General features: G+C 68.7%; 43 protein-coding genes and 1 pseudogene (2 of these 44 only partly in view). 17 read left to right on the top strand and 27 right to left on the bottom strand.

The window, feature by feature from the left end; translation table 11 throughout:
* Positions 1–3048 carry the 5' portion of an Eco57I restriction-modification methylase domain-containing protein gene (locus tag FN207_RS16170; RefSeq protein WP_221888237.1) on the bottom strand. It extends 939 nt beyond the left edge of the window, so 3048 of the gene's 3987 nt are visible here — the first part of the coding sequence; its start codon is at positions 3046–3048; the stop codon falls past the left edge of the window.
* A 17-nt stretch (positions 3049–3065) separates the two neighbouring features.
* Entirely contained in the window at positions 3066–6224 is a 3159-nt protein-coding gene (gene drmD, locus FN207_RS16165; protein WP_221888236.1) for a DISARM system SNF2-like helicase DrmD, read from the bottom strand.
* A 394-nt stretch (positions 6225–6618) separates the two neighbouring features.
* Between drmD and FN207_RS16160 the strand changes: the two genes are divergently transcribed.
* Both FN207_RS16160 and FN207_RS27550 read left to right on the top strand, forming a co-directional pair.
* Positions 6619–7149: a hypothetical protein gene (locus FN207_RS16160; RefSeq protein WP_142459501.1), complete on the top strand. Its 531-nt coding sequence runs from the start codon at positions 6619–6621 to the stop codon at positions 7147–7149.
* Positions 7150–7276: 127 nt separating this feature from the next.
* Positions 7277–7525 (top strand): annotated as a pseudogene (locus tag FN207_RS27550) (GIY-YIG nuclease family protein); the annotation flags it as partial.
* Between the two features lie 165 nt (positions 7526–7690).
* On the opposite strand, the gene FN207_RS27015 reads toward FN207_RS27550, so the two are convergent.
* Both FN207_RS27015 and FN207_RS16150 read right to left on the bottom strand, forming a co-directional pair.
* Entirely contained in the window at positions 7691–7933 is a 243-nt protein-coding gene (locus FN207_RS27015) for a hypothetical protein (RefSeq protein ID WP_246066104.1), read from the bottom strand.
* A 336-nt stretch (positions 7934–8269) separates the two neighbouring features.
* On the bottom strand, positions 8270–8755 hold the full coding sequence (locus tag FN207_RS16150; protein WP_221888235.1) for a helicase-related protein: 486 nt from the start codon (positions 8753–8755) through the stop codon (positions 8270–8272).
* Between the two features lie 373 nt (positions 8756–9128).
* Between FN207_RS16150 and FN207_RS16145 the strand changes: the two genes are divergently transcribed.
* Positions 9129–12494 carry a DEAD/DEAH box helicase gene (locus tag FN207_RS16145; protein ID WP_142459499.1) on the top strand — a complete coding sequence of 1122 codons (3366 nt, stop codon included), beginning with the start codon at positions 9129–9131 and terminating at the stop codon, positions 12492–12494.
* The gene (locus FN207_RS16140) at positions 12491–14425 is read left to right on the top strand and encodes an AAA family ATPase (protein WP_142459498.1); all 1935 of its coding nucleotides are present in this window, start codon (positions 12491–12493) and stop codon (positions 14423–14425) included. Before FN207_RS16145 ends, FN207_RS16140 begins: the two co-directional genes overlap by 4 nt.
* A 621-nt stretch (positions 14426–15046) precedes the next feature.
* Here FN207_RS16140 and FN207_RS16135 read toward each other — a convergent pair.
* The 13 genes from FN207_RS16135 to FN207_RS16075 all read right to left on the bottom strand — a co-directional run bounded on the left by FN207_RS16135 (position 15047) and on the right by FN207_RS16075 (position 37839).
* Positions 15047–15876 (bottom strand): IS5 family transposase gene (locus tag FN207_RS16135; RefSeq protein ID WP_246066103.1). Its coding sequence is split into 2 segments (ribosomal slippage): positions 15047–15517 and positions 15520–15876, totalling 828 coding nucleotides; the frame shifts between segments, so codons are not numbered across the junction.
* A 66-nt stretch (positions 15877–15942) separates the two neighbouring features.
* Positions 15943–17910, bottom strand: a complete 1968-nt coding sequence (dpdD, locus tag FN207_RS16130) for a protein DpdD (RefSeq protein ID WP_142459496.1) — start codon at positions 17908–17910, stop codon at positions 15943–15945.
* Positions 17907–18416: a phospholipase D-like domain-containing protein DpdK gene (gene dpdK, locus FN207_RS16125; RefSeq protein WP_142459632.1), complete on the bottom strand. Its 510-nt coding sequence runs from the start codon at positions 18414–18416 to the stop codon at positions 17907–17909. The genes dpdD and dpdK overlap by 4 nt, the downstream gene beginning before the upstream one ends.
* Before the next feature lie 2 nt (positions 18417–18418).
* Positions 18419–22885, bottom strand: coding sequence for a protein DpdJ (gene dpdJ, locus FN207_RS16120; RefSeq protein WP_142459495.1), 4467 nt, complete (start codon positions 22883–22885; stop codon positions 18419–18421).
* Positions 22882–23550 (bottom strand): hypothetical protein, encoded by a 669-nt coding sequence (locus FN207_RS16115; RefSeq protein ID WP_142459494.1) that lies wholly within the window; start codon positions 23548–23550, stop codon positions 22882–22884. Before FN207_RS16115 ends, dpdJ begins: the two co-directional genes overlap by 4 nt.
* Positions 23547–26576, bottom strand: a complete 3030-nt coding sequence (gene dpdH, locus FN207_RS16110; protein ID WP_142459493.1) for a protein DpdH — start codon at positions 26574–26576, stop codon at positions 23547–23549. The genes FN207_RS16115 and dpdH overlap by 4 nt, the downstream gene beginning before the upstream one ends.
* Positions 26569–27483, bottom strand: coding sequence for a protein DpdG (dpdG, locus tag FN207_RS16105; protein ID WP_142459492.1), 915 nt, complete (start codon positions 27481–27483; stop codon positions 26569–26571). The genes dpdH and dpdG overlap by 8 nt, the downstream gene beginning before the upstream one ends.
* On the bottom strand, positions 27483–30077 hold the full coding sequence (gene dpdF / locus FN207_RS16100) for a protein DpdF (RefSeq protein ID WP_142459491.1): 2595 nt from the start codon (positions 30075–30077) through the stop codon (positions 27483–27485). Before dpdF ends, dpdG begins: the two co-directional genes overlap by 1 nt.
* The gene (gene dpdE / locus FN207_RS16095) at positions 30074–33319 is read right to left on the bottom strand and encodes a protein DpdE (protein WP_142459490.1); all 3246 of its coding nucleotides are present in this window, start codon (positions 33317–33319) and stop codon (positions 30074–30076) included. The genes dpdF and dpdE overlap by 4 nt, the downstream gene beginning before the upstream one ends.
* A gap of 149 nt (positions 33320–33468) precedes the next feature.
* Positions 33469–34557 carry a DGQHR domain-containing protein DpdB gene (gene dbpB / locus FN207_RS16090; RefSeq protein WP_142459489.1) on the bottom strand — a complete coding sequence of 363 codons (1089 nt, stop codon included), beginning with the start codon at positions 34555–34557 and terminating at the stop codon, positions 33469–33471.
* Positions 34557–35789 carry a tRNA-guanine transglycosylase DpdA gene (gene dpdA, locus FN207_RS16085; protein WP_142459488.1) on the bottom strand — a complete coding sequence of 411 codons (1233 nt, stop codon included), beginning with the start codon at positions 35787–35789 and terminating at the stop codon, positions 34557–34559. Before dpdA ends, dbpB (FN207_RS16090) begins: the two co-directional genes overlap by 1 nt.
* Complete coding sequence (gene dbpB, locus FN207_RS16080) at positions 35786–36925, bottom strand: DGQHR domain-containing protein DpdB (RefSeq protein ID WP_142459487.1); 1140 nt, start codon at positions 36923–36925, stop codon at positions 35786–35788. The genes dpdA and dbpB (FN207_RS16080) overlap by 4 nt, the downstream gene beginning before the upstream one ends.
* A complete protein-coding gene (locus FN207_RS16075; RefSeq protein ID WP_142459486.1) occupies positions 36922–37839 on the bottom strand; it encodes a hypothetical protein in 918 nt (305 codons plus the stop codon). The genes dbpB (FN207_RS16080) and FN207_RS16075 overlap by 4 nt, the downstream gene beginning before the upstream one ends.
* 116 nt (positions 37840–37955) lie before the next feature.
* On the opposite strand from FN207_RS16075, the gene queC reads away from it, so the two are divergent.
* Genes queC through queD form a run of 3 tightly spaced genes read left to right on the top strand, consistent with a single transcriptional unit; the run spans position 37956 to position 39642 of the window.
* Complete coding sequence (gene queC, locus FN207_RS16070; RefSeq protein ID WP_142459485.1) at positions 37956–38648, top strand: 7-cyano-7-deazaguanine synthase QueC; 693 nt, start codon at positions 37956–37958, stop codon at positions 38646–38648.
* Entirely contained in the window at positions 38645–39277 is a 633-nt protein-coding gene (gene queE, locus FN207_RS16065) for a 7-carboxy-7-deazaguanine synthase (protein ID WP_142459484.1), read from the top strand. Before queC ends, queE begins: the two co-directional genes overlap by 4 nt.
* Positions 39274–39642: a 6-carboxytetrahydropterin synthase QueD gene (gene queD / locus FN207_RS16060; RefSeq protein ID WP_142459483.1), complete on the top strand. Its 369-nt coding sequence runs from the start codon at positions 39274–39276 to the stop codon at positions 39640–39642. The genes queE and queD overlap by 4 nt, the downstream gene beginning before the upstream one ends.
* On the opposite strand, the gene FN207_RS16055 is transcribed toward queD, so the two are convergent.
* On the bottom strand, positions 39618–40187 hold the full coding sequence (locus FN207_RS16055) for a VUT family protein (protein ID WP_246066119.1): 570 nt from the start codon (positions 40185–40187) through the stop codon (positions 39618–39620). The genes queD and FN207_RS16055 overlap by 25 nt on opposite strands.
* 322 nt (positions 40188–40509) lie before the next feature.
* Here FN207_RS16055 and FN207_RS16050 point away from each other — a divergent pair, with 322 nt between their 5' ends.
* The 3 genes from FN207_RS16050 to FN207_RS16040 all read left to right on the top strand — a co-directional run bounded on the left by FN207_RS16050 (position 40510) and on the right by FN207_RS16040 (position 43852).
* Positions 40510–41067, top strand: coding sequence for a hypothetical protein (locus tag FN207_RS16050; protein ID WP_142459481.1), 558 nt, complete (start codon positions 40510–40512; stop codon positions 41065–41067).
* A gap of 44 nt (positions 41068–41111) precedes the next feature.
* Positions 41112–41843 carry a TY-Chap2 family putative peptide chaperone gene (locus FN207_RS16045; RefSeq protein ID WP_142459480.1) on the top strand — a complete coding sequence of 244 codons (732 nt, stop codon included), beginning with the start codon at positions 41112–41114 and terminating at the stop codon, positions 41841–41843.
* An 83-nt stretch (positions 41844–41926) separates the two neighbouring features.
* The gene (locus tag FN207_RS16040) at positions 41927–43852 is read left to right on the top strand and encodes an SIR2 family protein (RefSeq protein ID WP_185938372.1); all 1926 of its coding nucleotides are present in this window, start codon (positions 41927–41929) and stop codon (positions 43850–43852) included.
* Between the two features lie 25 nt (positions 43853–43877).
* Here the strand turns inward: FN207_RS16040 and FN207_RS16035 are convergent, their stop codons facing one another.
* From FN207_RS16035 to FN207_RS16020, 3 genes are all read right to left on the bottom strand, one after another.
* On the bottom strand, positions 43878–45170 hold the full coding sequence (locus FN207_RS16035) for a hypothetical protein (RefSeq protein WP_142459478.1): 1293 nt from the start codon (positions 45168–45170) through the stop codon (positions 43878–43880).
* Positions 45133–45798 carry an HD domain-containing protein gene (locus tag FN207_RS16030; RefSeq protein ID WP_221888233.1) on the bottom strand — a complete coding sequence of 222 codons (666 nt, stop codon included), beginning with the start codon at positions 45796–45798 and terminating at the stop codon, positions 45133–45135. The genes FN207_RS16035 and FN207_RS16030 overlap by 38 nt, the downstream gene beginning before the upstream one ends.
* A gap of 372 nt (positions 45799–46170) precedes the next feature.
* Positions 46171–47022, bottom strand: a complete 852-nt coding sequence (locus FN207_RS16020; protein WP_142459477.1) for an ARPP-1 family domain-containing protein — start codon at positions 47020–47022, stop codon at positions 46171–46173.
* A 63-nt stretch (positions 47023–47085) separates the two neighbouring features.
* On the opposite strand from FN207_RS16020, the gene FN207_RS16015 reads away from it, so the two are divergent.
* Positions 47086–47754 (top strand): NUDIX hydrolase, encoded by a 669-nt coding sequence (locus FN207_RS16015; protein ID WP_142459476.1) that lies wholly within the window; start codon positions 47086–47088, stop codon positions 47752–47754.
* A gap of 6 nt (positions 47755–47760) precedes the next feature.
* On the opposite strand, the gene FN207_RS16010 is transcribed toward FN207_RS16015, so the two are convergent.
* Complete coding sequence (locus FN207_RS16010) at positions 47761–48348, bottom strand: DUF6642 family protein (protein WP_142459475.1); 588 nt, start codon at positions 48346–48348, stop codon at positions 47761–47763.
* A 308-nt stretch (positions 48349–48656) separates the two neighbouring features.
* Between FN207_RS16010 and FN207_RS16005 the strand changes: the two genes are divergently transcribed.
* Together FN207_RS16005 and FN207_RS16000 are read left to right on the top strand one after the other, a co-directional pair.
* Positions 48657–49532, top strand: a complete 876-nt coding sequence (locus tag FN207_RS16005) for a hypothetical protein (protein ID WP_142459474.1) — start codon at positions 48657–48659, stop codon at positions 49530–49532.
* Complete coding sequence (locus FN207_RS16000; RefSeq protein ID WP_142459473.1) at positions 49529–50860, top strand: DUF4407 domain-containing protein; 1332 nt, start codon at positions 49529–49531, stop codon at positions 50858–50860. Before FN207_RS16005 ends, FN207_RS16000 begins: the two co-directional genes overlap by 4 nt.
* Positions 50861–50872: 12 nt before the next feature.
* On the opposite strand, the gene FN207_RS15995 is transcribed toward FN207_RS16000, so the two are convergent.
* Entirely contained in the window at positions 50873–51391 is a 519-nt protein-coding gene (locus tag FN207_RS15995; protein WP_142459472.1) for an HAD domain-containing protein, read from the bottom strand.
* A gap of 101 nt (positions 51392–51492) precedes the next feature.
* Between FN207_RS15995 and FN207_RS15990 the strand changes: the two genes are divergently transcribed.
* On the top strand, positions 51493–52074 hold the full coding sequence (locus FN207_RS15990; RefSeq protein WP_142459471.1) for a TerD family protein: 582 nt from the start codon (positions 51493–51495) through the stop codon (positions 52072–52074).
* Positions 52075–52120: 46 nt separating this feature from the next.
* On the opposite strand, the gene FN207_RS15985 is transcribed toward FN207_RS15990, so the two are convergent.
* Positions 52121–53323 carry a putative periplasmic lipoprotein gene (locus tag FN207_RS15985; RefSeq protein WP_142459470.1) on the bottom strand — a complete coding sequence of 401 codons (1203 nt, stop codon included), beginning with the start codon at positions 53321–53323 and terminating at the stop codon, positions 52121–52123.
* A 25-nt stretch (positions 53324–53348) separates the two neighbouring features.
* Positions 53349–54554: a hypothetical protein gene (locus FN207_RS15980; RefSeq protein WP_142459469.1), complete on the bottom strand. Its 1206-nt coding sequence runs from the start codon at positions 54552–54554 to the stop codon at positions 53349–53351.
* A gap of 200 nt (positions 54555–54754) precedes the next feature.
* Here FN207_RS15980 and FN207_RS15975 point away from each other — a divergent pair, with 200 nt between their 5' ends.
* A complete protein-coding gene (locus tag FN207_RS15975; RefSeq protein WP_142459468.1) occupies positions 54755–55120 on the top strand; it encodes a DUF4333 domain-containing protein in 366 nt (121 codons plus the stop codon).
* 150 nt (positions 55121–55270) lie between these two features.
* Here FN207_RS15975 and FN207_RS15970 read toward each other — a convergent pair whose 3' ends face one another.
* Positions 55271–55516 carry a ribbon-helix-helix domain-containing protein gene (locus FN207_RS15970; RefSeq protein ID WP_281282147.1) on the bottom strand — a complete coding sequence of 82 codons (246 nt, stop codon included), beginning with the start codon at positions 55514–55516 and terminating at the stop codon, positions 55271–55273.
* A 107-nt stretch (positions 55517–55623) separates the two neighbouring features.
* Here FN207_RS15970 and FN207_RS15965 point away from each other — a divergent pair, with 107 nt between their 5' ends.
* Positions 55624–55860 (top strand): FitA-like ribbon-helix-helix domain-containing protein, encoded by a 237-nt coding sequence (locus tag FN207_RS15965; protein WP_142459466.1) that lies wholly within the window; start codon positions 55624–55626, stop codon positions 55858–55860.
* Positions 55861–55957: 97 nt separating this feature from the next.
* Here the strand turns inward: FN207_RS15965 and FN207_RS15960 are convergent, their stop codons facing one another.
* Positions 55958–56815 carry a trypsin-like serine protease gene (locus tag FN207_RS15960; protein ID WP_142459465.1) on the bottom strand — a complete coding sequence of 286 codons (858 nt, stop codon included), beginning with the start codon at positions 56813–56815 and terminating at the stop codon, positions 55958–55960.
* 210 nt (positions 56816–57025) lie between these two features.
* Between FN207_RS15960 and FN207_RS15955 the strand changes: the two genes are divergently transcribed.
* Positions 57026–57671: the 5' end (the start) of a DUF4407 domain-containing protein gene (locus FN207_RS15955; protein WP_142459464.1), read on the top strand. Its footprint extends 752 nt past the window's final position; the window shows 646 of its 1398 coding nt (coding positions 1–646); its start codon is at positions 57026–57028; its stop codon lies off the right edge, out of view.

The following is a 57671-nucleotide window of genomic DNA, read 5'->3' as shown; positions in this document are numbered from 1 at the left end:
CTCGTCCAGCCGCGTTGCTTCGGCAAGCGAATCGGTCATTGGCTCTAGGGTCGTCGAAATCATCGATGAGCAAACCCCGTCCGCCCAGCGATGAATATCGGACGGAACTTCGGCGTTGGTGCCCCACACTGCCGCATACTCAAGGTTTGCGTTCGCAGTGGGCCAAGGGTTGCTTCGAATGGCGCGCGTGATCGTGAACCCATTCTTGTCCATCTGAAGGAGGCCCACGACTCGCGTGTCACCCTGGGCCACGCTGTTCGTAGCAATAAGTCCGAGGGATCCTGATCCTCGCAGTAGTTCGTGGGCCCTCAGGAAGAAGTAGGCCACGAGGTCGGAGCGACCCCGTGCATTATTCGCGACTTCCCTCGCGAGATACTCGCGAAACTCGTCGCCGAGGGCGCCCTTGAGGCTTTTGTCACCGAGGAAGGGGGGGTTGCCAATGATCGCGTCGAAACCACCGTGTTCGACGAAGACATCGGGGGCTTCGATGACCCAGTGAAGGGGCTGCCAGCGTTCGTAGTCGGTCGCGACGGTGGGAGTGAGACCCCGAGCAATGATTCGGTTCAGGACTGACATATCGCCGGCACTGCCGTCAGCGGGGAAGGCGGCGATGAGTGCGCCTTCGAGTGCAGCGAGAGCGTCGTCAAGGGCCGCTCCGGGCTTGCCGCCGAGGCGTAGGGCGGTAGCGATAATCCCGTCGGCGGTCAGTCGGAGCTTCTCCGTGACCCGTCCGGACTGCTCGATGAGGCGACGCTTGCCGTTGCCGGATCGCTGTGGATCCGCCTCGTCAACCGGAGAAGCCAACTGATGACGGATGCGAGTGGCCTCAGCGACCGTCGCGTCTACGTCTACGTAGGCGTTGAGCTGCCTGACCTTCCCGAGTTTTGGGGCGATGTGCAGGTAGCGGAGCTGATCCAGTGTGGTGAGCCCAAGAAGTGCGTTTCCCTGGAAGATCTTGTCGTCGACGAAGGAAAAGGGCTTATTGGGGTCGAGGGAGACCAGCCAGAGTGAGAGCTTGCACATCTCGACGGCCATGCCGTTGATGTCAGCGCCGTAGAGGCAGTGCGCGATGACCTCGCGGATCGCCCGAGTACGGAGACCGGCGTCGACGCGGTCGCCGTCGACGATGCCTTCCGCCGTCCAGGCCTCGACGAGTCGGTCGGCGAGGTAGCGCGCGGCGGCCACGAGGAAGGCGCCGGAGCCGGCGGCGATGTCGGCGACCTTGAGGTCGAGGATTGCGGAGCTGGACTTTAACCGCCAAGCATCCTCGTCGTTGGTTTGCAGGGGCCCGGGTTCGTAGACCAGCGGCTGGAGGGCGTGGAGGACGACCTCCTCTGCCAGCGCCCGCGGCGTGTAGTGGGCGCCGGCGTTTTTCCGTGATGGGGTCTCTGCGACGACGAGACCGCCACGCGGGACGACGTAGGGCAGGTTGCGCAGGTCGCGACGGATGAACGGCGACCACGAGATCAGCGCGCTCAGCAGATCGGGGTCATCGCCGGCGACGGGCCTGAGGAGGCGGTTTATCTCCGCCTCGTCGACCTTCTCGTCGTACAGCTTGACCAGCTTCGCGGCCGAGACAAGCTTGGCCGCGGACTGGTTCTCCTTGACCCAGGCAGTCAGCCGTGCGGCGAAGTCCTTGGTGCCCATGGATCCGTTGTAGATCTCGTCGAGCGTGTCGAGGTCGATCTCCGGCTCCTGCCCGTCGGTGCCGACCAGGCCGAGGAGGACCTCGACCTCGACCTCGCGGCAGGTGTAGCCGAGCAGGCCCTCGTAGATGTAGCCGATCTGCTCGACGTCGACGTCCCGGAAGGAGATGCGCCGTGCCTGCCCGCTGACCTTGGCGACCTGCACCGACTCGAGCACGTGCAGCATGACCCGGTCCGAGACGCGCAGCTGGAGCCCGCCGTCGGGGCGCTCGGCGGCCAGCCACGGGAAGCGCTTCGGCTCGAAAAGCGAGCCGCCGTAGGCCGGCATGCGGACCTCGTCGAAGTTCGCCCCGCCATAGAGCGCGGTGCTGACGGCGAGCAGGCGGTGCCAGACGTCGGAGGAGTGCTCGAGGTTCTCCTCGCCCTCCTGTTGCGCCCGCTCCTGGAGATGGTCCAGCAGCGTGCTGACCCCGTAGGCGGCTCGGTACAGCTCAGGCTTGGGCAGCATGTCCCGCTCCTCGGCGAAGAGGAGGAAGACAACCCGCATCATGACGGTGACCGCAGCCTGGTAGATCTCGTCCGGGTTCTCGCACAGCGGGTCGTCCAACCCCTTGGCCCGCGCGGTCAACCGGGCTTCGGAGAACGCCTGCACCAGCAGCTCGACCGACTTGCGGACCTGGACGCCGAGCGCCTCGGTGATCTCCTCGGCCTCGAGCACGCTGCGCTCGAAGAGGCGAGGGAGCCGTCGCTCGGCGTTCTTGTGCCGCAGCGTGCCGGCGTGGGCGAGCGTGAGGAACGCGTCCCGCAGCTGAGGTTCCTCACGCCAGGTCAGGGCGTCGACCACGCCGGAACCGGTGGTGGTGCCCTCCCCGGCCCACACCAGCGCCCACCAGCGCCCGTCGGTGACGATCCCGACCGCGACGTCGGCCTTGCGCAGAAGTGCGGCCATGCGGTCGATCTCGCTCGCGGACCAACCATCCGCGCCCACCGTCCGCAGGCTCTCGATCGGCGGAACGATGCGGAGAAGGCAGGCGAGCTTACCGTCGCGTCCGCGCAGGGCGCCGTCCGGGCGCACCGTGATGGTCTCGCCGGGGGAGCGGACCAGCAGGTCCTCGGGCAGCTCCTCCGCGCTGACCCGATGCCCCTGCCACTCGGCCAGGTCGTCGAGCACCACGTCGACCCAGGTCCGCGCCACGTCGGCGTAGTCCTGGCCCGACCCGTCCCGGGACCGGTCGAACGCCTGCTCCCAGAGGGCGTGGCTCTCCTTGAACGCGACGAGCCGCTCGTCGGCGTCGCTGAGCGGGTCCATCCCGTTGGGCCAGATGTCCTTCAGGACGGGCAGGGACAGGAAAGGGCCGTCGGTCTCGACCTGGGCGAGCCAGTCCTGGTGCAGTCGGGACACGCTCGGCGGACGTCGCCTCATCGGATCGTCACTCCTCGCTCGGCGTCGGTAGGGCTGATGGCGAACAGGACGGCGGCGGGGAACGGCCAGGGCCTCACGTCCTCGTAGCGGGTCTCGACCGCGCGCCGTTCGCGACGGCGCTCCTCGTCGAGTTCCTCGAGCCGGGCGCGCATCTGGCGCAGGTCCCGTTCCGACTGGCGCTGCTCGACGACGTCGAACAACATCCCCTCCGACTCCTGTCGCAGCCTCTCGGCCTCGGCGATCGACTCGCGCAGCGTGCTGGCGAAGCGCGCGAAGATGGCGTCCACCCGTGCGAGGTCCTCGTCGCGCCGGTTCGCCAGCCGGGCCTCGATCTCCCTGGTGCGCTTCTCCACCCGGGTCCGGATGGCCTCCTCGACGCGGGACCGCAGTCCCGTTGCGGCGTCGTCCCACGCCGCGGCGAGATGGTGCAGCAGCGCCTCGGGCGCGCCGGTCAGCTCGTCGCCGTCTAGGGCCCGCGCCAGCAGCTCCTCGGCTCGTTCGACCCCCACCTGCTGGCGGCGGGTCAGCCGGGTGCCGGCGAGGAAGACCTCCTCGTGCAGCCGGATGCCGCCCCGACCGACGAGGACCAGTCGGACGACGGCCGCGGCGAAGGACTCGTCGAGTCCCGGGACGACGACGGCGCTGACCCGGTTGAGGTCGGACTCCCCGCCCCACAGCGCGGAACGGAGCAGCCGCGTGGAGCGCTGCAGCAGCGGGTGGCCGAGATGCGCGTGGACGACGTCCGTGCTGCCGCGCGCGAACTGCTGGTCGAAGGTGATCGGCCGCAGGCGGTCCGGCTCCAACCGGCTGGCCAGTCCCCGGGTGACCGGCTCCCAGGAGCGGGCGAGGTCGGGCAGCTCGAAGACGAGGGACTCGTTCTCGGGACCTCCGACGTCGATGAGCGAGGGCTGCATGTCGAGGTCGAGCGCCGTCTCCACGACCCGCCGGAGGTTCGCCGGCCGGAGGTGCAGGCTCTCGCGGTCCGCCTCCAGCTGCGTCTCCAGAGCCGTCAGCTCGGCGTTCACCTGGCGCTCGCCGAGCAGCATCTCGTTGACCGCCTGGTCGGCCTTGCGGGCCTTCCCGCTCAGATCCGCCTCGAGCCGCCGACCGGCCAACTGACGCTGGATGTCCGGCGCGATGATCTCGTTGGCGGAGCCCAGGTCGAGTTCGACCCGGGCGATCTTCGTCGCGACGCGGGCGAGGAAGTCGACGTCCGACGCCAGACCGGAGCGTCCTGCCACCGGCGTGAAGTGCCGGATGTCCGGCTGGTGGGCCTGGCCGTAGCGGTCGACCCGGCCGATGCGCTGCTCCAGCCGGTTGGGGTTGAACGGGATGTCGTAGTTGAATAGGCGGTGGCAGTGCGCCTGCAGGTCGATGCCCTCCCCGGCGGCGTCGGTGGCGAGCAGGATGCGGACATCGGTCCTGTCCGGCGGCTCGTTGAACTCCGCGCGAGTGAGCTCCCGCGTCACGGCGTCCGTGCTGCCGTCGATGACGGCGATCCGGTCGGCGTCGTAGCCGTGCTGGAGCAGGTTGTCCCGGATCCAGTACAGAGTGTCGACGTATTCGGTGAAGACGACGATCCGCTCGTTCAGCCAGTGGCCGTCCGCGCGCAGGACGCCGTCGAGGTGATGGATGAGTGCGGCGAGTCGGGAGTCGACGGTGCCGTCGAATCCGTGCCCCCAGCGGCTGAGCCACTGCAGGTCCTGGACGTCTTGGTCCGACAGGGGCGGCAGCTTCCGTCGGGTGCCGGCGAGGGTGAGGAGCTCCGTCTGGTCGGCCTTGCCCTCCTCCAGGTCGTCGGCGTCGATCCCGAGGACGTCGTCGTAGTCGATGGTGAGGTCTGCGTCGACGCCGCGGCGTCGGGTCTCCAGGTAGACGTCGACGGTCCTGGCGAACGCGACGGGGGAGGAGAAGAAGCGCTTTTTTAGCAGGAGAGTCGCCATGTCGCGGGCCTGCTTGGCGGCACCGTCGTCCTTGGCCACTGCCTTGTCGCGGCGGTTCGTGAAGGCGAGGAGGCGCTCGTAGGCCTCCTCCTCGGAGGCGGTGGGCTCAAAGGGCAGGGCGGTGACCTGGCGCTCCTGGAAGCCCTTCGCCTCCTTGAGGTCCCGCTTGAGCCGGCGGACGGCGACCTCACGGAGTGCTGACCGGTCGATGTGCGTGCCGCGGACGAAGCGCTGCGGGTCGACCATCTCCAGCAGTGCGGTGAACGATTCGACGTAGCCGTTGTGGGGAGTGGCGCTGAGGAAGAGGCGGTGCTCGCACTTCTCGGCGAGCTCGCGGACGGCCCGCGTGCGGTCGGAGTCGACGGCGTAGCCGCGCCGGGTGATGTTGAGCTTGTCGACACGCTGCGGGCTCGACGGCGCGACGTGGTGTGCCTCGTCGACGACGAGGATGTCGAAGGCGAAGCGGCGAGCGCCGTTCTGTTTTGCCGTCTGGGCGTAGACGTCTCGAAGCAACCGCTGTGCCCGCTGCCCGGGCAGCCACGACATCGAGACGATGGTCCGCGGGAAGAGGGTGAACGGGTTCGCGTGCAGGCCGTGGGTGCGCCGGACCTCGCGCATCGTCTCGGAGTTGATGATCGTGAAGTCGAGGCCGAACTTCTCGAGCATCTCGTCCTGCCACTTCAGGGCGAGACCAGCCGGGCAGACGATGATCGCGGTGCGGGCGCGGTGGCGGAGGAAGAGCTCCTGAGCGACCAGGCCGGCCTCGATCGTCTTGCCGAGGCCCACGTCATCGGCCAGGAGCAGGTTGGCGCGTGACTCGCGGAGTGCGCGGCGCAGCGGCTCGAGCTGGTAGGCCTCGACGTTCGCCCCGCTGCGGAACGGCGCCTGGACGACCTGGGAGTCGGCCGAGGTGATGGCGCCCCAGCGGAGGGCGTCGATGAAGGCGGCGAGCCGGCTCGGCTCGTCGAACCGCTGCGGGTCGATGCTGTTCGGCAGGCCGGTCGCCGGGCGGAGCGAGCGCCCGAGCTCCAGCTCCCAGACGACCTGGAGCTCCTCGCCGAGGCGGTCCTCCTCGAGCGACTGCAGGGTCACGGCGTGCTGGAGACCGGTGACGGCGTCGTCCGCTCCGCTGCGCGGCAGTGACTGAGCTCGGACGTCCGTGACCGCCCAGGTCGAGCCGCGGACCACGGCGATCTGACCCTGTTCGGGCACGGATCGCGTGTCCGGAAGGACTCCTGTCGAGAGTTGATCGCTTCCGACATGATCCTGTTCTGCAACGGACACGGTCCGGAACGATAGGTGCGGAGCGTGCAACTGTCGTCACACAACGGGGTTGGGTGTGGTCGTCTTGTCGCGTGGGACTCAGGGGACCAATGAGGCGCACCGAACAGGGGAGTTCGCCCGAGCGACTCAGTTGTCCTCACCTGTCGAGGCGTGAGACCCGACGTTCCAGCATCTGACCCGCACGAGGGCGACACGGCCACTGATGATCCGGCACCGGCCGAACGGTGGCCTAGTCTCGCCCGGCTTTGACACGTCGCCCTCAGGAGCCAGTGCGAGACCTGTCGCGGCCCGGGCGAGTCCGTGTCCCTGAGAGAGGGGCTCCATGAACTACGTCAAGGTTTTGTTCACGTTTCTCGGGTTGTACGTCGCTGCGAGAATCCTGAGTTCATTGCTCGAGGGAGGGCTTCCTGGCGGCACGACAGTGGTCACCTTCTATGCCTTCGCAGGGACCGTGGCTGTCCACATGTGGCGCAGGAGGCACAGGTGGTTGGTCGGTTGGCGACATGTGCCTGCACCGGTCGTCGAGGAGTCCTCGGCGGGTGCTCAGCAGGTACCGGTCGCCTACGTTGCTGATCCGAACAAGGGAGACAGGGACGACTGGTACCACTTGCGCTCCATGGGCCCGGGAGGAATCCGTCCGCAGAAGCGACTGCCTATGGTGACCTTGTGTAACCGGCGCCTGAATTCCGGTTACGACCTGGTGGTTCCGTTCGACCTCGAGCAGGCGCACAGTTGGTCACGCATGGGCAATTTTGAGGAGCCTGCCTGGACTATGCTGTGCCGGCGTTGCTATGAGTGCTACGTCACGGCTTCCGCCGAGACGACTTCGAGTTCCGGTGCTCAGGAACGCTGAGTCTATGACGTGGCAGCAGCAGGCGCTGGGTCGCCTTGTTGGATTTGGCGGCGTACGGCAATTTTGGGCTCTCTGGGCCTCGGGCACCAAGGTCGGGCTTAGCAGTACATATTGAGTACGCTAGGTAGTGGTAGTGGCAGAGGGGTCGGTCTACGTCCTCATGGATCCGTCGGCGCCGAACCTGGTGCAGTTCGGAATGACCGAGAACGCCTCCAGGCGTGGAGCCGCAGGGCTGTCCATGCCCTCGGGAATACCAAGTAGTTGTGTTGTCGTATACGACGAACTTGTGTCCGATCCTCGGGAGGTGGAGCGGCGGATCCATGAGCGATTCAAGGCGTATCGCGTCGAGGATCGCCGGGGTTTCTTCAGGATCCCTGTGAAGGCCGCTGTTGTGGCGCTGCAGTATGGGGCCCGCGACTTCCCTGTCGCTCCCGACGAAGGGGAGCGCGCAGAGATCCTCTCACAACTGCACATCCGATACCGTTATTGGATCAAGTACGGCATCGTGAGTGTTGCGATTGTGCAACTCGCTGGTGCTGTTCTATTGGAAGTCGTCAGCGCTTATCCTCCTGGCAGGGGCAGGACGGTCGAGCGGGTCGACATGGATGTGATGGGCGACCACTTCGACCCCGATGATCCGATTGAAGTCAACGGCGCAAAGTTTTTGGAGTTCGATGAGATCGATATCATCAATGTCGCACCGCTTTTTGAAGAGGAGGTCGCTCGCAAGATCGACGAGGCTCATCGTCAGGATCTTGAATCGATCGAGCAGGCAACGCTTCATCCCAAGCGTCGGTGCCGTAAGACCTCGTCGGCTCTGCCCGTTCGCAGCTTCAACTGCCGGGCGCGATGTCTATCGTCCCGGAGGGAGTCACGTCCTTCGCGTGGGCTGACGGCATCGAGTCGGAGCAGGATCTCAGAATCACGCCTCCACCGCGTCGAACTGAGCGTGGGTGAGCCCCCGGCCAGGTCCGGCGCGACCGCCAGCACGTGCGCGTTCACGGCCAGCCAGTCGCCGGTGTCGTCCGCCTGCTCGGCGAGATCGTCGATCCACACGATCCACACGATCCACACGATCCACCGGTCCGGCTCCGCCTCGGCCCCCGACGGGCGGCGGTCATCATTCACCAGCCCAAACTCGCCCCAGAGCGGCCCGAGGAACCCGGTCGGCGCGGCGTCGGCCTGGGCCTGGGTCCGCAGCCGGCAGGGGCGGGAATCCTTGCTCGCCGTCGTGCTGTAGCCCTCGTCGTGAGCTGTCGATCACGGCGGAAGTGCAGATCGAAGCGGAACTCTTGTGCTGGGCGCCGCTGAGGTCGAGGCCGGTCAGGCAGGCCTTGTCCTCGGCCAGGCGAAGTCCCCGGCCCAATTGCTGGAGGAACACCGTCGCGCTCTCGGTGGGGCGGAGGAACAGCATCGTGTCGACGGGCGGGATGTCGAGGCCCTCCTTGAACAGGTCGACGGTGACGAGGACCTCGACCGTCCGGTCGCGCAGTGCGACCAGCGCGGCAGTCCGCTCCTCCTCGCTCGACGTCGACGTCACAGCACGGCTCGGGATGCCGGCCCTCGTGAACCGGTGGGCCATGTACTGCGCGTGCTGGACGCTCACGGAGGAGCCGAGTGCCCGTATCCGGCCGAGTCCTCGACCTTGTCCTTGACCACCTGCAGGACGAGCCGGACACGGTGGTGTCATTGCCGATGTAGACGTTGTTCAGCCCCGCGGCGTCGTAGCCGCGACCGCGCTCCCACCTCCACTGGTGCAGGGCGACATCGTCGTGGATGCCGAACTAATGAAACGGCGCGAACAGATTCCGCTCGAGTACCTCCCACAGTCGCTAGCGGTGAGGTCGTAAGCCGATGAAGGCCCCGGCGCGGTGCGTTGGCTGAGCGGAACACCCCCGCTGGGGGGATAGAGGCGACCGCAGCCCTGCCGAAGACTGTTGCAGCTCCGGTGACATGTGCCGGTGTCGTGAGGAGAGGTGATGATCGCCCATTCGGCCGACCAGGTGGCGGGCACGTACGGATACCGCCCGGACGTGGCTGTGCTCGGGGCGTTCCTGGAGACCACCGCCATTGCCCAGATGCTCCTCGTCGGGCGAACCGGTGTGGACCTGCGCGATCGGGTGGATGCGATGCGGCACGCGTCCGCCGACGGGGTCGACCTGCCGGAGGGCCTGTACTGGTTTTCGTCCGCTGGTGGCGTGCGAGTGCTTGCGGTCTCCGAAGGATCCGCTCCGGCCAGCAGCGACACCGTCGCGCGCGAACACCTGACCGAGGACCACCCGCTCACCGTGGCCGAGGAATGGATGGATGCGCTGTGGCCCGACGCGACCGTGGTGCCGGTGCCCCGCTTCGGCGTCGGGGAGGACGTCATCGTTAGGGCCACCGGCCGCGACCACCCCGTCCGGAGCCGGCGGTACAGCAGCGGCCGATGGGTCTACATGCTGCGGGCCGACGGGCAGACTTCGACCTACGGCGAGGACATGGTTGCCCCGCTGGAGGCCTCCGACGACGTCCACACCTGGGCGCATGGGCCCCGGGACTCGGCGCGTCGGCTCAGCGCCACACTCACCCGGGCTAAACTCGCTGGTTCGTTCTCGGACACGATCTTCTCGTTCCGCGCCACCAGGACCCTCTTCCGCGGCTATCAGTTCCGCCCGGTCATCCGCATGCTGGAGTCGGGGAAGTCGCGGATCCTCATCGCGGACGAGGTCGGTCTCGGGAAGACGATCGAGGCCGGGCTCGTGTGGACCGAGCTCGAAGCACGTAGCGATGCCGATCGCGTCTTGGTTGTGTGCCCGGCCTCCCTAGTCGCCAAGTGGCGCAGCGAGATGGAGGTGCACTTTGGGTTCCAGTTGACGGAGCTCGCCGGCCCGGCGCTGGCGGAGTTCGAGCAGCGCCTGCAGGAGAACCGGCTGCCCGCGCGCTTCGCCCACGTCATCAGCATCGAACGGCTGCGCACGTGGGAGGCGCTGACCGAGCTCGCGGAGTTCGCAGAACCACTCGACCTTGCGATCGTCGACGAAGCGCACATCATGCGGAACAGCGGGACCCGCTCGTACGCCGCAGGCAGTCTGTTGAGCGAGTGGGCGAAGGCGCTGGTCCTGTTGACCGCGACACCCATCAACCTCAGCAACCAGGACCTCTTCACGCTGCTCGAGCTCTTGGCGCCCGAGGACTTCCGGGACGATGTCGCGCTCGAGGCTCAGCTCGAACCGAACGCAGTGCTTAACCGCCTGGCCGGTCTCCTCACGCGTCCCGACGTCGACGGTGCAGCCCGCACGGCCGTGCTCGGCGAGCTCGGACGTCTGACTTTCGGGAAGCCGCTGCTCCGGCGGCCCGAGCTGTCGTTCCTCCGGGAGCTCGTCGCCCACGACCGCCTGAGTCCACGCCAGGTTGTGGACGCCCGTCGCTACATCGGTGATCTCAACATGCTGTCGTCGGTCCTCACTCGCACTCGACGCGTCGAGGTCGACGAGAAGAAGGCGGTGCGCAACTCGCACGACGTCCGCGTCCAGTGGACCGAGCGCGAGGAGCGCTTCTACGCCGCCTACGTCGACTGGTGCCGGGCGCGCGCCGATGCGGCGGGTGTCCCGGTCGGCTTCGCGATGCAGATGCCGCTCCGCCTGGCCAGCGCATGCTTGCCCGCCGCTCGCGAACAGGTCCTCGCGTGGGACGCGGACGGCGGGCTCTCACTCGCCGATGGAGACGGCGACGGAGCGCTCGGCGCCCCGCCGACCGTGCCCCGCATCCGGCCGCATGTCGAGCTCCTGGCCGCGGCACGAGCCCTCGAAGACGTCGACAGCAAGTTCACGCAGTTCGAGTCCCTGCTGCAGAAGGCCCTCGCGGGGACCCGGCAGGCGCTGGTCTTCACGTTCTCCCGGCCGACGCTGGCCTACCTCGCCCGCAGGCTGGCGGACAGGTACCGCGTCGCCGTCCTCCACGGCGGGGTCCCCCGGGACCGGCGCAACGAGATCATCGCCGACTTCCGCGCCGGCGCCTACGACGTCGTGCTGGCCAACCGGGTTGCGAGCGAGGGCCTCGACTTCGAGTTCTGCTCGGTCGTCGTCAACTACGACCTGCCGTGGAACCCGATGGAGGTCGAGCAGCGCATCGGTCGCATCGACCGCATCGGGCAGCAGGAGGAGAAGATCAACGTCTTCAACGTCTGGTGTCCTGCTGCCCTCGACGAACAGATCAAGGAGCGTCTGCTGACACGAATTGGTGTCTTCCAGGGCAGCATCGGCGCCCTCGAGCCGATCGTCACCGAGCACCTGTCCGAGTTGCGCGATGCTGTCTTCGACTTCCGGCTGAGCCCGTCCGAGCGACGGCAGAAGGCCGACGCCACCCTCGCCGCGATTGAAGCGCAGCGCACCAGCCTGGAAGACCTGGCGACAGCCTCGCCCTTCCTGCTCGCCGCGACCACCACTGACGTCGCCGACCTCGAGCAGGACATCGTCAGCACCGGACGCTACGTCGGCAGCGCGGAGTTGCTCCATGTACTCGCTGACTGGGCTCACACCTGCGATGCCCCGGCGCCGGTGGTCTCCGCGGACGGTCGAGTCCTCCGACTCCGGGGCAACTCCGAGATGTCCGACCGGTTGAACCGCCTCGTGTCCTCAGGACGCCTCGGCAAGCACGAGGTGCAGGCCTACCAGAACTCGCTGCGCAACGAGGCCGAGTGGCACCTGACCCTCGACCACGAGGCGGCGCGCACATCGCGCTCCGCCGACCTGCTGTCCGCCCGCCACCCCCTCGTCCTCGCCGCCACCCAGGTATCCGAGCACCGGAAGGCTCGATTTGCCTCCGTATCGGTCGACTCTCGCGGAGCGGTTGCTCCCGGCCGCATCGCCGTCCTCCTCGCTGTGGCGCGCTGGGGCTCTGTCCGCCCCGGTCAAGAACTCTGGGGTACGGCGGTCACCTGGGACGGGCGCCCGGTTGCCCAGGACTACGTGGATCTGCTGCTCGCTCGGCTCGCGACCGGGGAACTGGCCGAGGGTTCGCCCGATGGTCCACGCGACCTGGCGGCCGTGGTCGACCGGCTCCAAGAACTGATGGACGACCGCTATCTGAGCGAGAACGACCGGCGTGCACACGAAGCGGAGGCGCTCCTGCAGTCGCGGCGCGCGGTGCTCGACGAGCAGCACAAGCGACGGCGGGAGGTGATCGCCCGTCGCCGGAGGACCGCCGCTGAGCGCGGGCGGGACCGCGGTGTCGCCCTCTTCGACCGCCAGCTGCAGAGAGCCGAGGAGAATCACCGTCAGCTACTCGACGCGCTGGACGGCGAGGGCGCGCCGAACCTCTCCACGACGCCACTGGCCCTCTGCCTCGTCGAGGTGGGGGGATGAGTCAGGACCGCGCGAACGTCATCGCTGACGAGCAATCCCGCAACCAGCGCTACCTGAGATGGCTAGCGACCAAGACGCGGGTCACGGTTCCCATCGCGGTGCCGCGCAGCAGCCGGTGGACGCACACCGTCCGCCCGCAACTGACCCGTCCGACCGTGCAACCGATCATCGGCAGGGTGGGGCTTGCTCAGCCCTACGACGGACTTGGGAGCGACTCCTTCTACATCGGTCCGTGGCGGTGCAGCGACGGCGACATCCAGGTGGTCAGCTGGGCGGCTCCGATCGCCGACGCCTACTACGGGCACGGGGAGCACGCCGATATCGCCGGGCAGGTCCAGGTGACCCGAGCCTTCCAACACCGAGTCGATGACATCGTCGACTACGACGACGAACGTCATGACGGCCGTGACGGCGCCACCGTCTTCGACCGCAAGGTCCCGCTTCGGATCAGCCGGCCGCCCGGTCGCAAGTCCAGTGCACCGGCTCGCACATCGGCTCCGGATGACAGCTCTGCGGCGACGCCGCAGACGAGGACTTCCGTTCGGACGGTCCGGCCGCCCCAGCGAGTAGCTCAGGACGTGGATGCCCTCCGGCACGCTGCGCTGCTACGCAGGACCCTCCGGGCTCCGCGCACGGTGGGCCTGCGCCAGGTGTTGTCCACCTTGCAGCCTCGGCAACTGTCGCTGGTCAAATGGGCACCGCACCACCCTCTCGTCGTCCAGGGTCACCCGGGTGCCGGCAAGACAATCGTCGCGGTGCACCGCGCCGCCTACCTGACGCACGAGGAGGGGCCTGAGCAGGCCCTGGGCGGCCGCGTCCTGCTGCTGGGTCCCACTGGGAACTACGTCGCCCACACGACACGGGCTCTCGGGAGCCTCACCGAGCCGGGGGACGTGACGCTCGCGAGCACCCACGACCTCCTGCGGCGGCTGCTGCCCGACCTCAGTGAGGTCCCGGTCCCCGGTAGCGAGGACTACCGCGACGACGACGACGAACTCGCCGGCTTCGTCGACCGGATCGCGGCCAAGCTGCGTGCCCAGGGGACGCTCCTGCCGCACGTCGTGCCAGCTGCTGGAGCCAGGACGATCTACGAGACGATGCGCTCCAACGTCTCCACCGCACCTCCCGAGTGGCGTGGCTATCTCCGGGCACTGCCCACCTGGGCCTCTGCGCTGCGGCTCGAGCGGTTTGCGCCTCTCCTGGCGTACTGCGCTGTCCGCGCGAGCACCACGATCCTGGTCACCTACAGACATGTCGTCGTCGACGAGGCGCAGGACGTCCGGCCGATGGAGTGGCGCATCCTGCGTTCACTCAACGAGGGGCGGGGCTGGACACTCGTCGGCGACATGAACCAACGCCGGTCCGATTGCTGTTACGGCTCCTGGGAGCTGATCGCTGCAGCCCTCGGTATCCGTGACCAGGTACATGTCGAGGACTACCGGAGCGTCTACCGGTCGACCTCGGCCATACACCAGTTCGCCGGTCGGCTGCTGCCGTCGCGTGAACGGACAGGTCTGGCCGTCCAGGGCGGCGGGGGGCGACCGAAGGTGGTCCGCACGAAAGCAGATGCGATCGGTGACGAGCTCGTCGCGTGCGTGTCCGACCTCGTCGGACGGCACACCGGCGGCACCCTAGCCGCTATCGGTATGGACGTTCTGGAGCTCCGCCGTGCCCTGGCCAGGCGAGGCTGGCGGGCGAGGGTGGCCGGTGGTGACACCTACGAGCGAAACGGCAGGAGCGTCCGCGTGCTGTCGGCGACGGACGCTCGTGGCCTCGAGTTCGACGCCGTCATCGTCGTCGAGCCGGCGGACTTCCCCATGAACCTCGGTAGGCACGGACTGCTGTACACGAGTCTCACCCGAGCCAACCGGGAGCTCGTCGTCCTCCACTCCAAGCCGATGCCGAAGGAATTGCAGCGTGCGACGCGATAGCGGTGCGCGCGATAGCGTCTCGTCCTGAGGCGCGTGCGCACTGAGGTGGTCACGTCGCCTCGCCGACGGACAGGCCTCACCGACCCATGTGACGGAACCCTGTCAGTCCAGCTCCGCGGCGACGACGCGGGCGGCCTCGGCGATCACGGCTTCGTCATCAAATCCTTGAGCGCGTGCTCGATGCAACGCTCGGGGGTGCGCTCAAGTGGCGACCTCGTGGAGTGCGCGAGTAGTCGTATGAAGTTGATCTTCCCAGTGGCAACATTGAGATTGGGGCGCAGGTCGATGATGGCTTTGCGCCGTACGACCTCCGCATATATGCACCGAGTCCGCACTACGACCTGCTCTACTCCATCTCCAGCGAGTCTCGCCCCCAATTGCGTCGAGAACTTGAGCGATTGTGGAAGACGGCCGGGTTGGAGTCCCCGATCGCTGAGGAAGTGCTCGATGGTCTGCTGAGCGATCTCGGCGGTGACCCGGGGACTTCCTGGCGCAGGTAGGCCACTGGAGATGCTGACAGGTTACGAGGTCGTCCTGGCATCGCGAATCAGTTCGCTCGCGGGAGCGGAGGCTCTGATCTCCTTGGGATCCGACATGTCGATGGCCTAAGAAGACGTTGCATTAGTTCGTCGGTAGGCGTCGAGCGCAGATGAGGGTGACGGCCAGGCGGGCCAGCGCGGTGATGGTCGCGGCGGTGCGGTCGTAGCGCAGGGCCAGGCGTTTGTAGGACAGCAGCCAGCCGAGGGTGCGTTCGACGACCCAGCGGTGACGGCCGAGCCGGGTGCTGGAGTCGCGGCCGATGCGGGCGATCCGGGCGGTGATGCCGCGGCGGCGGAGATAGCGGCGAACGCGAGGGATGTCGTAGCCCTTGTCGGCGTGCAGCTTGATCAGCCGGCGTAGGGGGTGCCCGCGTCCGCCGCGCCTGATCGCCGGCATCGAGTCCAGGATCGGTTCGACCAGCATGCTGTCGTTGCGGTTGGCGCCGGAGACGGCGACGTTGAGCGGCAGCCCGGCGGCGTCGACGAGCAGGTGGTACTTGGTGCCGCGTTTGGCCCGTTCGGTGGGGTTGGGGCCGGTCAGCTCACCCCCCTTTTCGCCCGGACGCTGACCGAGTCCAAAGACGCCCGCGACCAGTCCAGCTCGCCGCGCTCGCCGAGCCGGTTGAGCACGGCGACGTGCAGCCGGTCGAACACGCCGGCCTCGGCCCATTCGTGCAGGCGCCGCCAGCAGGTCCAGCCCGAGCCGTAGCCGAGCTCGGCCGGCAGCTTGGCCCAGCCGATGCCGGTGGACAGCACGAAGGCGATGCCCTCGAACACGTCGCGGTCGGAGACCCGGGGCCGGCCGGTACGGCCGTGCACGGCCGGCTTGCGCGGTGGGATCAGCGGCTCGACCAGCGCCCACAACTCGTCACTGATCAGCCGCGGCGGCGGGGAAGACGCCGACGACGACATGCCCGGCACCCTGCGCCGATGACCCAGCGGCCGGCAGCGCCCGACGACCTACTTCCGCAACGTCTTCTAAGCGCGGTAGTCCCGAACGGCGCTCAGTGCGGCGCGAAGGAGGGACGCCGAGCCTGCTCCGTCCGCCTCACGGATCGACGCTGCGCCTCGGGCGTGCTGGCGGATGAAGCCTGTAGCCGCATGCTTGGCGCAGCGGATTGCGAGAGCGATGGCGTCCGCGCCGCGAGCATACGAACGGAGTTGATCCGACCCCACCTTGCTCGACGACGTGTGGATCCGCGCATGCGGCGCTACGGCCGACAAGCCCTCCTGCGCGCGTCGGAGCGCTCCTGCATCCAGCGAGTACAGCAGGACGACCGAGGCACCAAGATGCGCCTCAGCCGCCTCGTCGTCCTCCTCCGGCAGCGTCCAGTCGAGATCGAGTTGCAACTCCTGGCTGATTCGAGCGGCCAGCCAGAGGAGCTCGGGCGCGAGTCGCAGCCGATGGCGGTTGATCGGTTCCAGAGCCTGGAGGCAGAACCGCAGGCGTGCATCGGTGTCGGCAGCAGCGGATCGCGCCAGCACATCGACCATGTCGAGCGCCGGGAGAGCATTCGCAACAGAGGCCCAACGTGCTGTTGAGCCGCCGATGACGTCGAGTGTGTCGCGGTAGTCCTTCGCTGGTGGCGCCCCCCGAGTGAAGACCTCGAGGAGAGCCTGGACGCCAGCGAGGTCGGCAGGCGACCACCGGTCGTAGGCGGCAGCCAAGAGCAGCAAAGAGCGCGCGGACTGCCACGCCGGCCTGCCCATGTCATCAGCATCGATGAACGGACCCACCATCGACCACGCGCGCTCTGCGCCTGCATCACCCACTGCTTCCAGGGATTTCGCGAGGTCCTCATCCTCGGTGTGCGGCGGCGGCCACGCGGCCCACACCTCATCGGTCAGCGTCCACGAAACGTCGTTCTCAGAGATCCGCCGTCCCCATTCAGTCCAGGTCTGGGGCGGGTGAGCGGGAGCACCTTCAGTGGGGTTGGCTTCGTCGTCGGCAGTGTCGACAACTCCCGCTGTCGGCGTCGTCGTCGCTACCGGAATCAGGTCGTGCAGGGTTTGCTGCAACGCCTGGGGAAGGCGATCCGTGGCGAGCAGTGCAGCGCCGGTACGGATGTCCCGGCTGAGGAAGCTCAAGACAGCGGCAGCCCGCAGAGCGTCGTCGCTGGCCTCGAGTGGGTCAAGGTCGTCGATCAGGCGTCGCACGCGGCCGGCGTTCGGCAGTTCGCGGTGGTTCAGGGAAGATTTGGGGGCCGGCACCGTCCAGTCGACGTCGGCCAGGTCGTAGCGCGCCCAGGCGGCGAGGATCTCCTCCCCGACGACGCGTGGCGGCCGAGATGCGATGACGTCGTCCAGTTCGGAGAGGCGCAGCAGTTCACCGTCCCGCCCGAGACGGGCCAGACGGTGCACACGGAGGTAGGCCAGGTTCAGCGGTGAGAACCCACCAAGGATCGCCAACTCATCGAGCAGTTCGGCCGATGTCGAGGCGGCCCCGCCGGCCAGTGCGGCGTTGAAGTCCGCCAGCACGCGTCCCGGTGGGCGCGGGATGGGTTGCTCGCGTTCTGGCCGAGTTGCGAGCAGATCGCGAAGTACGGCCAACTTCCGCCACAGTTCCTGCTGGTCATCTCTCGACGCTGGCCGGAGTACGAACGTGGTGTTCGCCCCGACGAGACCGAGGACCGCCGCGTCGACGGGGTCGTCCGGCTGGAGTCGGGCGACCCGTCCGTCAAAGGGGACGATTGAGTGCGCGACGAAGGCCTCGAGCATGGCCCGCACAGAGGCGGCCTGCGCGACATGCCAGCTGATCACGTAGGCGTCCGTCCGGCCGTTGTCCTCCTGACGAGGCAGGAAGACCGGCCGGCGCACCCCTTCCCGTAGAGGGGCGACGAACTGGGCGACATAGTCCCCTCGCGCGTGGGAGAAGTCAGCGCCCGGCAGGACGGAGTTTCCGGGACCGAAGAACTGCTCGAGGAAGTCGTCGACGGCGATGGTCATGCGGACCACCGGTGCTCCAGGTCGAGTCGCGCCTGAGCCGCGGCCGCCGGATCCACGGCGTAGGTGACCGCCTCGTCGTTCATCTCGAGACCCCGCCAGGTGAAGTTCATCGATCCGGTGATCAGCCAGTCGTGACCGCAGAGGGTCTTCTCGTGGAGGTCAGGGCCCTCGTACAGGTCGAACGACCCACCACCCACCAGGCGATGGAGGCCGTTGACGAACTGGTGGTTGTGCTCGTCGGGGCGGACAGCTACGTGGAGCGCGGAGCCGGCCGTGACGAGCCTGGCCAGGACCTCGGACAGGCGTGTCTCCCGTGCGTGCGTCTCGTCGAGGACGCCGAGCAGGCGCTCGTCCCGGTTGTCCAACACGACGATGTCGCTGACCCAGGGAGACACGAGCCAGAGGTGCGGGCTCGGGTCGAGCAATTCGGACACCAGTGCCGCGCTCAGCACGTCGTTGATCCTCACCCCGGCCCGCGGGTTGCTCCGGATCATCCGGCGCCACATGGTCACTGGTGGGCCTCCGCGATGCTCACTCTGGCCGCCAGTCGAGGGCCGCCCGCTTGGACTCGGCTCAGGCGGGCGAACACCCGCAGCGCTCCTCTGTCGATCGGGATGGCAGGAACTCGCCGTACCGCAGCAGCCAGGGCGTCTCGTCGACCACTGGGCACGACGAGGTCGACCTCGTCGGTGTCTCTGAGGGCCGATTGCAATCGGTCCGGCCAGTCGTCCACCGACACGTCGATCTCCGGTATCGGGCGCTCGACGACCGCGGTGAGCACGAGTCGGTCGATCAACTGGCCCTCCGCGAAAGGTTGCCAGTGCTGGAGGTGGTGATTCCGGGCCCCGTCACCACGCGGCCACAGGAGGCTGAAGATCTGATCGGCTGTCATGCGTTGCGGCAGTTCGACGCCTTCGAGGACTCCGCGCGCGGCGGCGTATGCGATCACGCGCGCATCGACCTCCGCGCCGATGGTGTCCTCAAGGTCGTCCCAGGCCTCCAGCAGCAATTGTGCTGCGACGTCGGTGTCCGGACCGGCGCCGGGACGGAGGAAGCGCGAGGCGAAGGCCGAGACGGCGAGGTGACGAGGCGGCCCGTCGAGAGCCGTCCATGCGGCGATGAGGTCCTGCAGGGCTCGATCGGCCGAGGACGCGTCCTCGGCCTCTCTGAACGCCTGGACCGCCTGCCCGCAGTCCCCGTCGGGCCGTTCCACGAGATCGCGCAGCAGTCGACGGACGGAGGCATCCACCCACTCGTAGTCGGACGCGCGGATGCCGGCCGCCACGGCGGACCAGAACGCCGAGGGATCACTCGCATAAGCCAGTCGCAGGTCCTCCACCAGCCCCAGTCCGCCGATCGAGGTCTCACTCACGATGACCCGGATCGCTTCGGCCTCGCCGGGGACGACATCGACGATCAGGTCGGTGTCGTCGGCGTCGGGGACCGTCGACAGGACCGCCTGACGCAGAGCCGCCGCCCATGTGTCGGCGTGAGCCCGCTCGGCGAGATCCCAGGTCGCCTCGGACACGTCCGCCGTGCCCAGCAGTCCGGCATGGCGTTCGACGACATCGACGACCGTCGGGTTCGCCGTCAGATCCTGCAGTCGCTGGACCAGACGGTCCGGGGCGATCTGTGCAGGATCATCCGGGTTCTGCGCGCGGTACAGGACGCCGAGCGTCCGTTGCAGGTCGGCCAGCCACCTTCCGCCGTGTAACGCCTGACGGACGTCCGCTCCGCTGCCCGCAGAGGCGGCCTCGACTGCGTAGGCCGTGAGGTAGAGGAGCGCGAGCCAACCCCGCTGGAAGTCGTTGGCCAGTCCGTCCAGCGCCGGGTCCTCGGCCACCCGGGTGGTGAAGGCCCGCGCGCGCCACCCCGGGGAAGCGAGGTGGCGGTGGATCGCAGCACGATCGGGCGGCGCGACGTCGACGACAAGTGCGTCCACCGTCAGCGAGTAGCCCATGGCCGCCGGCGCTCCGTCGACGGTGTAGGACACCTGGAACGGCGACCGGGTCCCGTCCTTGTAAGCGACTTCGCCCTCGGCTCCGGTCGTGAAACGGCGGACCTCGAGGGGATCCCCAGTCAGATGGAGGGCGAACCGAAGGCCGACGACCAGGTCGTTCCAGGGGGCGTTGTGCGGCAGCGGCAGAGGTGGGGTTGCTGACGGCGACAAGACGAAGTCGCTCTGCCAGATCTGGCGGGCATTGCTCGAGTCCAGGACCTCTGGATCTGGTTGCGCGAGTACGAGTTCCAATGGCCGTATGACCTCGACTGGTCCGTCGACGTGCCCCCACGTTCCCATGCGGTGGCCCCTACCGATGACGTCGGACAGTTCGAGGAGCCCACCCGTCGGGACGGGCAGCCAGGTCCGGTGCTCGTCACGCACTACTCCGAAGCGTCGGCTGACTCGGCCAGGTACGGCTTCCCGGAGCGCCGACAGGACTGGCATGGACTCTGGTTCGTCACCTGACGCGTGAGGAAGCCGCAGGGCGACGTCCGGCAAGTTCAGTGGCTCGAAGAGGCTCTTGGTGACGTGCTCGGGCAGGATCTGCTTCGGACGGAAGCCCGGATCGGTGTCCACCGACCGCCACTGCGCCTGCAGACGACGGAGAGCGGTCGGCACGGTCGACAACAGCAGTGACCGCGGTTCTTCCCACAGCACCGCCTGGGCATCCCCAGCAGGGATGTCGAGTGCCAACTCTAGGTGTCGAGCCAGGTCATCCTGTAGTTGCTCGTCGGTGAGCAGAGCACGGAGGACCCGCACGACGGCCTCACTCGAGGCGTGCGACTGCCCTGGCTGAGCAGGGGTCTTGAGCACTGCTCGGGCGTCCACCCATCGACCGTCGGAGGCCCGCCGGGAGATCCAGTCCAGCAGCGCTTGAGCGGCCTGGATCTTCAAGACATAGCGGTTGCGGACGGGTAGGCGACGTGCCGAGATCTCGGGGTCGAGGAGTTGCTCGTAACCCTGGTAGACGGCTCGGTCGCGGCCGTAGTCCGACAGGACGACGACGGTCCAGGGCCTCATCTGTGTCGTTCGCCCAGCGCGGCCCCTCCGTTGGAGGAAGGCTGCCGTGTCGCGCGGGGCCTTGTGCTGGATGACGAGCCCGACCCGAGGATCGTTGAACCCGACCTCGAGTGAGGCCGTGGCGACAATGAGGTCGGCGCTGCTGTCGACGCCGGCGTCCTGGGACGACGTCCGCCCGATCCGCAGGGCTCCGGTCTTCAGGTCCCCAGAGAGAGGGCGGCCGATCTCACGGACCATCGGCCAAGCCTGACCGTCCCGATAACGGTCGTCATATGAGGTTCCTCGGCCGCGGTCGGGCGTGTAGTCCGGACTCCGGAGCTGCGCGAGGACCGGCTTGTGCGCCGTCCCGGGGGAGGCGCGCCGTTGCCCTCCCTCGGCATCGCGCAGGTCGTTGTAGAAGCGGTTGGTGACATCGAGGTCGTCGGTGAAGATGAAACCCGACGAGCCGAAGAGCGTCTCCTGCCCGGCGGGATCCAGTAGTCGTCCCATGAGCATGGCTGTCTGCAGGCTGGTCGACAGCAGGCTGGCACCGGACACCGGATCCCCTCGGAGGATCAGCGAGTACTGACGCCCGCTCGGGACGAGGTCCTCGGACCGCGGCGTGACGTACTCGATCGCCTCGTCCTTGAGGCCGGTCAGGCTGGCGAAGAAGGTCACCGCATCGCGCAGCGTGGCTGAGAGGCCGACGAACACGGGCGGCCGAGCACCGCGCCGGCGCAGATCGTGTCGCCAACGCCGGATGGTGAGCCCGACCTGGGCTCCGTGCACGCCCGTGTAGGTGTGCACCTCGTCCAGGAGCACGAGTCGGGGCGCTGACCGTCCGGACCACCCCAGAACCCCACCCAGTCGCTGGTCCGTCGCATTGCGGCTCAGCATCTCGGTGGTCGTGAAGACGACATCGGCAGGCGATGAGGTGAGCGATGCGCGGGTGAGCGCAACGGAGTCAGGACGGAGGGACGTGCCGCACGACGAGCACGAGAGCCGCTCCGTGCCCTTCTTCCGGTCCGTGTCGTCCCAGATCAGGTCGCCGTTGCAGTCGGGTTCGGGACATCCGAAGTAGGGGCAGCGAACTCCTGAGCCCACGCGTCGCCACGGAGAGTCCGTCGCACCGAGCCGACGGTCGCCGGCGTCGTAGGGAGTGTCTCCGTACAGCACACCAATGCGGACGGGGCGTGCTCCTGTGTGCGTCAGGACGCCCTCCAGGCGTCGGGCCGTGCCGAGGGCCTCCTGCGCCTGATCGCGGAGTAGTTCCTTGCGCGGGTAGAGCGCCAGGATGCTCGGTCGCACCGCCTGGCGCGCCAGGGCGGGAGCGAGGGCCAGGAAGGCAGGCAGATAGAACGCCAGCGTCTTGCCGCTACCGGTACCGGCCCCGACGACGACGCCGCGGCTCCGGTCATGCGTGAGACCGGTCAGCACGCTTCGGGTTGCATCGAGTTGGAAGCGAGCCATCTGCCGTCCACCCAGCATCGCCTCGGCCAGTGCCTCCTGAAGAGAGGACCAGTCGCCCATCTGGGAGAGGGCGGCCAGTGTCTCTGACCATTCGACGTCACGCCGGGGGTAGCGACGTGGCTCCACGTGCAGTCGGTAGTCGGCCACGAGTGGGACACCGGTCTGCCACCAGTTCGCCGGAGCGTTCTGACGGGGCGGGAAGAGTTGCCGGTTGGCACGGAGGAGACGGACGCCTTCGCCGAGTCGTGTCCGGTACTGCGGCGGACTGCTGGCCGGGATCCGGTGGAGCAGTCCATGACGAAGTAGTTCAGCCAGGTAGTCGGATTCAGTCGGACCGTCGTACCTGCCCGACGCGAAGTCCTCGTCCACCGCGGCCTGGAGTACCGACGAGACCTCGGTCTCGCTGAGCGCGACCCCCGTCACCCCCCATGCGAGCGTCGGGAGTTCTAGGTCCTCCAGTGCGGTGAGGATGGCAGGCAGGCGATGCCAGCGATCCTGCGTCACGCCAACCTCACACTGACCTGCGATGACGCCTCGGGATCCGAGCGGAGGAGATCCACCTCGTCGTCCGTCAGGTCCGCCAAGGTCAAGCGTCCCGAGCGGATGCGGTTGAAGACGATGACGAACGGGTCATCGGCTTCGATGCTCGCAAGGGCCTTCCTCAGTTCCTCGAGGTCTCGGCGGAACTGTCCGAGGAGGGAACTGCTGATCTGTGAGGCATTGGCAGCCGTCCGCAGGCGCCGCACCGACTCCTCGGCGCGTAGTCGATGCTGCGGCCCAAGACGCTTGACCCTGTCCACATGCAGGGCAGCGAGTTGCTCCTGGGTCCACGGCTCCCAGGCCGTGGCAACGGCCGATTCGACGGCTTCTCGACCTCGGCGAGCCTTGTCCCTCGCACTTCTGAGGGCCTGCTGGGTGGGTAGGCCCTGCTCGGCCCTCGTCTTGAGCGCGTCTAAGCCGTCCGCGACGACAGGACCCACGTCTTCGACGGGTAGTCCGAGTGTGCGGGCCGTACTGTGGAGATCCACCGCTGTGCGGAGCAGGGCGACCTCCCTCTCCAGTTGCGTCAGCATGACGCCGATCTGTTGTCGCTGAGCCTGCTTGTCCGCGCCCTCCGCGTATGTCCGGGCGACTGCTGCGAGGGTCTGAGCCTTCTCGAGCACGCTCACGAGCCACTCTCCCGTGCTGACACCAGAAGGCTCCAATCGCTCACGACGGCGCCGAGTCGGCGCAGGAGTTCGGACGCCTCCGACGACTCGTCACCGGTCGGCATCGCCAAGCCGGCGTCCAGCCATGCCTCGTTCTCTTCCAGATAGTCCAGGAGTCGCGTCAAGGAATTGCCGCGATCCGCAGCAGCCACCCTCAGGCGCGTCTCGAACGACGACGAGGTATCCAGTGAAGAGAGGTCGGACTCGAGAACCTCGAGGGCTCGAGTGGAGAGATCCTCCGCAGCCCCGTTGCGGGCGCGGAGAAGGCGCAGGTCCGTGTGCCTGACGAACCCATGCCTTTCCCCAGCGTCGATGGCCGCGCTCACGGCTTTGAAGGTTTGGGAGAGGCTGGTGCCGATGGGCAGTCGGAGTCGAATGGCCGCCACGAGTTCGGTCAGTCTCCTCAGTTCCTCCGTGACCGCGTCGTCGACTGTCAACAGGGGCGTGTAGCCCGGCCTCGCCCACTCCGGCATCTCGTCGTCGGTGGATACCCGCCACTTCGTTGACGCCTCTCGAACCAGAGGAAGGAGTCGACGGGCGTCCACGGCGTGCACCTCCCCCGAGACACCCTGCGACACGCCAGTGGCCTCGCGCAGGGCACGCACCAGAGCGCTGCGCACCGACAGATGGCGCTCCAAGGCTCGCTTCCACAGGGGGGATCGCGTCGCGTCGTCAGTGCGTACGAAGCCGGTCAGGTCCACCAATGCTGCATTGAGCAAGGCTTGGTCGCTTGCTCCGGGCACGACGACGCCGGCGAGCGATGCCCCCACGATCGAGACCCGAAGCGCTGAGACGAGTTCTGCGTCGCCGCTCTGCAGCACCGAGACCACGGCTCGGCGGGCGGTGGGCGCGTGCAGCTCGGCCAGGCGGTCCAGTCGCAGCCGCGTTTGCAGTGTGCCCTCGACGATGCCGGCCCTGAGCCTGACCAGATCGGCGAAGAACACGGCATTCTCCGGCGTCCTGTCGAACCGGATCGGCGGCTGCACGTTCCTGGCGATCGCCTCGGCTGCCCCCTCGATGGACACCGTTCGAGCGCTGCGCGGCCAGGCCTTGTCGAGGATCGCCGTGGACGGTTCTTTCATGACCGGATCAGTCCAGGACGCGCGTGACAGCACCGCCGTCCGAATTATCTGTCTGATCTCGCGAGCTAAGTCCTCAGGGAAACTCTCCCCTCTCAAGGACCAGTGCTCAATCTGGTCCAAACGACGTTGGACCGATGCGGGCAGTAGTTCGCGGTCCGACAGCTTTCCTGCCGGTTCGGGCTCTTGGGTCCGTGACGGCAGCGCCGTGGGCGCATCGATGACGTCAGTCGGCAACTGGGGAATACGGAAAGCGTCGTGAATCTGAGGGGCCAGATTGATGAGTTCTGACGGGCCGTCGCCCCAATATTGAAGGAGGGCCTGGCGCCGGCCGCCGGCGCCAGGATCGAGTTCATTAATCCGCGCTCGAACGGCGTCAGGCAGGACGGTCTCCATGCGGGATGGCGGGAACTTGCTTGCGAAGTGCTCGTTCGGGAAACGGCCAGACCTTACATCGTCCTCGTGATCCTGAAGAACAGTGCGGACCACACGGGCGAGGGCGCCCCGAGGGTTGAAGACGTCGGGCCTTTCCGGTGAGGCGGAGGCGCGCACCGCGCGCAGCAATGCAGACTCATTGTAAGGGTAGAGGCCGTGGCCTGCCGACGAGGTGCCAAACCCTGAGTGGCAAGGTTCCTGAACTAGACACGTCGCGCATGCGTTTGGGGTGCTGGCCTCGTCCTCCACGCCCAGCATGTCGAGGCGTTCTCGTCCGATGCGGGCCGCGTTCAGGTACCTGCCGATCATGTCGACGACTCGACTTTCGGCACGAGTGTTCCTAGCGCCATCGTCGCTCAGGGTCACGCGCAGTTCGTAGCGGTATGGACTGCAGGAGTCGACTCGGGTCCGCACGGTGTCCGGCAAGGCGCCGAAGTAGCCGGTCGTTACGGCCATCAATGTGCGGACAGGAGCGAGTACTTGTGTTCCCGCTCGTTCCCCTGTCTCAGTGATGGCGTCAAGCAAATCCCTTTGCACGCCTTGCACGAGGGCGAAGTCCTCGACCAGAAGCACAATCTCCTTCTTGCCGGCCAGTGCACGACGAATTTCAAGGAAGGCGTCGTAAACACGTCCTACCCCTAGACTCGTGGCCTGCATCACTGCGACGTCCAGATGCTTCTGCAGTAGGTCCGCAGCAACGACCTGCAACTGAGGGTCGGAGGCTAGGCGTCCATACAGGCGTCGCGACACCAGTGCCGCCTCGTCGATGTCGGTCAAGTCAAGGGGGAGGTCCTCGACCGTAAATTGCAGTGGGACATCTCCGTCCTCGGTGTCGCGGCCATTTATCGCATGAGCCGCCCTTCTGGGGATCAGGGATCCCGGACGAAGCAGCTTCTCCCGGAAGAACGGGTCGTGGAGAAGGACGTACAGTCCCTGTTTTCCAAGCAGGGCCCGCTCCTGCGGCGGACCGGGAGTTGCCTCGAGTAGAGCTGCAGCCAACTGATCCAACAGGCTGCGCTCGAGTGCCGTCTGCGAAATCTCCCGACCGATTCGGGCCATGTCCGCCCGAATTTCATCGAAGGGTGAACCATGGTTGTCGGCCAGGAGGAGGTTGATTACGCCGGCCAGACTGGTGTTGTCCTTCGGTAGGTAGATTACCTGCCGATCGCTGGTTGATCCCGTCCGCGCGGCAACCCAGCGAACCAAGTGAGACTTACCGGCGCCCGAATCGCCGAGCACTGGCATGATGAGGACGCCGTTGTTCGTCGGTCGGGTTAGGAAGTCGCGCAGTACATCCTGTTCGCTCACCACCCGAGGGACGCCCGAGCGTCCCCCAGTCACGGGCGTCCGGTGGATGTCCAGTGGCGCATGAGTGGCCAGGAAGACGCTTCTACTTGGACTGACCGCCTCGGTTGCGATGGTCGCTGTGACGGTGCTCTTGTCCCAACAAACGAAACCGGCGAAGTCAGACATCGATCAGGTCCTTAACGATCACGTGCGTGACTGACCGATGCCTTCCCGTCCGACTCAGGTCTGCCAGCAGGACGGACCTATCGGCATCGGCTCGCGTCTCCAATCGGAGCCAACCCCTGAGCGCTCCTGCCTCAAGTGCATAAGAGGTGGCCGGGTCAAGAAAGTCATCCGAGGTTGACCAGTTAAGCGCTTGAGCTATAGCGCCGCCCGGCAGTACGGGCAACCGCTCGCGCAGATCGTCCAAAAGTTGATTCACCGGGACCTCGTTGCCCTTCCTGTAGATTCCCAGGATTGTGTCTCTCACGGCTCGAGTAGGGGCGGGGGTGAGAGCACCGGGGCGGTCGCTGAAGACTGCCTCCGACTCTCCCAGGCCCAGGGCCTCGACCCAGTAGCGGAAACCGTTCCATCGGATCTCGTTCACGAAGACGCGTGTGTTGTCGTCGGTTCCGGCGTTGGGATCCTGAAAGACCTCGCGCCATGTCCAGGGGCGTCCCGTGGGATCCTTGGTGAGGAACCAAGTAAGTCCGCGTAGTAAGTCTCTGGAACCTTTGGCGTTCCTTCTGTCTGCCACGTCGGTAAAGTTCTCGGAGGCGAAGATGGCGTTGCGCAACTGTTGGCTGAACTCTGAATACCGATTAGGCGTGGCGCCAATCCACGCGAGGCGACCCTCGGCGTCCCTGACCATGCCTAAGTCGCGCAGGGCGCGCAGGGCTACCAGGCAATGTGGGGTGGTTGCAGCCGACTCGTCGGTCGGCACCTGGTCTTTGGCCGCTCGTTGGAGGGACACGGGGCTGACTTGCCTGAGCAATTCTTCCTCGGTGCACCGACCGTTGGCCGTGATCGCCCGAGTTAATGCCCACATGGTCGTCGGAAGGGCGTAGGTCGGGCTGAGGTTCAGCAAGGCCACTAGAGGCTCTCCAATGCCGTACGGATGTTCATGGACGCGTCAGCTCCGTCCCGCCACATCCACTGGTCCCGCCCTGGTGTGGTCAGCGAGGCGGATCCCACCACGTAGGTGGGCATGCGGGACTTGAGGCGTGCGAGTACCGCATCGGGTACGTGAGAGACCGTCGGCGGGACGAAGGCCACCACCGGCTGCTGGTGCGCCTCGAGCAGATCTCCGTCGTCGGCGATCAGGACAGAGTGCGGTGAACGACGCTGTGCTTCGGTGAGGACGTGGGTGGGTGCCCCGAAGGCGACGGGAATCCCGCGTGATGCGAGCCTTGCTAGCAGTTCGGGAGCCAGGTCCGCGTACTCTCGGTCGTCCTCGACCCAGAGGAACAAGAGCGGTTGATCTGGTCGCAGAACCAGAAGTGGATCCCACAAACCGTTCTCGGCGTGGAAGTAGTCCGGCACGGGCGGCACCGGTTCCAGTGGCCGCGGAACACGCCGATCCTCCGGATCGGCGAACTTCGCGACACGACAGGCGGGGCAGCCTCGGCAGAAGGGGAGCGTGCGCAGGGTGGCGCCGCCGTCGTGCGCGCGGTAGTGGAGCGCGAGGATGTTTCCCATGCAATGTCTGGCCGAGGCGACCTGGTACATGGCTTCCAGCGCTGACCGTTGAGCGTTCGCCACGACGTCACGGACCTGCGTGACGCGGCGCGCCCAGCCTTCTTCGTCCAGTGCGGAACCATCGATGAGTTCGATGTCGACGAAGTTCCTCACCTCGTCATGGAAGGTGCGTCGTCTGGCCTGCCACGACTCGAGGTCCTCGTCCGGCAGACGAGCAGGTTCCCGAGGTGCCAGTAGCTTGATCAGCCCTGCCTGTGCCATCAAGGTCAGCGTGCGGACGTTCCACTGGGCGCTGCGGCCGTAGCCCTCCGTCAGGTGGTGCGGCAGAGACGTGATGTCGACACGATAGAGGCCGTCTGGTTGCCGCTGCGCGCGGGCACGCAGGGCGTTCCAGCGACTCCAACCCTTGTCCACCCCGATGTGAACGACGCTGTTCAGACTGCGCGCCACGTCGTCATCCGAGGGCGCGGTGAGAAGGACCGAGACGGTGGGCAGACCGTCTCGGCCGGCGCGACCGACTTCCTGGTAGAAGCGGTCGATCGTCTCGGGAACACACACGTGCAGGACGCTGCGCACGTTGCTGACGTCCACGCCCAGTCCGAATGCGGATGTCCCCACCACGACGTCGATCTCGGTCGGGACGGTCGACCCTTCCGTGCTGCTGCCCCTCCACCGTTGGACGACGGTCCGGCGGTCCTCTTCCGAGGAGTCTCCGGTGATCGCGGCGACCCGCCGCAGGCCGGCGTCCCGCAGCCTCTGCGCGAAGTCCTTGGCGTCCTTCACCTTGGCCGCGTACACGACCAACGGTCGGGGCAGACGCAGGGCGACCTCCACGGCGGCCGCCGTGCGTTCCTCCAGTGACGTGTAACGGTGGGAGAAGTAGGCCGGCTCTGACCTCAGCGACGAACCCCAGACCAGATAGGTGCCCGTGGGTGAGTGGAAGGTCTGGCGGAAGAGTTCGAGGTGCCGATTGGTGATGGTCGCGCTCATGAGCACTGTGATCGGCCGGTTGTCCGGAGGCGAGAGTTCGACGGTCTGGTCCCGGAGTCCGGCCATCGTGAGGAACTCGGGCCGGAAGTCCTGTCCCCACTGGTCGATCAGGTGAGCCTCGTCGACGACGAACTGCCGGAGGAATCCAGAACGGGCGCATTCGAGCAAGGACTCGCTGAGCCCGGTGACAAGTGCCTCGGGCGAGGTGTACAGGATGCGTTGCTGGCCGGAGCGGACCGCCTGACGCAGGGCCTGCTTGGTGTCGTCGGAGAGGCTCCCGACGTACGCGTAACGGTCGACGGGACTGAGGACCTGCTGCGTGCTGGCGGCGATCTCCCGAGTTCGGCGCTCCATGTCGAGGGCCAGCACCACGGTCGGCACGACGACCACGGTGACTCCACTGTCGCGCAGGAGGGCAGGTGCCCATACGACAGCGGTCTTGCCGCGCCCCGTGGGAAGGCTTACCACGATCGTCGAGCCGGCGGGACTCAGTGCGACTGCCCGGGCGGCTTGGCGCTGAGCCACGCTGAAGTAGTGCTCGTAGCCGAGTGCGTGCCGCCAGAAGGGATCCGCGTCGACCGCGTCCAACTTCCGCGCGTACGGCGACTGCTGGCCTCGATAGACCTCGCGCAACTGTTCCGCGGCGAGGTCCGGGCGGTCGCTGGGACCCAGTTCGGGGAGCCAGGCTTCCGCGCGGACGGTGAAGCGGTTCTGCGCGATGCTCACGGAGCATCCGACGCTCGTCCACGTGTCCTCGTCCGGCCACGGGGCGCTTCCCGGGACGGTGAGGGACGGCCGGCCCCCGTAACGCGCCTCGTCCTCGAGGAGGACCTGTCGCAGAAGCGCGGCGAGGTCCGACCGCCCGGCGTGGGGCCCACCGATGTCCGACATGGCATCGAGGGCACGCCTGGCCGCATCAGAGCCCACGAGCGCCCGGTGAGTTGCCTCAGGGAACCGGTCGATGGCGTGTTGCAGCAGTTGGACGTCGCTGCGCGTCATGCTCCCGGCCACCGCTGTCCGCTCCGCACCAGGCAGGTCACGGCAACAAGGCTCACCTTGGGGGCGCCGATGCCCTGCAGCAGAGCTTGGGTGAGGGCCCGATCGAACGCCGCACTGTGGTCGTCCGTCAGGATGGCTGCCGCGGCTCGGCGGGCCTCCGCCTGGGCGGACAGGACGGCCAGTTCCTCCCTCACCGCAGCCTGGGCGAAGCCCCTGCGAGCAGGGAGATCGGTCATGCGCGCGAGCTCTGTCCGGGCGCTCGACTCCGCGTCATGGGCAGCCTCCTCGAATCCGTCGACCCCGCCGAAGAGCCGATGGAGGCTGGCGATGCGTTGTGCGTTCAGGTTCACGTCGCTGGCGTTGTTCCGGTATGGGGCGTCGAGCCAGGCGAGCAACTTCTCGTCGTCCACGGCCACGGCCTCGTTGCTGGGGATCCAGAGACGCCGGTGGAATGGCTCGAAGAAGCGGTCGGCTCGCCGGCGAAGCGCGAGCAGGTCTCCGGCGCCCTCGCGTCGAGCCACCTCGATCGCCGGCGTTAGATCGACCTCCACGAGGTAGTCGAACGCGAAGTAGGGGAGCGGCTCCAACCTCCACGACGGGTCCACGCGCCAGTGCGCGGAGGCACGACCCCGGTCGTCCAATTGCAGGATTCGGCCAACAGCATCGATCAGCGGGTTCCCGATCCTGAAGAGGCGACCCCCGTTCCTCAGGGCGTCCCAGCGATCCGTCCAGCCGGTTCGACTCTTCTCCGGCACGGTTCGCAGCTCGGCCAGCAGTTGGGGACCGAGGAGCGGCGGACGGGATCCGCTCGAGATGGTGACCTCCCCACGCTGGCGGCGACGTAGCTGGAAACGGAAGCCCTCGTCCCCTTCGAGGAGGCGCAGGAGCGGGGAATCGTCTGCTCGACTGAGTTCCCACTCCGCCAGGCCGTGCGCGATGTCGCGGGCGGGACTGGCGGATTCGTAGCTCGTCTCCAGGACGTCCAACTGTGCGAGGACCTTCGTCTCGTCCTCGAGCGATTTCGCGACGGCGGGAGCCGTGGCTGCGAGTCCGGTGGCTCCGTCTTCCAGGGCGGCCAGCCACAGGCCCTGCAGCTCACGATCCACAGCGTCCTGGAGCGCCGAGATGGACCGGGTGAAGACCTGGTGGCCGTTGAGGAGCACCTCACGCCAGGCGGCGGTCAGGCCGGTGTCGGACGCATCGCCGAAGACGACCTGCTGAGCGGATCGGGTGGATCCGTAGCGGTCCACGCGACCTATCCGTTGCTCGAGCTCGTTGGGGTTGCCCGGTAGGCGGAGGTGGAGAACGAGGTCCGCGAGTTGCAGGTTGCGGCCGTCCTCAGCGCTCGCGTCGCAGATCAGCAGGCCACCCTGCTCACGCCACTCTCTGACTGCATCTTCCGCAGCAGCGGCGCCGGCCTGGCGGGTGTGTTCCCTCACCCGGGTCGCCCCCTGCTGCATGAGGGTTGAGTGGAGGGAGGAAGCGAGCTGTCCCCGGCCGGCGAAGACGACCGCCCGACGTGCGGCCAGGGCGGGTCGCAGCCGCTCGACCAGTTCCGTCATACCGTCGGAGGGCCGCCTGGCGTCGAGGTCGCGCAGGATGTCGGCTTCGAACGGCAGCCGTGGCGCCTCCCGCAGGAATCGCCTCTCCTGAGCACTGAGGTCGGCGCGCTTGCCGGCAGCCTGGTCGTGGCGCACCCGGAACGACATCGCGTCCCGGAGGTCGTCGAGGGGGCCCCCGACCCTTGACGTGAGCACGCTGAGGACCTCTGCGTAGGGCGCGAGATCGCCTGCCGTGTCGAGGAGGTGGTCCCGCGTCCTGACCTGCCAGTCCTCCAGGACTTCCCGGCCACGTTGGTGCTCATGGGCGCGGAGGACGACGAGTTGAGGACTGCGACGCCCCGTCACCTCGAAGGGCGCCATGACTCCTGCATCGTCCAACCGGGCGTTCAGGACCGACACCCGACGGTTGCGCAACACCCGCCGGTGGAGCCGATACGTCTCGGCCACGTGGCCACGGAGGGCCGCTACGGCAGTCGCCAGGTCATCGGCGGTCGCGTCCGGCCGGAGGTCCCCGTCGTCATCGAGTCGCGCGACCACGTCCTCGGCGAGGGTGTCGAACCGTGAATCCTCGGGCAGCAGGTTCCGCACCTGGTCGATCGCGTCGGCCAGCAGATAGCTGAAGAGGGGATCGAGCGAGTAGACCGCCGTCGCGAGTTCGCGACGGACGGACAACCGCTGGCGGAACGAGTCGAAGTGCTCCCAGGAGTAGACCTGCGGATCGAGCAGGTGGAGAAGCCCGAGGTGGGTCGTCTCCTTCTGCAGGACCGGCGTCGCGGACAGCAGGAGTAGTCGAGGTACCGCGTGACACAGTCGGCGCAATTCGACATAAGGACTGGCCGTCGGCTCCCCCATGCCGGCCAACAGATGCGCCTCGTCCACCACCGCTAGATCGAAGTCGTGGTACTGCGACCACTTCTCGGGCGAGTCGTGTGAACTGACCACCAACTCCGCGTGAGGGAAGTCGTCCACGAAGAACCGCTCAAGCAGTTCCTCCAGCCACTGACGGCGCAGTGGCTCCGGCGCGACGACGACCACTTTCGCCCTCGGATCCTCGAGGAACCGTTGACGGATGACAAAGCCGGCTTCGATCGTCTTGCCGAGTCCGACCTCGTCTGCCAGGAGGTACCGCTGCACCGGGTCCGACAGCACCTTCAGGGCCGCGCTGATCTGGTGACCGTGGATCTGGACCCGTGATGACGGGAGGGCCGGGACCGACGCACACGCAGCACGCTGCGCCGTCAACTCCTCGAGGGCCGGCAGTCGGCTGTCTCGGAAGTAGGGCGACTCCTGGCCTCCTGAGAGGAGCACCGCGAGTGGGTCCTCGAGTGGACGATTCCACCTGACCCGGATCTCGCTCTCCGGGATCCGGAGGTCCAGATCGGCATTTGGGCGCCGGACGAAGTACTCCTCCGGGCCGCCACCGACGACGCGGCCTGCAGTCCATCGTCCGGAGGTCGAGTCCTGCCAGAAGACCCGGGTCTGGACGCCGACCTGACAGCGGCGGATGTCTGCCCGATCGACCCACTGCTGAGCGGCTACCGGCCGGGCCGCGGAGTCGAATAACTCAAGTTGAACTTCAGAGCCCCGAGTCGCCGACACACGGGCGACTCCGGGGATGGCTGGATGTACGACGAGCATGCCGACATCGACGCGTAGCCCCGTAGGCATCGTCGCCTCCACGTTCCGCAACTGGTACTTCCAGAACGTAACCGGCCCGATCCTCTGAGGGGTACCTGCCCGGTCAGAACTCGCTCCGCCGAGTCACTGCTGTCTCATCCGTCGCGGTGGTCGACCTCCGGGGCATCCGTGACGGGTGATCCGACTCTGGGTCAGGCTGAGAGTTGCGCCCTGAGGTGGTCGGTCAACAAGCGGATGTCGTTGGGCGTGTTCTGGATCTGATTCCATCGGCGAGGACCCGTCGCGAACTGCCACTCGCCGGTCGTCCAGGCGACATCGGTCAACTTGCCGATCTTGCTGCTCGCCTGGCCCACCTCAGCCAGTGGGACCCCGTCGGTGAGGTGGTCCATGACGTAGCCGAGAGCGGCGATGCCGGCCCCATGAGTGAGCCTCGAACTGCGGGGTGGCAGCCTCCACGCGTCGGGGAACGTGACCTCCACAGTCTTCCAGAAGGTCTTGAGGTGACTGACCATCGCCCCGACATTGCCTTCGCCGGTGTCCGCATAGCGATAGGCGTAGAGAGCGCCGTTGTAGACGCTGTTCTCCACCATCCGCAGGACAGCGTTGTCCTTGATGATCCCCTTGGGCTGCGTCGGCGTGGCGATCATCTCGTGGAACGGTGAATCCGGGTCCACGTTGAGTCGGTAGACGACCTCGGCGGCCAGTCGACGACGCATCAAGGGCAGGGGCAGTTCATCCTGTGTTGCCGGCAGGAGTTCGTGGATCAACCCCTTGGGCAGTGGGCGGGTGTTGTTGACCAGGATGAACTGCGCGCGCTGTTCTTCCTCGTTGGCGACGAAGGAGACGACGCACACCGGGAACTCGTCAAGTTCCGACTCCCGGATCGCAGCGGTCCGCTGTTGACCGTCGACGATCCAGCCGGGCTTGTGTCCGTCGTCCTGCGATTCGTCCACCGGGATGACGAGGGTCCCCATAGCCGCGTAGGTGACATCGGAGGAGTCCGCGTCGATCGCCTCGAAGCGCACGCTGTCGTCGAATGCGACGACGATCGCGTTCGGCAGCAGGGCGCCGGGCTTCTCCAGGTACCTCTGGATGCCCCGGATGTGCTTGAGGACCTCGGGGCGTTGGTAGCCCTGAAGTCCCGCGTCCTCGTCGCGTCCGACGCGAGCCACCGCGGCGAAGTCTCCGAGTCGCTTGCCGTCGACGGCGAACGAGTACAGGGCGCGTTCCCCCTGCATCAGCCTGATGCAGGGGAGTCGGAGGTCGTAACGATCGGCCATCACACGGCCTCCTTCGTCTTCTGTGGCAACTCGTGCACCTGTGAGCAGAGGACGGCCAGGTTGTGGAACCCGCGACTTTTGTTGCGTTCTGTTCCGCGGAAGATGGCGATCTGTATGCCGTGCTCGCGGCAGAGACTGCACGGGCACTTCTCCCAGGGGCGTTCGGCGAGAGTGCGTCGGTACTCCTGGAGGTAGCTGCGCTTCACGCCGAGCAGGCGTTCGTACTCGTCCAGCGCTGCGAGGGCCTCGTCGGTGTGCTGGGGGTCCTCGCCGACGGCGCGAAGCACCTTGAGGCACTGGCGCTCCGCCCGTACGAGTGTGCGCTGGTCCAACTCGCCGGCCAGGACGCGTCGCTTGACCGTCGGGTTGGCGTCGACCTGAGGTACGCGGATCGCGACGTAGTGATCACCGCCCGGGACCTGGTAGTTGTCGCGGTCGTCCATGAAGGCCTGCCGGAATGGCGCAGTGCTGTCGAAGCTGGTGACTCCGTACTCGGCGAAGCGTGTCATCGCGTCCAGTCGGCTGATCCCCAGGAGGTGCAACTCAACGTCTGGCATGCGGATCTCATTGACTGCAGCCAGCGACGACAGGATGTCCGGCGTCTTGAGAGGCACCATCCCGCCGAGAGCGATCCGCTTGTAGCCCATGTCCTGTAACTGCTTGACGCTGTCTGCATAGCTGGTGGGATCCCAGCCCTGCGCGGCGCCGAGGGGCTCGAATGGGGTGCCGCGATCGATGCACTCCCCGAGAAAGCGCTCGGCGTAGTCCAAGGAGATGTCGCGTCTGCGCACCCACTCCTCCGGGGCGTTGTCCAGGCCGACCTTGCGGTCGTAGGCGAGGACGACGTGGTCCACGGACACTCCCGCGTCGAAACCCACTGACTCGTAGTAGTCGGCGACCTGCGACACGCTGTACGGCGGGACCGTCTCGTTGACGTAGTTGAATGAACCGCAGTCGCCGAGCAGGCTCACGGCATCCGGCAGGCGGAAGAACTTGCGGGCGCCATATCGATACAGGCGCGAGCGTTGGGCTTCGGAGTACTTGCCGGCCCCTCGTGTGCTGCCATCGACGATCGCCTTGCTGACGAGGAGGCCGTCGTACGGCAGAGGGTCGAGCACCTCGTGCGCATAGCGGTCGTCCCGTTGCCGGACCCGGAACGGCGAGTACTCCTCCGTGCGAAAGTCGAAGGACGGACTGATCTGGTCCTGGCTGTCAGGAAAGAAGAACCTCACGCCCGTGCCTTCTGGGACTCCTGGATGTACAGGCGGACGAGGTAGTTGCTCAGCATGCGGATGTCTCTCTGGATGTTCTGGAGGGCGTCCCAGGCGACGCCGAGGTCGTCCCACTCTCCCGCGGTCCACCGACAGTACGGAGCGACCTTCTTGAGCTCCCGGCGGACCGCATCCTCGGCGTCCTTGTGGGTGGGGTCGATGGTCAGCATGACCCGGTCCATCAGTCGCGCCATGGCCCGCAGGCCGGTGCCGTGCATGAGCCTGGACTGCGTGGGGGGAAGGCCCCAGGCGTCGGGGAAGGTCGCGCGGACCGCCCGCCAATAGCACAGGAGCAGGCGGTAGATCCCGTCGATGTCGGTCTCGGCCGTCGCCATGTTGCGGTACGGGTACAGGGCGCCGGCGGAGGAGTTCAGGCTCTCCTCGATCGCGCTGACCAGGACGGTGTCGGTGACGACGGCCTGGGTCTTCTCGGTGTCCGGCGTCGAGGCCCGCTTGATCAGCCCGTGGAACGGGGAGGCCGGCTGCCTGTTCAGTAGATCGACCAGGGCGCTGGGTATGCGCTTCGCGCTCATCTTGGGCGAGAGGGAGGTCCAGACCTCGGGCAGCAGTTCAGTCACGAGTCCGCGGGGGAGTGGCTGCACGTTGTTCACGCGGAGGAACTGATCCCGCTGGACCTCGATGTCGTCGGCGATGAAGGCGGTGACCGGAACGGGGAGGTCCTGTCGCTTCGTCCGTGCCAGCGCAAGCGCGCGCTGCTGGCCGTCCACGAGCCAGCCGGGCCGGGGCTCGCCGGGCTTGGGCAGCGGGATCTCGAGAGTCCCCGCCGCGGCCAGTCCGTCATGTGTCCCGGGGCCCCGGCTCTGGCGGAACTTGACCGTCGACGGCAACGCGACGATGACTGCGTGGGGGAAGAGCACGGAGTCCCCGTCGAGGTACTCGACGATCTGGTTGACGTGCCGGCGGACCTCGGGGCGCTGGTAGCCGATGAGCTGGCCTTCTTCGTCGCGTGAGATGCGACTGATGTCCGCGACCTCGAGCAATTCCGCCGCCGTGACGGTGAAGAGGAAGACGGGCGTCCCCGACGGCTGCAGCACGGAGAGTGCGCGTCGCTGGAGGACGTTTTCCGGGACCGTCACTGTTCCTCCTGGACTTCTCGATACAGCCGTGCGAAGCGAGCCTGCTCGCACGCCGATCCCGACCGGCGCAGTTCGACCAACAAGGGGGTCCGAGCCGTCGGGCGGACCTGCAGGCCCTCGCGGATGAAGGTGCGCACCTCGTCGTCGGTCAACGGCGGACGAGGTGCCGCCTCCGACAGTCGGTTGCCGGCCGCCCACTCCTCCCAGCGCTGGTGCGCGGTCGAACTCCCGATGGGGGTCCCACCCGCCAACTCGAGGTACTTGGCAGCGGCACGGGCGTTCAAGGTGACCTGCGTCCCGCCCAGCCTCTGCCGGAGTCCGTAACTGGAGACGGGGGACTGCCGCGTCGGCCGATGGCTCGAGACGACTGCCACGCCCTCGTCGTCGGCGATGGAGTGGAGTTCCTCACCGAGCGGCTGGAGGTAACTGGGCGACAGGGCGAGCAGGACCTGGTCTGCTTCCTCGCGCACGAGACGCAGGTCGGCCGCAGTGCGACCGAGGAAGGTCCTCGTCCGTAGACCGAGCCACCAGGAACGACGACCATGGCGATCCTCCGCGACCTGATCCGGGCCGGCCGAGAAGCTGGCCTCATAGGCCGGAGCGCTGCTGTCCACCGGAGCCAGGCCCAGGCCGGCTGACGCGACCCACAGATCGACTGCGTAGCCGAGATGTCGAGCCCGCGACTCGAGGTCGAGTGCGGACTGCCACATCGGGCCGCCGTACAGGCTTCGCAGGGGGACGCGGTGGGTCTCTGGCTGACCGTCCAGTCGCTCGACCCACTGGTGCACCCTGTCCGGACCGCCGTCCAGGTGGCGGATCATGGCGTCATCCGCGGCAGCCACTCGCTTCGTGGCCGTACAGGAGACGATGATCGCGAGGCGTCCCTTGGCTCGCGTCTCGCACAGTTGCCGCACGTGAGCAATCTAAGCCCAGCTGCAGTTGTGGAGCGCATCCAGCACCCCTTCTGGCGTGTCAACTGCAGTGGGCTGCATGCTGTCCACCTAGGGTCGCTGCGACCAAGGAGGTGGGCATGAGCAAGCCGGCGGTGGTCCTGCTCAGCGGAGGACTCGACTCGACGACGGTCCTGGCGATCGCCAGGGATCGAGGCTTCGAGCCATGCGCGTTGAGCTTCGACTATGGGCAGAAGCACGAGGTGGAGTTGCGATCGGCCTCCGCTGTCGCTGCAGCGATGGGCGTGAAGCGGCACGAGGTGCTCCACGTCGGGCTGAGCGAGTTCGGTGGAAGCTCCTTGACCGACGACGCGATGGAGGTCCCGGTCGGCCGGACGCACGACGACATCGGCGAGGGCATCCCGTCGACGTACGTTCCCGCCCGCAACACGGTGTTCCTCGCCTGCGCCCTGGGTTACGCCGAGGTGCTGGGCGCCGAGCACATCTTCATCGGGGTCAACGCCCTCGACTACAGCGGCTACCCGGACTGCCGGCCCGAGTTCATCGAGGCTTTCGAGCGCCTGGCCAACCTGGCCACTGCTGCTGCGGTCGAGGGGCGCCAGCACATCTCCGTGCACGCACCCCTGATGACCATGACCAAGGCGGACATCGTCCGGGAGGGCACTCGGCTGGGTGTCGACTACTCCATGACGGTCAGCTGCTACCGAGCCGACGAGCGCGGGTCCTGCGGTGAGTGCGACTCCTGCACCCTGCGCCTGCGCGGCTTCGCCGAAGCCGGCCTGGTGGATCCCACGCCCTACTGGCCCCGATGAAGACGTACTTCATCAAGGAGATCTTCTACACGCTGCAGGGAGAGGGCGCGCACGCTGGACGTCCCGCCGTCTTCTGCCGCTTCTCCCGTTGCAACCTGTGGACCGGCTTGGAACGGGACAGGCACCGGGCCGTGTGTCAGTTCTGCGATACCGACTTCGTCGGAGTCGATGGCGAAGGCGGAGGTAAGTACGTCGGCGCGGACGCACTGGCGGAGGCAGTCGCCCGACGGTGGCCCGGTGGCGGACGCCCCTTCGTCGTCTGCACCGGTGGCGAACCGCTGCTGCAGCTCGACGAGACTGCCGTCGACGCACTGCACGACCGCGGCTTCGAGATCGCTGTGGAGACCAACGGAACGCAGCGCCCTCCTCGGGGGCTCGACTGGATCTGTGTCAGCCCCAAGGCAGGCGCTGAGTTGGTTGTCACGAGCGGGGACGAACTAAAACTGGTCTTCCCTCAACCCGAGGCGCTACCCGAGACCTTCGAGTTGCTCGACTTCCGCTCGTTCCGTCTGCAGCCGCTCGATGACCAGCGCGTCGAGGAGAACACAGCCCAAGCGGTCGCCTACTGCCTGAGCAACCCCCAGTGGTCCCTGAGCCTGCAAACTCACAAGTACCTGAGGATCCCATGACCGAGTTGTGGCGCACGTTCTCCTTCGATGCCGCGCACTACCTTCCTAAGGTCCCGGCCGGCCACAAGTGCGGCAACATGCACGGGCACACCTACACGGTCGAGATCCGTCTCCGCGGAGAGGTGGACCCTGTCGCGGGCTGGGTCCGCGACTTCGGGGACATCAAGGAGGCGTTCCGTCCCCTCGAGGCGGAACTCGACCACAAGGTGCTCAACGATGTCCCCGGGCTCGACAACCCGACGAGTGAGTTGCTCGCTCAGTGGCTCTGGGAGCGTCTGATCGATGTCCTGCCCGACCTCTACAGCGTCAGTGTGAGTGAGACGGCGAACTCCGGAGTGGTCTACCGGGGAGCGCCCTCGGTCTGAGCGGAGCCGCTGGGGGCAAACCGCTCGCTCCGTCGTTCACCACCCGCCGCCGGGATGTGTCCGGCAGCCGCAACGGCGCGCCGGGCGATCTCCACGACGACCAGGATGCTCGCCGTCACGTAGACGGCCTTGACCAGGATCTGGCCCCCGACGTTGGTCATGGTCAGCGGTATGCCAGCCAGGGGGAGGAAGACGCACGTGTCGACGACTGCTCCGACCGTGTTCGAGGCAACGAGCGCTCGACGCCAGCCAGACCGTCGCAGGCGACGCCAAACGAACAGGTCGGTCAACTCCCCGAGTGCAAACGCCGCGGCTGACGCAACCGCGATGCCGGGGCTGGCGAGCAGCGCGGACAGGACGACGCCCAAGGCAATGGTGGGCAGGACCCATGTGAATCCGCCGAGGCGGTCCAGCCCGTCGCGAAGCCCGAGAGCAAGGCCTGCCGCGTAGGTGCCGGCGGGCACCATGAGGCCGAAGCCGGCGGGGATGACGCCGAACGTGGACACGAGCCAGTTGGCGCCGACGACAGTGCTCAGCAATCCCATCGCCAGCACCAGACTGAGCGCACGCCTGTTACCTCGACGACTGACGAACCGTGATGCTGAGGACACGGCCAGAGCGTCTCACCTGGTTCGGACGATCTACCCGCGGGCGGGTCCGTGGCGTCGCTGTCGCTCTGCGCCGTGACGGAGATCCCTGAGCGCAACCCGTCCACGGTTGCCCCGCTCCTTCGCCGCCTTCGTGAGGCGGACGTGCCGCGTGGTGCGGCCGGAAACTCGCCCATCCGGCGAGGGCACCACGGCGTCGGTCGACCGCATGACAGGGTCGGGCCACGCCGTACCACCAACACTCGGAGTCGCCGTGTTCATGACCTGTCCCGCTTGCTTCTCCGCGGACGACGTCAGCTACCAGCGGCTGCCCGACCAGCAGGTGGCCTACTACTGCGCGCGGAAGCACGAGGACGGCAAGCCGCGCGAGTGGGTGCGGCCGCTGGACGCGATGACGGGCTCGTGGTCGGCTGCGGAGGGTGTGACCGACGAACTGCTCGAGCCGATACTCAGCTGCGTGTCTCCCGAGGACCCGCTGCTCGAGTTCGGTGTCGTCGAGTACCGCTTCCGGAAGAGGTATCCCGACCTCTTCCGTGCGCACGTTGCGGAGCGCGGTCACGTCCTCGTCGGCTGGACGCAGACAACGGCCTCCGCCGTCCGTTTCGGGGTCGCTCTCGGCAGGCTCGCTCGGGCAGGGGACCTGGCATACGTGTACGGACCCGCGACCGGTGCATGGAGCTACAACGGTCAGGTCGCCTACTGGAGCCGCCCGCCCGCCCAAGGGCGCTCCATGCTCTCGTGGGAGCAGTTCTGCGCCGCCGAGGGGCGGCCGGCCGAGTGGACCGACGAGGACCGTCGGGCTGCGTCGGGGTCCTGAGTTCTACTCCGCACTCGTGGGTCCGGTCGTGTCGAGGGGATGACGTGGACGTCCAACTGCCCGAGCACCTGAACCGCTTGCAGTTGCCGTTCTCCTGGCACATCGCTGCAGAGCTGTGCTGGCGCGTCCCCGGCCACCGCGTCTACGAGACCGCGCCGATGGCCGGGCACTACGACTGCCTGTCCATCCGGGGGCCGCAGCTCCGCGTCGACATCAACCGCGGAGGATCGGTGCACGCACATGGCTCGCAGAGCAGAGACGACGAGCCGCCGGTCCCCCTTTCCCTGGTGCGGGAGCTCTCGCTCGCGCCGGACGGCGTCGACCGTGCGGTGGCCGCGGTCCTGGCGCGGTACGGCATGAGCGCCTCGTCCAAGCGGCCGGTGACGACCGCGGAGCCGCTGACCTACCGGGTCATCGCCGCTGCTCTCTCGATGCACTTCTTCCGGAACGTCTGGGACTGCCGTGCGCTCATCCCCGCAGAGGAGTCCGCCGAGCCGCCCGCTCTGGCACCGGCTTGGGACCTGGCGGGTGTGCCCGCCAACCGCATCTGGATGCTGCAGCGCAACCACGAGACCGTGGCCCACCTTGCCGACGGCTGGGCCGTCAGGGAGGACGGGGAACGGCTGAACCTCCTGGCGGCCTACGACCGTGGTGTCACGGTCGAGGAGATCGCGGCCCGGGTATCCATGCCGCCGGGGTCCCGTGCCTCCGACGTCGCGGTCGTCGCGAGGCCGGAGCTCCCGCAACGGTCACCGGAGTGGCCTCCCGACCTCTGAGGCCGTCGTCGACTCACGCCGACTGCTCCGCCTCGCACCTCCGGATGACGCATCGTCCGCTCGGTCCGGCCAAGATGCCCTTCGTGAACGGCCACGTCTTCGTCGTCCCCGGCACCCTCGAGCACCTGAAGTACGACGACGTGCTCCTGTCGACCGACTACGGCGGCGGTGTCGGTCGTCCGTTCTGGCCTGTCTTCGGCTGGGACGAGGACACCGGCGCGGCGCGTCAGTACTCGCTTCCTCGGCTGTCCCCCGAGCGACGCGTGGCCGCCGTTCCGCCCATCACGGGGGAGGAGGACGAGCCACGCCGCTGGCTGGTGGCCGTGGGGGCCACGCCGTCCACGCCGGTCGAGTGGCTGCTCGAGGGGGTCCGGACGGCGTTCCACACGGTCGCCTCCGATGGCAACACGCCGGCGGGGGGACCCCCGAGGCGGGTGGCCATGCCGGTCATGGGCGTCGGCCGGGGAGGCTTCAACGGACGGCGCGGCGAGGTGATCCACGGCCTCTTCCGCGAGGCCCAGGCCGCAGCTGACCAACTGTTCCTGGACGTGGTCATCGTCGCGGCCGATCCCTCCGACTACTCCGCGCTGCAGGCGCTGCGGGCACAAGCGCACGCCCGGCCACTTGCGCCGACCCTCGAGAAGCGCGCTCGACGGGTGGCCTCACTCGCCCGTGCCGGTCGTCTTGCACTCTTCATGGGAGCCGGCACCGGGATGGCGGCCGGGCTCCCGTCCTGGTCGGGCCTGTTGAAGGACTTGGGCCAGCGTGTGGGGATCGACGACGCCACCGGTTGGGGAGGGCTCAACTCCCTGGACGCCGCTGAGATCCTCCGTCGAGCGGCGGAGGAGACCGAGGCCGCCAAGCCGGTCGACGAGCGCCGTCCCAACCCGCTGGGTGCGCACGTCTCCGAGATCATCCGGCCTACGGATCGCTATGCGCTCGGCCACGTCCTGCTCGCCGCGCTCGACGTCGACCAGGTGGTCACGACGAACTTCGACCGGTTGTTCGAGCGCGCTGTGTCGGCCATCGGAGGGGAGCAGCCGCTCGTCGTGCTGCCCGACGGCGAGCCCGTCGACCTCGAGCGATGGGGTGGACGGCGACCGTGGCTCCTGAAGTTGCACGGCGACGTCGAGGCGCCCGAGTCGATCGTCCTCGACCGGCGGTCCTTCGTCCGCTACGACGCCCGACGGCGGCCACTCGGGGGAGTCCTGCAGACCACCCTCCTCACCAAGCACCTGCTCGTCGTCGGCGCCTCGATGACCGACGACAACGTCATCCGCCTCGTGCACGAGGTCGCCGAGCTCACGGAGAGGCCGGGCGGTGGACGTACCTTCGGGACGGTGCTGAGCCTGGGGGCCGACCCGCTCCGTGAGCGGCTGTGGCGGCCGGAGTTCGAGTACGTGGACCTGTCGGACGGGTCGCAGGATAAGAAGGCGGCTGCACGCAACCTCGAGGTCTTCCTCGACCGGGTGGCCATGCTCGCGGCGCCCCGCAGCCGGCACCTCCTCGATCCTCGTTATCGCGAACTGCTCGGCTCGGACCTCGAGCGTGACCTCGCCGAGCGGTTGTCCGCACTCGGCGTCGAGGTGGCCGGTCTACCGGCTTCCGCCACCAGTGGCTGGCGGGACGTCGTCGAGGCACTGAGTCGGGTGGGCGCACCCGTCGCCGCCGCCACGACACCGGATCGCCGCCGGGTTCCGGTACCGCCGACCACCAGCGACGAGGGGACCATCTGGACCTTCGCCCTGACCTACAACGGTTACCGCCGACATGGGGGCTTCGGGCCGACGGCCGATCTCGCGAACGCCGCTCTCGCGTCCTGGGAGCAGGACCGGCGGTTGCCGGACGACCTCGCTTCCGCCCGCGCGGCGCTGTTCTTCGAGCAGCGCCGGTGGCGGCACTTCGGGACCGACCCGCGTCCGCACGACCTCGAGTACCTCCGGGCGCTCCTCGGACGGATCGCAACGCTGTCCGGCGGCTACGTCGAGGTCAAGTCGCCGCACCGGTGAGGGTGTGACCTCCCGGTCCGTCCGGTCATGCCGCCCGAGGCGCCAGCACCCGGACCTCGCCGTCGGGCCGCCGCACCAACTCGAGAACCTGCCGGTTCCGCTCGGTGAGGAGGGCCGGCGCCTCCGGGAGACGGCTGATGCCGTTGGCCATGGAGGACAGCATCCGGTCCAGGGCCATCGCCTCCGACCCCTCCCAGGGAAAGGTGTACGTGATCGGTGGGGCTGCCAGATCCCACATGAGCTGCTTGAGTCGGTCCTGAATCGCTGCGTTCCTCTGCAACCCCCTCGCCAGTTCCTCGTGCAGGTGCGGGAGCGAGTGGTCGCCGTTCTCGAGGGCCGCCTCGGCGCCGGTGACGACGAGAGCGCGACTGTCGAGGGTCAGCGCCCGGTAGAGCATCGCGATCCGGTGCGGGAACTGGCGGTGGTCGTCACGGGGGCCTCCTGCGGCGAGGATGTCCTGCATCCTCCCGGTGTCGACTCCTCCCGTGTCGGGCAACTGTCGGGCCGCCTCCTCCCACCTCTCGAGCCACATGAGCGTGCGCTCCTTGACCTCCCGCAGGTTGGTCCGCGCGGCGCCCAGTCCGATGGACGACGGGATCGAGACCCGGTCGAGCATCGCGGCGCTGGCCTCACCGAGAGCCGCCTCGACACTGCCGAGACGGGCCTCCATGTCGTCCTCGCGAGCCTGCCGGAGGGCGGCGACGCTCTCAGCGATGTAGGTGAGCTTCCGCTCCTGCTGGTGGCGGGCCAGCATCTCGGTGCCGACCTGGACGGCGAGGAGCCCCAGCAGCGGCGCGAACCCGACGCCGGCCGCCGCCCGTCCGGTGTGCACGTGCAACCTGGCATGCCCGTTGATGCCCCGGCTGTCCCGGACCAGACCCCGGTAGCCACCGCCGACGGCGGGAACGAGGTCCCGCAGCGTCGATCCGGTGGGCAGTTCGAGGCGGCACAGCAACCCCGAGGAGGCGTCGACGGCGCCGCCGGCCTGCGAGAGGACGGCGCCCAGTTGCTGTGACAGCGCGCTGGTGCCCCGCAGTGCCGTACCCCAGGCGTCCCCTGTGGAGTGGGGCGCCTTCGTCCACGTCAGCAGGAGTCCCCGGTCCTCGAACAGCAGTCGCCACGCGTCGTCCCCGACGAGGCTCCGGGCTCCGGGTTCCGTCGGGATGACGACACCGTCGATGGGCTCGCGTTCAATCACCGGACGACTGTCACCCACGCTCGGTCGGTAACGCGGCACCGCCGCGGTCCGCCCGCCACACACGCCTCGCGGTTCGCAGGTCTCACGGCCGAGCGGGCATGGTGTCCGGTACGTCCGCACGGCCGACGCCGGCTGCTGCGATCAGTTCGTCGACCGCACGCTGGAGAGCCGCGGAGATCGAGGAGTCGGGCAACCGCTCGGCGACAGCCCGCTCGACGCTCGTGTAGTACCAGAGCAGCTCGTCGCGCGAGGCGTTGAACGTCGACCAGAAGTCCTGCCCGTACCGACGCACGTCGGCGGCGATGCAGAGCCCGTTGTGGGTCTTGTCCGCCGCGGTCACCAGCAGGGCGTCGAGCGGCTTGTCGCTCAGCCCGGCGACGTACGGCCGCTTGCGCTCGGCCCAGGTCCCGCTGCGGTTACCCTCGGCGTCCAGCCCGTCCGAGCACGCGCGCACGATGTCGGCGACGTCGTCGCCGAAGCGCGACCGGATCTCGGCCAGGACGACGCCGCCGGTGCCGGCCGGCGCGTCCTCGACGGCGTCGTGCAGCAGGCCGGCGATGGCCTGGTCCTCGCTGCCGCCGTGCTCCAGCACCAGCGCGCTGACGCTCATCAGGTGCGTCATGTAGGGAACCCGCGAGCCCTTGCGCAGCTGCGGCCGGTGGTGCTCCGACGCGTACGCCAGCGCCTCGTCGTAGCGGGTCGACAGCGGCCCGCTACCCATCCCCTTGCGCTCCTCGAGTGTCGTCATCCGTCCCGTCCTCTCATCACCGCGGCGACGATCGCCTCGACCGTCGCCTCTTCCGTCGTCGTCCGTGAGGCCGCCCGCATGGCAGCCCACTGGCTGTCGGGGTGGTCGCCCTTCGCGCCCACCCCGGGGCCGGCAGCCAGTAGCGCACGACCCGCACCTCGGTGGCGTCCTGCACACGGATGACGTTGACCGAGTCCTCCGCACCGAGCCGAACTCAAGCGTTCCCTTGCCGGTCGACCGGTCAGCGCGGGGAAGCGCGATGAGAAGGCGTGGGGCGGGCCTAACTCGAACGGCGCGCCCAGGGCGTCACCGACGGCCGAGCCGACGAGGGCGCCCGCAACGCGGTGCCGGCGGGACAGGGGAGTGTTCATGTCAGGCCTCCTGGGCGATCGCGGTGAGGTGGACGGTGCGGTCCGACCTGCGGAGTGCGGTCGTGCCGACCCGGCCGCCGCCGCGGACCCGCTGCCCTAGACCCGCAGGACCGTCGGCAAGGAGTCGGGTGTTCTCGACCTTCTCGGCGAAGGACCGAGCGAGGGCGGCAGGTGTGCGGACGGCCGGGCGACCCAGCGCGTCGAGCGTCGCGGCGTGCAGCAGCCCCCGCCAGTGGGCCTTCAGGGTGCGGGCGCTGTCGGTGACCTCCATCCAGACCGGTCGGCCGGCGATGCCCACCAGCAGGCCGCGTTGGCCGGCGAGCGGCCGCAGTCCCCGGGTCATGTCACGGGCGGTCGCGTCCGTGCGGTCGAGGCGGTCGGCCAGGGACTCGGTGGCCGACGGGCCCGCCACCGACTCAAGACCGTGGACCCGGTCCCAGACCACCTGCTGGGCGTGGCCCCCGTCCATCGCGGACAGGACGGTGAAGGGGGTGCGGCGAGCCCGCCGGGTGTGGGCGGTGGGGCCACCCCACCGGCCCTGCTCCACGCACACCACCTTCTCCACGGTCGGCCGGCCGGGCGCGAGCAGCGTGGACGCCGTGAGGGCGCGCGTCTGCCACCCTCCCTCGAGCAGTTCCCCGGCCAGCAGCAGCACCGGACGGTCGGCGCGGTTGGTGACGACGAGCTGGTCGATGGCGGGGGAGCCCGCGCGCTCGGACACCTCGACCGGGACACCGGCGCCGGTGAGGTAGCTCGGCGGCAGCGTCGGGGCGTCGGTCCAGACGGGGAAGACCGTCAGCGGTCCGCGAGTGGCTCCCTGGCCGACGTGTAGTCGGACCTCGAGGTTGGTCATGGCGTCCGCCTCCCGTATATTACGCTCATCCGCGCAAACTCAAGTTAGGCGGGATCCGCGTTAATGTCAACCACCGCGTACCGCGACGCCTCCGGCCGGAGGTTGGTCGATTACCCCCGTCCATCGGTCGCCGTCGACACGGCCGTCCTGACGCCCAACCCGTCGGAGGGCCTCCAGGTCCTGTTGGTCCGTCGCGACAGCGCCCAGCGCAAGGACGCCTGGGCGCTCCCGGGCACCTTCCTGCACGAGGGCGAGACGCTCGCCGACGCCGTCCTGCGCTCCCTCGAGCAGAAGGCCGGCCTACGCGGGCAGGCGCCGCGGCAGTTGCACGTCTTCGACGCCCCGGAGCGAGACGACCGCGGCTGGGTCCTGTCCGTGGCCCACGTGGTCCTGCTGGCCGCCGATGTCGTCCGTCCGGTCGTCGCCGCTCGACCCGACGACGTCCGGCTGCGTCCCGTCGAGGATGCGACCGGTCTGCCGTTCGACCACGACGACATCGTGCGGATGGCCGTGGCCGAGGTCAGGAGCTCGTACGCCGAACGTCCGGATCCCGACCGGTTGCTCCTGGAGCCGTTCACGCTGCGCGACCTGCGCAGGCTGCACGAGGCGGTCGCGGGGGAGCGGCTCCAACCCGACGTCTTCCGGCGGCACGTGAAGGACCACCTGGTGAGCACCGGGGAGATGACGCGTGGCTCGGTCGGCCGGCCTGCCGAACTCTTCCGCCATACCTGACGACGGTCACGCCGCGCTGAGACTCCTCGGCGACACCCAGCTCGCCGTGGCTATGCGGAGTCCGAGCCCGTCGACGAAGTGCGGGTGCCTGTCTCGGAGCCGGGTGAACATCTTGCGCATGTCCACGCTGTCGAGCAGTTCGGGCAGCAGAGTCAGGTCGAAGGCGGCGGATTCGCTCCACGAGACGTTCCCGACGTAGCCGACGACCGCGCGGACGCCGGTGCGTGCAACGAAGTCGGCGAGCTCATCGTCCGACGCGGCCAACGTCCCGCACGAGCCGAAGTAGATGACGCGCTTGCTGAGTGGGCGCTCGACCATGTCCGCGATCTCGGCCAGGGAGAGCTCGTCGCCGCCGAGCCAGACCCGGCCACGTCGCCCGTGACAGGACAGGTAGGCCAGTGGAAAGGCGTCGTACCGGTGCGACGTCCACTTCGTGAAGTAGTGCTTGAACTCCGCTGATGTCGCGGCGTTGCGATGGATGAGACGGTCCTCGCGGATGGTCATCAGCATGTCCAAGCCGGGGCGGACGCTGAGCTTATCGGTCAGCCGGTCCTCCCACTCGCCCTCGAGACAGAAGATCCCCTTGCTCGGCATGTGCTCCAGGGTGGGTTCGCGCCGGCTGTTCGCGCGGGACATCGCCCGGCCGGTGGGACGGATGCGGTCCCTGGGGGACGCGGCGCCTCACGAGCCGCCTGCCGCTCCGTCCGCACCGAGGAGGCCTTCAGGCCGTGAAGTGGCACACGGTTCCTTGAGTCCCGAAGTCGCCGCCTGACCCGAACGGGTAAGCGCACCCTGCCTTCCGTCGGTCCCGCCCGGTACGACTTCCGAGGGCTCCGATCCGATCGAGTTCCGTTGGTCCGAGGGTGTGCTGACAGCGGGGACGTCCCGCAGGCGGGGGAGACGTGTTCCGGGAGCCGCTGCGCCGTGATCCGCTCGTCGTCGGCTGGGCGGCGGTCATGCTCCTGGCCGGATTCGTCGCGCTCAGCAACAACACCGAGTGGAGCGGCTCGCTCGAAGCCGATCGCGTCGCCGGCTTCCTCAAGGACCTCGCTGAGGCCTTCCTCTGGTCCTTCTTCCTCCTCCTGCTCCTCGCCTGGCTGCGCGCCAAGGCGTGGCGGGACACCGGCGGCGCCCGCGGTCCCGGGTACGGGCCGCGCCCGCCTCAGCGGCCGGCGTCGTCGCTGCCGTGGACCGACCGCTGGATCCGCGACTGGCGGGAGGAGGCCGCCCACGGCAGGACGGCGACCGAGGCGGAGCCGCAGCTGCTCGCCTGCCGGCACGGGATCGCAGCCGACGCCGGCGCCTCCGACACCCAGGTGCCCGTCCTGCGCGCCCTCTCGGTGAGCCACACGATCGTCCGGCCGGGCTCGGCCGTCCTCGTCACCTGGTGCTTCGAGCACGCCCGCGACGTCGTCGTCGACGGCCGCGGCGGCCACCCGCCCTGCGGCGAGGCGCTCGTGCACGTGCAGACCAGCCGCCGCATCGAGGTCACCGGCCGCAACCGCTTCTCGACGACCCCCGCGGCCACCCCCGTCGTCGTCGCGATGGCCGTCCCGCAGCTCGACCTGCCCACCGTCGCCGCGCCCCCGCCGGTGTCCCTGCACGCCGACGTCGCCGCCACCGTCGGCGCACCCTCGCCCGTCACCCAGCGGCTCGACGCCTTCTGGGCCACCCAGGACGCACTGCACCCGCGGATCGAGGTGTCGCCGCGGCTCGTCGGCGTGCCCGGATCCCTCGTCGACAGCCTGCGCCGCGCCACCCGGAAGGACCCCCGGTGAAGCTCCTCAGCCGTGCCGCCCTCAGCGAGCACCTGCTCACCGTCGCCGGCGCCAACCGCGAGGTCCTGCGCGAGGCCCCGAAGGAGCGTGGCAAGCAGGTCGCGATGGGCGCGGTGCTGCTCTCCACCGCCGGCCTCGCGATGGTGTCGGCGAGCTACGCGCTCCACATCGCCCTGCACCTGTGGGTGCCGGTCGCCATCCTCGGCGGTCTCGTGTGGGGGCTCGTCATCCTCAACCTCGACCGCTGGCTGGTCGTCTCCTCACCGCGCCTCAAGCACTGGTGGAGCACGCTGTTCATGGCGATGCCACGCGTGGTGCTCGCCGTCCTCATCGGCGCCGTCGTCTCCACCCCGCTGACGCTCGCCGTCTTCAGCGCCGAGATCGGCACCGAGGTGCGGGTCATGGCCGCCGAGGCCGAGGACGAGTTCAACCAGCGCATGCAGGACGACAGCCGCACCGCCGAGCTCGAGGCGGGGCAGGCGCGGATCGCCGAGTTGGAGGCAGACCTCGCCGACGGCGTCACCCAGGACGACGTCAACGAGGCCCCCGCCGTCGTGGACATGCAGCGCCGGCTCGACGAGGTGACCACGCGGTACGAGGCCGCGGAGGCGGCCTACAACGCCGAGATCGACGGCACCGGTGGGACCGGCGATCAGGGCTTCGGGCCGGCCACCGACGCCCGCCGGGCGGACCGCGACCGGCTCCGCGCCGAGCGCGACGACCTGGCCCTGCAGCTCGAGGCCCTGAAGGCGGAGACGTACGAGCAACTCCTCGCCGAGGAGTCGCAGAAGACGATCGACCAGGAGAACGAGCTCGCCGACCTGCGCGCCGACGTCGCCTCTCTCCAGCAGCGGCTCGACGCCGAAGCCGCGGCGCACGAGGCGGCCGTCGACGGCAGCGACGGCATCCTCGCCCGGCTGACCGCGATGTCCCGCCTCGAGGACGGCAACCCGACCCTGGGGACGGCGCACCGGTTGCTGTTCTGGTTCATGACGGCGCTCGAGTGCCTGCCGATCCTGTTCAAGACGATGCTCGCGCTCGGCCCGCCATCCCTCTACGAGCGACTGCTCGCGCTGGGCGACGAGAAGGTCGAGGAGCGGGTCAAGCTGCGCATGCAGACCGAGTACGAGGAGGCGGAGGTGCTGGCGAAGGCGGCGCTGGGCGCAGCCGAGGCGCGGGCGGCGCGCACGCTGGAAGCGGAGTCGCGGGCCACCGGGATGGTCCTCGACGCCCAGCTCGAGGTGACCCGTCAGGGCGTTGAGCGCTGGCGCGACGAGCAGTTGCTGGATGCCGACGCCGGGCCGAGCTTCGTCAAGCAGCCGGTCTGACCCGGCCGCGGCTCACAACCACGCCTCGACCGCGTCGAGCTGGGAGTGGGTGAGTCCGACGGCCAGGTCCGGGGCGACCACCAGCACGTGCGGGTTCGCAGCCAGCCAGTCGCCGGTGTCGTCCGCCTGCTCGGCGAGGTCGTCGTCGATCCACACGATCCGCCGGTCCGGCTCTGACTCGGCGACCTCCTGGGCGACGGCCAGCTTCCACCAGCCCGAGGCGCCGTCGAGCGACCCGAGGAAGCCGGTCGGCGCGGTGTCGGCGCGGGCGTGGGTCTTGAGCCCCCGCGGCAGGCCCATCGGCTCGGCCAGCAGCCGGTCGGCGTCGGTGGTCCACGTGGTCAGCCACTGGATCTCCACCCGGCCCGACTCGTGCAGCTCCCGCAGGCGGGCGGTGATGGTCGGGTCCCAGGACAGCCGGAAGCCGTTGAACGTGCCCTGCCGCCAGCCCTCGGGCAGCTGCCGGCGTGGCGCGTTGAGCACGCCGTCGACGTCGAGCAGCAGGATCGGACGGTCCCCGGTCGCACCCATGTGCGGTCACTACCCGCGACCACACGCGCCGCTCCGTGGTGATCCGAGCCGGCATCGGGCAGCATCAGCGGGCCGCGTCCGGACCCCACAGGAGGAGCACCATGTCCGTCGTCCTCACCAAGGGCGGGAACGTCTCGCTGTCCAAGGAGGCGCCCGGCCTCAAGGCCGTCAACGTCGGCCTCGGCTGGGACGTGGCCACCTTCTCCACCGCCGAGTACGACCTCGACGCCTCGGCGATCATGGTCGACGCCAACGGCAGGGTGACCCCGGGCGACGAGGGCTTCGTCTTCTTCAACAACCTGCGCAGCCCCGACGGCTCGGTCGTGCACACCGGCGACAACCTGACCGGTGAGGGGGAGGGCGACGACGAGGTCATCCAGGTCGACCTGGCCGCCGTCCCGCCGTTCGTGCAGAAGATCGTCTTCGCGGTGTCCATCTACGACGCCGACAGCCGCCGGCAGAACTTCGGCGGCGTCCGCAACGCCTTCATCCGCGTTGTCGACCAGGTCTCGCACCGCGAGATCACCCGCTTCGACCTCACCGAGGACGCCTCCATGGAGACCGCGATGGTCTTCGGTGAGCTCTACCGCCGCGACGCCGACTGGAAGTTCCGCGCCGTCGGCCAGGGCTACGCCTCCGGCCTGCGCGGCATCGCCCAGGACTTCGGCGTCAGCGTCGGCTGAACCCATGGGTGCCCCGGCCGCCCGCGCGGGCGGGGCACCGGCGACTTCAGCCGACGAGGACGACGAGGTCGGCGTAGCCGTCCACCTCCAGGCACGCCGCGCCGGCGGCCAGCGTCCGCCCGTCCGCGGACAGCGCCGGCGGGGTCGCGCTCCCGGACTCGCACAGCGGGACGTCGGCCACGACCGCGCCGGTCGCCAGGTCCACCGTGGCCACGCCCGCACCGCCGCCGGGCCACGAGTGGGACAGGTACACGTGGCTCCCGCCCGGCTCGGGGACGAGACCGTGGGCCGTGCCGGCGAGGACCGTGCTGGCCTCCACGGCGCCGTCCCGCACGGTCACCAGCCGCGGCGAGCCGGTCTCCCACCCGCCGTCGAGCACGGAGGCCAGGACGGTCCCGTCCGGCAGCACCGCCACCGCGAAGCCGATGCCCGGGTCCTGCTCGAGGACGTCAAACGGCTCGCCGACCGGCTGCAGGTCGGCGTCGTACCGGGCCAGGACGACCTCGTCCCCGCCGCCCGCGGGGTCGCGGTCGACCGTCACCAGCGCGACCAGCCCGCCGTCCGGGTGCGCGGCCACCTGCACCTCGACCGCCTGACCGGGCTCGTCCACCCCCAGCGGCGCGCTCGCCTCGACCTCCCCGGTGGCCACGTCGACCCGCGCTAGGCGGCTGGTCAGGTGCCCGTCGACGGACCACTGCAGGACGCCGTGCAGCGTCTCGCCGTCGGGGGAGAGGACGGCGCTGAAGGCGTCCGGCGTGTCCATCTCGGGATCGGCCTCGACGGGCACGACCTCCGGCTCGTCGGCGCCGGGCGTGAGCACCGCGAGGACGACGTCCTGGCCGTAGGGGTCCTCGCGCCGGCGCGGGTCCCCGGGCTCGATGAGGACGACGCCGGTCGTGACCACCGTGCCGTCGGCCGCGACCTGCACGTCCTCGGCGACGGCGAACGGACCGCCCTCGGTGGCGGTGCCCGCGGTGAGACCGCCGCCGTCGCCGGGGGCGAGCTCGAGCAGCACGCTGGAGTGCTCGAGGGGGTCCTCGCTGGTGAACAGGACGACGAACCCTCCGTCCGGGGTCGCCGCGACGTCCTGGGCCTCCAGTCCGGAGCCCAGCTCGGCGTCGGCGTCCACCCGCCCGACCTCCTGGGCGAGCGGGCCGGCCGCCGTGGGCACCACCCGCCCGACGACGGTGGACGAGCAGCCGGCCAGCAGCACGGCGGAGCTGAGCAGCGCGGCGGTGCCGGTGCGCACGGGGGACTCCTTGGGTGAGGGGTGGTCAGCCGACGAGGAGGGCGAGCTCGGCGGTGTCGTCGTCGCCGTGGCAGGCGGCGGTGGCGGCCAGCGTCCGGCCGTCCGCGGCGAGGGCGAGCGGGTCGGCGGAGCCGGCGGTGCAGGTGGCGACGTCGGCGACGGTCTCTCCGGTGGTCAGGTCGACCGTGGCGACGCCGGTGCCGGCTCCGGGGCGTCCATGCGACAGGTACGCGTGCTGCCCGCCCGGCTCGACGACGAGGTCGACGCCCGTGCCGGGCAGGACCGTGGTCGCCTGCACCGCGCCGTCCCGCACGGTCACCAGCCGCGGCTCGCCGGTGTCCCACTCGCCGGCCACGACGGAGACGACGACGGCGCCGTCGGGCAGCACGGCGAGCGCGTAGCCGGTGCTCTCCTCCTCGTCGACCACCTCGACCGGGTCGCCGAGCGGCTGCAGGTCGGCGTCGTACTGGGCGAGGACGGTGCCGTCGACGTCGCCCTCGGCGTCCCGGTCGGTGGTCACGAGCGCGGCCAGGCCACCGTCCGGGCGCAGTGCGACGTCGTACGCGACTGTGCTCCCCGGCGACTCGACGCCCAGCGGCGCGCTCGCGGTGACCTCGCCGGTGGCGACGTCGACGGCGGCCAGCCGGTTGACGGTGTCGCCGTCGACGGACCAGCGCAGGCTTGCGTACAGCGTGGCGCCGTCGGGGGAGAGGACGCCGGTGCCGAGGTCAGGGGTGCCCAGCTCGGCGTCGGCGGCGATGCGGCGGAGGTCCGGCTCGTCGCTGCCCGGCTCGAGGACGATCACGGCGAGGTCCTGCTCGCGGCCCTCGCCGCTGGTGTCCGCGGGGAAGACGGGCGCGAGGGCGACCACGGTGCCGTCGGGGGCGACGTGCACCTCGCCGAGGTCGACGGCCGGCGGACCCTCGATCACCTCGCCGACGGCCAGGCCGCCGTCCTCCTGGACGAGATCGACGAGGACGCTGCGGTGGTTGCTGGCGACGTCGCCGGTGAGCAGGACGACGAAGCCGCCGTCGGGGGTGGCGGCCACGTCGGAGATGCGGACGTGTCCGTCCACCTCCGCGTCGACCTCGACCTGCGCGAGGAGCTCGGTGAGCGGCCCCGCGGCGGCCGGGCCGGCGGGCTCGGCGGTGCCGACGACGGAGGACGAGCAGCCGGCCACGAGGACGGCGGTACCGAGCAGCGCGGCGGCGCCGATCCGGGGCGAGCGCATGGGTACGGACTCCTGGGGTGCGTGGGCTGGTGCTCGCACCCTGGGTGGTCGGCCTTGCGGCGTCCTTGTCGCCCGCCTGCACCAATGCTTGCCCGTGCTGCAACGCCCTCTGCGACACGCCGCGGGCACCAAGCGGTATCCGGAACTCGCCCGTGTCGTGCGGTATGCACGCGAAGTAGTCACTCGAGAGCGGGGTACACGTGCGTGCCGTCAAGTCCGGACAGTCCTTCGTGCGACGGATCGCTGGCCTCGCTCCGATCGGAGTGGTGCTGACGGTGGGTGCGACGGCATGCACTCACGCGATTCCGGGTGTCGGCTCGCCCGCCATCGACAGTGATCGGGCTTCCGCGGTGCTGGACCGGTCGGTGGCAGAGAACGACATCGCCGCGCAGTTGGAGGACACGTTCGGTGTCGCCGCCGACGTGTACTGCGACGACGACATGCACGTCATCACGGGCGCTCACTACCGATGCACCGCGCACACCGAGGACGGTCTCTCGGCTGAACTCGAGATCGTGATCACTGACGCGCAGTCGGCGGCTTACACCTGGGAAGTCGCGAGCTGAGGTCTCACTCCGACGCCCGAGACCTGCCGGGCGACTCCGGCGTCAGGTGGGAGTTCCAGAGCTTCGAGGATCCGCCTGCGGACGATGAGCAGCAGGCGCAGCGCAGGGCCGCGGCACCCCTCGTGCAACTGGGCAGGGCGGATAAGCGCGTCAGTCGAGGTCGTCGAGCGGGGTCCGGGCGGCGCGCTCGGCCAGAGCATCCAGGTCGTCGGCCCTGGAGTCCGCGGTCAGGATGGCTGCGTCATGGGCTGCGATCTGCCGGCGCCGTTCGCGCTGGAGTGCCTGGCTGACCACCGCGGCGCGGGACGCCGCTCGGCCGTCGGGCACCAGCTGATCGACGAACGCTACGAGTTCGTCAGGCAAGCGGACGGCGATCCGAGTGCTCACCCTTTGCATGATCCCCCGTCGGGATGCACGGGGGACTCGAGCAGTCAGCGGCGGCAAACCTTCCGGTGCCGCCTCATCTCCGCGCAAGCTGCTCGCGGTGCTGCCACTGTGCATGCATGCCGGTGTCGATGACCATCCGCGACGTCCCGGACGAGACGCGCGACGAGCTCGCCGCACGCGCCGCCCGAGCCGGTCAGTCGCTGCAGGAGTACGTGCGCGCCCAGCTGATCGAGCTGGCCCGGCGTCCGAGCCCCATGGACCTCTGGGACCGAGTCGAGCGCCGGGTCCGGGCGAGCGGAGGCCGGCCGGCGGCCCGGGAGATCCTCGACCTCCGCGACGAGGACCGTCGGTGACGGCCTTCCACGTCGAGTTCCGGACTCCCTGACCGGACGACGAGGGCCGCCCCGCTGCGGCAGTGAGCCACGGCGGGACGGCCCCGTCTGCAGTGCGTCAGAGGGTGACGCGATCGATCTCGCCGGCTTCGTCGCCGGCGCTCTCGAGGATGAAGGCGATGACGTCGTCGGTGTCTGTCCGGTAGGCGAAGCCGGTGCCGGCGCAGGCGCCGTTCATCACGAACGAGTTGACCGCCGTCACCGTGTCGCCGATGAGGATCGGACCACCGGAGTCGCCGAAGCACGTGCCGCCGCGGCCGCCGCCCGGGTTGGTCGACAGCTTCACGTTGTAGCCGCCGGCGTTGGTGCCGTTGAGCCCGATGATGAAGCTCTCGGCGGTCAGCCGCTCCCGGTAGGCGACCTGCTTGGTCTGGCTGCCGTTGCTCTCCTGTACGCCGTAGCCGGAGATCGTCACCGTGGCCGAGTTGCCCGGGTGCGCGTCCTTGTAGCTGTCGAGCGAGCCGGCTGTGGCCAGCGAGGCGTACTCGTCGATCTCCGGGTAGGCGGTCTGCACCGGGGCGTCGAGCACGATCACCCCGACGTCCTTCGTCTCCGGGATGTTGCCCAGGCCCGTGTAGCCGTACGAGTAGAGCTCGTCCGATGTCACGCCACCGCCGGTCGGGTACTCCGATACCTCGGCCTGGACGTCCTGCTCGAAGTAGACCCGCGCGGTCGGAGCCACGGTGCCTTGGTCGTCGAGCGTCACGCAGTGCCCCGCCGTCAGGAAGACGCGGTCGGTGAGCAGCGTGCCGGAGCAGCGGTGCGACGCCGTGCCGTCCGGGTTGTAGAAGACGGCGAGGCCGACGTACTCGTGCTCGTGGTCGTCGGTGAAGTTGCCCGTGATCGCCTGCGCGGCGGTCCCGCCGGCCAGCACCAGCGCCGATGCCAGTGCCACCGTGGTGACGGTCTTCCGCATCCGGTTCCCCCTCGAATCCGTACCGGTCCAGTACCGGTGCGCGGAGGTTAGTGAGCAGAACTCAGGACACGCCAGTCCGGAGTCGGAACGTTCCGTTCGGTGACGTGGGACGGATGTGACGACGGCGTCCCGACCCGCACCGCGACTGCCGATGGCTCAGGAGAGCGGCGGACGAACCACGACCCCCGGCGCTCGGGGAGTGCATCGCACATGGCTGGACGACGACGGCTCCAGGACCGCCTCGCGGTCCTCGGTGGCGCGCGGCCCGACCTGCTCGAGGCGGCGCCCGGCGCACGCCCGCGCTTCGCCGCGCTGGGTGGTGTCCTGCTCAGCACCGGCGGTCTCGCCGTCGCCTCGGCGTCGTTCGCGCTGCACATGGCCCTCGGCGTCTGGTGGCCGTTCGCGCTGGTGCTCGGTCTCGGCTGGGGCGCGGTGGTGGTCAACCTCGACCGGATGCTGCTGGTCGGCATGGCGCACGACGCCTCGCTCAAGCGCAACCTCGCGCTCGCCGTCCCGCGCGTGGGGTTGGCGCTGATCCTGGGCGTCGTCGTCGCCACGCCCCTCACGCTGCAGGTGTTCCACAAGGAGATCGACGCCGAGATCACCGTCATGCAGGCCGAGGCCGCGGACGCGTACCGGCAGTCGCTGGAGTCCGACGCGCGCTTCGCCGGCCTCACCGACCTGCAGGAGCGGGTGACGCAGGGGCAGGACGTCGTCGCCACCGGCGGGCAGAGCGACCCTGCGCTGGCCCTGGTGCAGGCCGACGTCACCACCAAGCAGGCCGCGTACGACGCCGCCCTGGCCACCCAGCGCGACCTCGAGGCGCGCGCCCAGTGCGAGCTCGACGGCACCTGCG

The sequence above is a fragment of the Geodermatophilus aquaeductus genome, assembly GCF_900182545.1.
Taxonomy (GTDB): Bacteria; Actinomycetota; Actinomycetes; order Mycobacteriales; family Geodermatophilaceae; genus Geodermatophilus; species Geodermatophilus aquaeductus.
Note: the sequence above shows the minus strand (reverse complement) of the source record. Positions and strands in the feature narration are given on the sequence as shown.

Excerpts from the sequence above, each read along its gene's own strand:
- FN207_RS16160 (WP_142459501.1), top strand. The coding sequence starts at position 6,619 with ATGAACTACGTCAAGGTTTTGTTCACGTTTCTCGGGTTGTACGTCGCT.
- FN207_RS27015 (WP_246066104.1), bottom strand. The coding sequence starts at position 7,933 with ATGAAGCGTTGCCTGCTCGATCGATTCAAGATCCTGACGATGAGCCTC.
- FN207_RS16145 (WP_142459499.1), top strand. The coding sequence starts at position 9,129 with ATGATCGCCCATTCGGCCGACCAGGTGGCGGGCACGTACGGATACCGC.
- FN207_RS16140 (WP_142459498.1), top strand. The coding sequence starts at position 12,491 with ATGAGTCAGGACCGCGCGAACGTCATCGCTGACGAGCAATCCCGCAAC.
- dpdD (WP_142459496.1), bottom strand. The coding sequence starts at position 17,910 with ATGACCATCGCCGTCGACGACTTCCTCGAGCAGTTCTTCGGTCCCGGA.
- dpdK (WP_142459632.1), bottom strand. The coding sequence starts at position 18,416 with ATGTGGCGCCGGATGATCCGGAGCAACCCGCGGGCCGGGGTGAGGATC.
- dpdH (WP_142459493.1), bottom strand. The coding sequence starts at position 26,576 with ATGTCTGACTTCGCCGGTTTCGTTTGTTGGGACAAGAGCACCGTCACA.
- dpdF (WP_142459491.1), bottom strand. The coding sequence starts at position 30,077 with ATGACGCGCAGCGACGTCCAACTGCTGCAACACGCCATCGACCGGTTC.
- dbpB (WP_142459489.1), bottom strand. The coding sequence starts at position 34,557 with ATGGCCGATCGTTACGACCTCCGACTCCCCTGCATCAGGCTGATGCAG.
- queC (WP_142459485.1), top strand. The coding sequence starts at position 37,956 with ATGAGCAAGCCGGCGGTGGTCCTGCTCAGCGGAGGACTCGACTCGACG.
- queE (WP_142459484.1), top strand. The coding sequence starts at position 38,645 with ATGAAGACGTACTTCATCAAGGAGATCTTCTACACGCTGCAGGGAGAG.
- queD (WP_142459483.1), top strand. The coding sequence starts at position 39,274 with ATGACCGAGTTGTGGCGCACGTTCTCCTTCGATGCCGCGCACTACCTT.
- FN207_RS16055 (WP_246066119.1), bottom strand. The coding sequence starts at position 40,187 with ATGGGATTGCTGAGCACTGTCGTCGGCGCCAACTGGCTCGTGTCCACG.
- FN207_RS16050 (WP_142459481.1), top strand. The coding sequence starts at position 40,510 with ATGACCTGTCCCGCTTGCTTCTCCGCGGACGACGTCAGCTACCAGCGG.
- FN207_RS16030 (WP_221888233.1), bottom strand. The coding sequence starts at position 45,798 with ATGACGACACTCGAGGAGCGCAAGGGGATGGGTAGCGGGCCGCTGTCG.
- FN207_RS16020 (WP_142459477.1), bottom strand. The coding sequence starts at position 47,022 with ATGACCAACCTCGAGGTCCGACTACACGTCGGCCAGGGAGCCACTCGC.
- FN207_RS16015 (WP_142459476.1), top strand. The coding sequence starts at position 47,086 with ATGTCAACCACCGCGTACCGCGACGCCTCCGGCCGGAGGTTGGTCGAT.
- FN207_RS16010 (WP_142459475.1), bottom strand. The coding sequence starts at position 48,348 with ATGCCGAGCAAGGGGATCTTCTGTCTCGAGGGCGAGTGGGAGGACCGG.
- FN207_RS15995 (WP_142459472.1), bottom strand. The coding sequence starts at position 51,391 with ATGGGTGCGACCGGGGACCGTCCGATCCTGCTGCTCGACGTCGACGGC.
- FN207_RS15990 (WP_142459471.1), top strand. The coding sequence starts at position 51,493 with ATGTCCGTCGTCCTCACCAAGGGCGGGAACGTCTCGCTGTCCAAGGAG.
- FN207_RS15980 (WP_142459469.1), bottom strand. The coding sequence starts at position 54,554 with ATGCGCTCGCCCCGGATCGGCGCCGCCGCGCTGCTCGGTACCGCCGTC.
- FN207_RS15970 (WP_281282147.1), bottom strand. The coding sequence starts at position 55,516 with ATGCAAAGGGTGAGCACTCGGATCGCCGTCCGCTTGCCTGACGAACTC.
- FN207_RS15965 (WP_142459466.1), top strand. The coding sequence starts at position 55,624 with ATGCCGGTGTCGATGACCATCCGCGACGTCCCGGACGAGACGCGCGAC.
- FN207_RS15960 (WP_142459465.1), bottom strand. The coding sequence starts at position 56,815 with ATGCGGAAGACCGTCACCACGGTGGCACTGGCATCGGCGCTGGTGCTG.